The organism is Ectobacillus funiculus, from assembly GCF_004138295.1.
GTDB lineage: Bacteria > Bacillota > Bacilli > Bacillales > Bacillaceae_G > Ectobacillus > Ectobacillus funiculus.
Genome location: NZ_SCFM01000002.1, coordinates 1 through 57671 on the forward strand (window position 1 = coordinate 1; position 57671 = coordinate 57671).

Here is a 57671-nt window from a genome sequence, read left to right on the forward strand (position 1 = left end):
GGCGGAGAGCAGGGGCCGAATGGTTACGCAAAATGAATTGATGATTGTTAGCGGACAGCTATTGGCGTATGTTTTCAATGCCATTCTTGGTAATACAATGGGCGACAATTCGCATATTTGGCGTTATATGCTAGTTATATCAGCACTTCCAGCTACACTGCTATTCTTTGGTATGCTTAGAGTACCTGAGAGCCCGCGTTGGCTTGTAGCAAAAGGGAAAAATGCAGAGGCTCTGAAGGTTCTTCAAAAGATACGTGAGGAGAAACGTGCTAAATCAGAATTGATTGAAATTCAAGTAGCTTCCACTCAAGAAGAGGGAATGAAGAAAGCAACATTTAAAGACTTGAATGTACCATGGGTGCGCCGCATCGTCTTTATAGGAATGGGAATTGCGATTGTACAGCAAGTTACAGGGGTTAACTCAATTATGTATTACGGTACTGAGATCCTGAAAGGTGCTGGCTTTGAAACAGAGGCTGCACTTATCGGTAATGTTGCAAACGGTGTTATTTCGGTTTTGGCAACTATTTTTGGGATTGGGCTTCTTGGAAAAGTTGGCCGTCGACCAATGTTAATAACTGGTTTGGCAGGAACTACGGCAGCGCTTCTGCTTATGGGAATATTCTCAAGTGTGCTTGAAGGATCTCCAGCACTTCCATATGTTGTGCTTGCTCTAACAGTTACATTCCTTGCCTTCCAACAGGGAGCTATTTCACCTGTAACATGGCTTATGCTCTCAGAAATATTCCCGCTACGATTACGCGGTCTTGGTATGGGTGTTACTGTGTTCTGCCTTTGGAGCGTAAACTTCCTTATCGGCTTGGTGTTCCCAGTATTGCTTGAGAAGGTCGGTTTGTCTACGACATTCTTTATCTTCGTAGTTCTAGGAATTGGAGCAATTACATTTGTGAAGAAATTCTTGCCAGAAACGAAAGGGCTTACACTTGAGCAGCTAGAACAACAATTCCGTAATCACGATGGCCAAGATGCTCAGGAATCTTTGGATCAGATTGAGGCTCAGGCGAAGTAAATCGCTAAAGGTTATATAGTGATAAATCTTTAAAAAGTGGTGCGATGGAAATGGTCATTTTATAGGTGGTTGGTGATGTTACTATTCGTCTATAAACCAATGGCATATGAGTCGCAGCGCCTGAAAAAGGTATGGAATATAGATCGAAAGACCGCAAAGGACTTCTTTAGAGAAAGCTTTGTGGTCTTTTCCTGTTTTAGGACCTCATTTCATAACCTTGCTGTGGTATACTAAGTTATACAGAAAAACAAATGGAATTGGAAGAACAGGCAGCTTTGTTATAAGAAAATATATATCATGTTGAAAGAGTGGGATGGAGAAATGAAGCCAACCATTTATGATATTGCAAGGGAAGCGGGGGTATCTGCTACTACAGTTTCCAAGGTAATTAATAATAAGGGACGGATCAGTGAGAAAACGAAAAAAAAGATTATGGAGATTATAGATAAGCTTCACTATCAGCCTAATGTATTAGCTTCGGCAATGAAGGGAAAATCCACTTATACCATTGCATTATTAATTCCTGACGCAGCGAACCCTATATATGCTCAATATTTAAAATATATAGAGGAATACGGGCAAGAGTTTGGCTTTAGTGTTGTCATGTGCAGTACCGGAAGTGACCCTGAAAAGGAAGCTAAGCATATTACGTTACTAAAGCAAAAACGTGTTGATGGCTTTATCATCGCCTCTGTCTTTAAAAATGAACCGGTTTTGAGACAATTGATTGAGGAGGAAATCCCGTTAGTACTTATTTCTCTTCATCGGTCAGAACTTCCTGTAGGCAGTGTGGCTGGCGATGATTATTTAGGCGGCTATATTGCCACTGAGCATTTGTTGTCTCTAGGGCATTGTAGAATTGGTATTATCGCACAGGAAGAAACAGTAAGTGGTACAGAGCGCGTAAGGGGATACGAAAAGGCTTTAATAAATGCAGGAATAGAGCTAGATAAAAACTTAATTAGGACAACCACGGATCTGACAATTGAAGGAGCTCAGCTATGTGCTCATGAATTGCTTGCCAGCGGGCAAAGGCCTACAGCAATTTTTGGCTGTAATGATACATTAGCTATTGGTGCGATGCTCGCGGCGAAGGAGCTTGGTATTAAGCTGCCAGATGAATTATCTGTTATAGGCTTTGATAATACCGTTATGTGCAAGATTGTAGAACCTCAGCTGTCTTCTATAGCTATACCAATACATGAAATGGGAAGACAGGCGATGGGGCTTTTAATTCAACAAATTGAACAAAAGGATAACATGAAGCAACGTATCTCTCTGCTTCCGGAATTGGTTGTCCGTCAATCAACAACAAGATTGAATGATTCAAATAAAATATAGCACTTAGCTTCTGTTAGCATTGCAGTTCTCTCATGCTAGCGGCAGTTGAGGTTTGTGTAAAAAGAAATGAGCATGGGCGCTTTGCCTATGCTCATTTCTTTTTACACTGTAAGAAAGGATAAATTTTCAGCTGTAAGCAAATTCGACAGAGTCGGAAATTTTAGGAATACAGCATAATGATACTCCCAATCATCTATATGGAGCTATAATGACAAAAATAATTTTGGAGATAACTTAAAAAAAGGCATTGAAATATGAGGGATTATAGGATAAACTAAAAACAACTTAAGGAAATCGATAACCCTAAAATCTTAATGAGGAACACGGTTACATTTTGTGTTTTATATAAAATAAAGGGGTGGTGCAAAGGAATTTAGTAAATAACATTTTTGTAAACGTATATACTTATCTTTATCAGGGAAATCGATAACCCTTTCTTATGTAGGATTGTCCAATATTAAAATTCCCTTTAATAAAGCTTCGTTTCATTAATATGAGTTTCCATAAATATTGTTAGTGCCTGCAAGAAGTTAATGCTGATGTAGTTTATCGATTGGATGCGCTTTATTAAAACGGAAACACTATAGATGAAAAATTTACTTATAAATAAATCAGGAGGAATATGATTATGACTTTAAAGTTTGGTGTAATAGGAACAGGTGCAATTGGAAGAGAGCATATTAAAAGAATCACAAACAATTTATCCGGAGGAAAAATTGTTGCGGTAACTGATGTGAATCAAGAATCTGCAAAAAGTGCTGTAGAAGAATTCGGTTTAGATGCTGTTATCTATCCAGATGATAAGACGCTTGTAGCTGATGCAAATGTGGATGCTGTACTCGTAACAAGCTGGGGTCCTGCTCATGAACAAAGTGTATTGGCTGCAATCGAGGCTGGAAAGTATGTATTCTGCGAAAAACCTTTATCAACAACGGCAGAAGGCTGCATGAGAATTGTGGAAGCAGAAATGAAGCATGGAAAACGTTTAGTTCAGGTTGGATTTATGCGCCGTTATGACAGCGGTTACGTTCAATTAAAAGAGGCGATTGATAGCAATTATATCGGTGAACCATTGATGATTCGCTGCGTGCATAGAAATCCAGAAGTTGGTGACAACTATACGACAGATATGGCTATCAATGACACATTAATTCACGAAATTGATGTTTTACACTGGTTGATCAACGATGATTATAAGTCTGTACAGGTAGCATTTCCAAAGAAAACACAACGTGCAGCAGCTCACTTGCAAGATCCACAGCTGATCACACTAGAGACAAACAGCGGTATTATCATTACTGCAGAAGTATTTGTAAACTGTAAGTACGGCTACGATATTCAATGTGAGGTTATTGGTGAAGATGGCGTTGCGTATCTTCCAGAATTCTCTGGTATTGCAACTCGTAAGGCAGCGCAGTTTGGTACAAGCATCCTAATGGATTGGAAGCAGCGCTTTATTGATGCATATGACAAAGAATTACAAGATTTCATGGATTCCATTAAGAACACAGGTGAGCCTAATGGTCCAACATCATGGGATGGCTACATTGCAGCTGTAACAGCAGATGCTTGCGTGAAATCACAACAAACAGGAGAAAAAGAGCCTGTTGCATTGGCAGAAAAACCTGCTTTTTACAAAAATGAAAAAGAAGCAGTTAAAACTGTTTAAACATATTAAAAATATTAAAAAGTAATGGAGGATTATCATGAAACTTTGTTTTAACCAAGCTACGACATTGGAAAACTCTAATCTGATCAAAGATTTAGAATATTGCAATAAACATAGCTATGATTATATCGAAATTCGTACAATGGACAAATTACCTGAATACTTACAGGAAAAGTCTATTGATGAATTGGCTGAGTTCTTTAATACACATCATATTAAGCCATTAGCATTTAATGCGTTAGTATTTTTTAATAACCGTGACGAAGCTGGCTACAAGGAAATTATCAATGAATTTAAAGGGATGATGGAGACAGCGACGAAGCTGGGCGTCAAATATGTTGTGGCGGTTCCGCTAGTAACAGAACAGAAAATCTTGAAACAAGATATTAAGAAAAGCTGCGTAGAGGTATTGACTGAACTATCCGATATTGCAGAGCCGTATGGAATAAAAATTGCGGTTGAATTTGTCGGACATCCACAGTGTACAGTGAATACATTCGGCCAGGCATATGATATTGTTGAAACTGTTAATCGTGAAAATGTGGGATTAGTACTTGATTGCTTCCACTTCCATGCGATGGGATCAGATTTAAATGATTTGAAAAAAGCTGATGGTTCAAAAATCTTCATCTTGCATATCGATGATACAGAAGATTTCCCTATCGGTTTCTTAACAGATGAAGATCGCGTATGGCCTGGACTTGGTGCCATTGATTTAGATAGCATCTTAACTACATTGAAGGAAATCGGTTACTCTGATGTTGTGTCTGTTGAATTATTCCGTCCAGAGTATTACAAGCTGGATGCAGAAGAGGCAATTAAGACTGCAAAAGAAACAACACTTAAAGTGATGTCTAAATATTACGATTTACAGACAGTATAAAGCGGCAGTACGGACAGCTTTATCACAAAAAAACCATCATTCATAGTGCGAACGCCTATGCAATGATGGTTTTTTTTTACTGTAAGAAAGTATAACTTTTCGGGCCTTGTCCGCTTTTCTTAATGGGCTACTTACATCATCCCACCTGTTTGTTTAATTCTTCTTCTTCCACCCACGCTTCTAAATTTTCACGTCCTGGAAGGTTTGGAATACTATCAGCATGGAAAACAGGATCTAATCCTTGTTTCTTTTGCGCAATGTAATCTTTTAATAGAGCTTTAGCAACTTTAGATAAGCGGGTAATGGCGTATAGGTTAACCAAAACCATACAACCCATGAAAATATCTGCTAAAGACCAAATTAATTCAGCACTGTATAATGCTCCGAATAAGACCATTGCAATTACAGCGAAACGGTATAGATAAATAGATGCTTTGCTATGTTTCATGAAGCTGATGTTTGATTCACCATAATAGTAGTTACCCATAATTGTACTTAAAGCGAATAAGAATACAGCAACTGACACAAATGTTGCAGCAGAGTCGCTAAGTCCTACGCGCAAGGATTCTTGTGTTAAAGGAATACCTGTCAGCTCAGATGTTTTATATACACCTGAAACTAAAACAATCATAGCCGTAGATGAGCAGATTACAAACGTATCTACAATTACACCTAAAGCTTGGACAAATCCTTGTTTTACTGGGTGAGTAACATCTGCGGCAGCTGCTGCGTTTGGTGCAGATCCCATACCAGCTTCGTTTGAGAATAATCCGCGACGGATCCCGTGAAGTACAGCCGCGCCCATTACACCGCCAAATAACTGTTTAAATGTGAATATGCCTTCTGAGAAAATTGCACCAAAAACACTTGGCAATATATCGTAATTGGAAATCATGATCCACAATGATAATAAAATATAAACGCCAGCTTTAATAGGTACTAAGACTGTAGAGAACTTTGCTACTGAGTGTACACCGCCAAAGATAATGAGAGCGGTAATCACACCAAGTACAATCGCAGTTGTAGTTGTGCTTATGTCAAATTCATTTTCAAGGGAAGCAGCGATTGTATTTGCTTGTACAGCATTAAAAATTAAACCAAAGGATAAAGTAAGTAAGATACTAAATGCAATTCCAAGTTTTCTGCTTCCCAAAGCTTTTTCCATATAGTAAGCAGGGCCGCCACGCCAGGAATTTCCATCTTTCACTTTGTAGACTTGAGCTAGTGTACTCTCTACAAAAGCGGAAGCAGATCCAATTAATGCGATTAGCCACATCCAAAATACTGCACCAGGGCCGCCCAATGCTACTGCTGTTGCAACACCGGCGATATTACCTGTACCTATACGAGCAGCCATCCCAATCATAAATGCTTGTAATGATGAAACAGTTTTTTTGTCTGTATCTTTATTTTTACCACTACCCCATAATAAACGAATCATTTCAGGGAAGAATCTTATCTGTAAGAAGCCTAAATTAACTGTTAAAAATAAGCCGATTGCAACTAAGAAAATTACAATTAATTTAGCCCATAAATAATCGTTAATAATCGCAATTAATTCTGTCATGAACTCATCTCCTTGTTGTAAAAGTTTTTTGCAAAAAATGCAACAGTACTGATTATAAATGGAGCTATATCATTATGTAAACTACCTAGTGCAGTACAGGCTTGGAAAGGTGATTGTCCTTACAAAAGAATGACTGGAGGAAAACCGCGGCATACTTGCAAAGTAAGCTCTTACAAATATTTTTTGTTAGAAAATATCTTAAAATTCCGAATAAAAAAGAAGGGATATGGTGTATGTGCAACTGCATCTCTGTCTTCGCCTAACTGCTCGCCAATTGGCAAGCTTTCTTTACACTGTAGGAAAGTATAAATTTCCAGTTAGAAGCTCATCAAAAAAGCCGATTTTTCGTTTCATTAGGAAAAGTCGGTTTTTTTGATGAGCTATGCGTTTTTGGCCGAGCGAGATACTAGTCGATTTCTTCGCTTTGTGTAAAATAAGCAGTAACCAACTGGTCAAGTTGTTGGAGTTCTTTTGTTTCTAAAAATGTTTGATCTGTTTTCAAGGATAAAAGGGCACTTTCAATCAGAAATTTTCTTGGGTTTTTTGAGTACAACAGTTCACTTTGAATAAAGTCCAGTAACTCGTGGCATTTAGATTGTTCTTCGTCAGAATGAAGAGCTTTTTTTAATGTCGTGATCGTTTGATCTAGTTTTTGTTGGAAAGACTGATTGAGTTTCTGACAGCTTGGCAGCCAGTTATCTAAAAACTCAGGCTGAATTAATTGTTCGCCGGTTTCTGCCACTTCATCAACCATCTTCGCCACACGATCTACAGTGTAACGGACAACCTGGTGGATGCCGGTATTTGATTCATGTGCCATCCCAAAATATTTTAGGTTATGGTGTAAAATCCCTGTAAACATGATGGCGCAATCCACCAAATAGGGCTTTTTGCTCTCCCCAAAGATGTCGATAAACCGCTCATAGATCCAGCGAACCATCCTTAACTGACTTTGTTTTATGAATTCCTTAAGTTCTGCATCGTTTGAAAAATATACCTCTTCAAAAAGAGAGATTAACTTATTTGTTCGATTCGTGTTCATTTGTAATTCAACTTGTTTCATAAAGGTTTGAATGTTACTGGGATCTTGGCCAATCAGTAATTCATTTCGCTCATGTTCCATCTTTGTGTAGATCATTTTAAAAAGAGCAATTAATAACTCATTCTTAGAAGAAAAATAATTATAAAATGTCCCCTTGGAAATGCCGCTATATTCCAATATGTCTTGAATCGACGTAGCTTGAAAACCCTTGTCAATAAATAGTTGGTGAGCCATTTTTATCACATGTTGTTTTCTGTCATTCATACTAATCACCTTTATTTCCAATTAGACTACCTGTACAAAAAATATCATACCTTATTTTTATAGTTTGCACAAACGCGGTAAATATCTGTTGCATTTGAATTGCTTTTTTTGAACCGATGGTATATGATATCGTTTGTATAGAACAACAGTATAAAATAATGAACTTAAAGTATAGGGGAGAGGAAAAATGGAACATTCGATAAAAAAGACGGATCGACCGCCTTACGGAATGCTTGCGGTCTTAATGATCGGGGCTTTTATTGCTTTTTTAAATAACACATTGTTAAATATTGCATTGCCTTCGATTATGAAGGACTTAGATGTTGATGCATCGACTGTGCAGTGGTTAACAACAGGCTATATGCTAATGAACGGTATTTTAATTCCGACTACTGCTTTTTTAATTCAAAAATACTCTGTACGCCATTTATTTTTGGCAGCTATGAGTTTCTTTACAATCGGAACCATATTGGCAGGAGCTGCCCATGTTTTTCCTTTGTTATTAGCAGGTCGTATGACTCAAGCGGTTGGTTCAGCTATCATGATGCCACTGTTGATGAATGTAATGCTAGTGAGCTTTCCAGCGGAAAAAAGAGGAACCGCAATGGGGGTATTTGGTCTAATTTTAATGGGTGCACCAGCGATTGGACCGACCTTATCAGGATGGCTTGTTGAGCATTATGATTGGAGAATGCTGTTCCACGTTGTAACTCCTGTCGCTATTGGCGTGCTATTGTTTGGTGTTTTCTTGCTGAAGGATAAAAAGGAGAAAATCGATATTCGTCTTGATGGAGTTTCGGTGTTGTTATCTAGCGTGGGCTTTGGCGGATTATTATATGGATTTAGCTCAGCAGGCAAAAAAGGATGGGATAGCCCGGAAGTATATGTGACGATTATCGTTGGTGCTATCTCGTTAGTGTTATTCATTTTGCGTCAATTCAAACAAGAGAAGCCGATGCTGAATTTTAGAATCTTTCAATACCCTATGTATGCTTTATCAGCAACCATTTCGATGGTTGTAACGATGGCCATGTTTTCGGGTATGGTGCTGACACCTATCTATGTTCAGACGATTCGCGGGATATCCCCGCTGGACGCAGGTTTGATGATGCTTCCTGGAGCTTTGATTATGGCTCTTATGTCACCTATTACCGGTAAATTATTTGATAAGTTTGGCGGGCGGGTTTTAGCTATCATCGGCTTAACACTTACAACCGTAACAAGTTACTATTTCAGCAAACTAACACTGGACACTACCTATACCCACTTGATTATTTTATACTCTGTGCGGATGCTGGGGATGTCCATGGTGATGATGCCTGTTTCGACAAACGGTTTAAATCAATTGCCTGCACGCTTCTATCCTCATGGTACTGCCATGAATAATACGTTGCAGCAGGTATCTGGCGCTATCGGTACAGCGTTACTAGTTACCATCATGTCAAATCGTACAGAAACTCATGCAAAAGAATTAGCTGCAGACGCAATGAAGCATGCGACAGGGCAGCTAACACCTGAAGCAATTGCTGGAATGAAACAGCAAATTGCTATGAAAGCTATGCTGGAAGGAGTCAATTTTGCTTTCTTTGTGACCGTCTTTATTGCAGGTCTTGCACTTGTGCTTGCTTTCTTTATCAAACGAGCAAAACAAGCGGAAGATACAATGGTAGAAAAATCATCTGAAAAACAGATGGTAAATAAATTGGCGGAGAATTAAGCAATACAGTTTACTATTCACTAATTCTATGGCCGTGTTCTAATGGTTATCAATTATCCCGTTCGTAAAAGTATGCTTTTATGGACGGGATATTTTTTTCGCACTTTAAGAAAGTATAAATTTCTAGCCGGGAGGCCATTCGACGTAGCGAGAGATTTTAGGAATAAAGTATAAGTAAGGCTACGCCTCTGTCTTCGCCCAAAGACAAGGCTCGCCAATCGGCGAGTTTTCTTTAGCAATGAGATGTTATTTTACCTATAATTAAATATGGGATAGAATAAATATAGAGTTGCTAAGAGAAAAGAGAGGGAAGAAATGAAATCAACAGTAACAATATACGATGTGGCAGAGAAGGCCGGAGTATCGATTTCAACGGTTTCTAAGGTACTCAATAATACAGGAAGTATCGCGGAGAAAACCAGACAAAAGGTTAGGGAAACGATGCGAGAGCTGAATTACCAGCCTAGTGTTGTCGCATCCGTAAAAAAACGTATCCAAACGATCGGGCTCCTCATACCTAGTATTGCAAATCCGTTTATGGCAGAAGTGGCAAGAAGTATTGAAGATCATGTGAAAAAATTCGGCTTCAGCTTGCTGGTTTGCAGCACTGACAATCATTTAGACAATGAGCTTGAATATATTTCTATACTAAAGCAAAAGTATGTAGATGGTATTATCCTTGCTACAGGATTAAACGATTATAAGGCAATAAAAGGGCTGATCAATGCTGAGATTCCTGTTGCTTTACTTTCAAGGGACGTACCTTCACTTGCTGTTGATACAGTATTGGTAGATGATTTTTTAGGGGGATATGAGGCTGTACAATACTTAATCAGCTTAGGACATCGAAAAATTGCAATGATTACTGAGAATATAAATTGGTCGGTAGTTAGAGCGAGAGTTCAGGGGTATAGACAAGCGCTTGAAGAAGCAGGACTGGAATATGATGAGAATTTGGTGCTTCTAGATAATACTACGTTGGATGCGGGAAAACAAGCGACACGAAAGCTCCTAGATTTACCTGAGCCTCCGACAGCTATTTTTGCATCAACTGAGTTTCTGGCAATTGGAGCAGTCAAAAGCGCGCGGGAGCTGGGGATACATGTTCCTAAGGATCTTTCGATTGTTGGATTTGATGATACGATCCTTGCTACTGTGTGTGACCCGCCATTAACGACAATAGCACAACCTATTCAGGAAATGGGTAAGAAGGTGGTTGAACTATTGGTTGAAGAGATTGAAGGGCCAAAGGAAATTAAACAGCGAATCGTTTTATCTCCAAAGTTAGTCGTTCGGGAATCTACTTCTCGTTGTAGGGGATAGGAATTGAGGTAAGATTTTTGCTTTCTGTTGAAGTAGTTATAGGCTATTTTGCGGGATTTTTATGTAATCGTTCTCGTTTTTGTTTAAATATTTATAAAGAGAGAATTTAGAAGGGGAAATTTTGCGATAAAAAAGGAATAGAATACATGTAACAGGTGGATAACGATAGTGAAAACAATAGTAGAAAAACTAAACCTACAAAAATATAAAAAAGTAGCGATATTGCATTTACCAGATGGCGCAGATTATTTAGCAGGGCTAACAGATTATGATACAGGGCTAATCGATAGCACATATGATCTTATTTTTGCTTTTGTGTTAAATATGGAATCTTTACAAGCCCTTGTAAACGAAGTTATTGAAAAAAATTATCTAAAGAAAAATGGCTATCTCTTTTTAGCTTATCCAAAAAAGGGAAATAAAGTGTACCCAACGTTTATTCATCGTGATGATTTATTGGGAGGGTTAGGTGCGGATGAAGATGGCTATATTGGGACAAGCAATATCAAATTTGCGCGTATGGTAGGATTAGATGATGTTTTTACAGTTGTTGGTCTAAAAGAAGATTCTCAAAATAGAAATCATACATCCACAAAAGCAAGTCAATGCGTTGACGATTATATCGCGTTGATTCCTGATGTGGAAAAGGATTTGCAGGATACTCCAGATTTGCTTGCTTTTTATCAATCACTTACTCCAGGGTATCGTAAAGATTGGGCTCGTTATGTGTATAGCGCTAAGCAAGAGGCAACAAAAGCAAAACGACGCGAGGAAATGAAAATGATTCTTGGGGCGGGCTATAAGAGCAGGGATTTATATCGTAAAGATAAATAATTACTGATTTATGAAAAAGGGGACACATTCATTAGAATATAACTGTATGGAAGCAAAAATAGGCAGCCTCTATTAGGAGACTGCCTATTTCGTATATTTTTCACCCATTGCTGTTGTCCCTAAGAAAATGGCTGAAATTGCGGCGAGGAACTTAAGGTTTGCGACAAGGGGACCGGACCTGCTAAGCAACCAGCTTGAGATCCGGTTTGTTTATTAAGCCTAAAAACATTTTGTAACTATACGCTCCCACCATTTCCATGGGAGCAGCTGTTTCAAGATAATTCCTAATTTCACACCCTTGCCAATCGGATACCGCAGCTTTGGAGCAGGAGATTTTGCTGCCTGCACAATCTGTTGAATGACTTCATCCGGGACAGGTGCCGTGTCAGCAACCTTTTTAATATGTTTTAAGATCGATTCCATTTCTTCTAAATAGGGGGAATTTGGCTTGCTTTTCACAGACTCTAATCCTTTTGACCAGATATCCGTCCGATAAGATCCCGGCTCAATTAAAACTACATAGACACCATACCTCAGCATTTCCAAGCGCAGCGATTCACTAAAGCCTTCCACTGCAAACTTTGAGGATACATAAGGTCCCATAGAAGGAAAGCCGATCCGTCCGCTAATGCTGCTAATATTAATAATCTTACCGCTTCGGCGTTCTCTCATCGATGGCAAAACAGCTTTTGTCACAGTTACTAATCCAAAGAAATTCACTTCAAATTGCTGCCGCCATTGTTCGGCAGCAATCTCCTCCGTGAATCCACCGGCAGCATAGCCTGCATTGTTCACTAACAGATCAATTCGTCCATAACTATGAATTATATCTGTAATTATAGTTTCTATTGCAGCAGAGTCGGTTACATCTAACTGAATGATTTGGATACGATTCCCCACATCTGCTTCATCAGCAGCCGCTTCTAATTTTCCCCTCTTGTCTAAGTTTCTCATAGAAGCCAGCACCTGATAGCCTTCTTTGGCAAGTGCCACACTCGTTAGCAAACCAAATCCGCTTGAAGCTCCTGTAACAAGAGCGATAGGTTGTTTGTCCAATGCTTGATTCAAGGAAATTCTCCTCCAGTTCCTCTAACTCTTTTACCTCATTCAAGTTGATATGTGATTATGTTACATAATACCTATGTCATTTAGAAGTATGATTATGCTGTCCATTCTACTACATGCATGGATGTAAATGGCAAAGTATATTCTTTTGTCTTAAAACAACTATAACATTGGTTTATATCTATTAACCTAACAAGTGTTGAACTATTAAAGGAGCAACATTGGGGATAGCTGTGACTATCAAGTGGAAGTGGGTTTTTACATTATTAAATGACTTTTACGATGCTAAGGGAATTTTACAGACTTAATTTTATAGAGGCTTTCTATAATCCTGCAATAATATACTATATGCTACTTCAATTTAAGATGTACAGTTATATGAGGATATCTTGAAAGGAGTTTATCTCATGAATATTACATCTTTTGTAGTATACTGTTTTATTATTACTTTTACACCAGGACCTACTAATATCGTCATATTATCCACGGTGCATAATTTTGGTACAAAAAAGGCGATGGAATATACGTATGGAGCAACGATTGCTTTTGGTTTATTACTTGTTATTTCTGCTATGTTAAATACTATACTTGTAACGACAATACCCAAAATTTTAATTGTGATGCAGATAATCGGAAGCTTTTATATGCTCTATCTCGCTTATCAAGTTTACAAAATGGATACATCAAAACCAACTGTAAACCAAACGGGTACGTTTATGTCAGGCTTCCTTATGCAGTTTTTAAATCCCAAAGTGGTACTATTTACAATGACTGTCATTCCTGGCTTTATTATGCCTTACTATACCGCAATGCCTGCGGTGGCAATCAGTGTTATCGCGATCACTCTTATTGGATTTTTAGCATTTATTACGTGGGTTCTTTTCGGTACAATCTTCAAGGAGTTTTTACAGAAGCATAAAAAAACTGTTAATATAATGATGGCATTATTTTTAGCCTATGCTGCAGTAATGATATGGATATAGGTAAGCTGATTAAGAGGGGAATGCAATGGATAAATTTATCTATAAAAAATCGGCAGGTATTACTGCGTTGTCAGCAAGTATTACTGATTTTACGTATAAAAAGCACGCTCACAAGGAGTATGCAATAGGTGTAACATTACGTGGTATTCAACATTATAACTTAGATGGCAGTTTACAATTATCATATCAAAATGGTGTTATGCTTTTTAATCCAGAACAGGCGCATGACGGAATGGCCCATGATGAGACAGGTCTTGATTATGTGATGTTATATATTGAGCCACAATTGTTTTTAGAGGTTATTGAACAAAAAGATATCGTACGTTTTTCAACTCCTATTGTGTATGATCATAGACTTGAACAAAAAATATTAAGTCTTTCTCATGCAATATTAAATGGAAAAGATGAGGCTTTGTGCAGTGAATTACTCTTAGCCCTCACAGATAGCCTTATTCAAACGAATCTTTCTACGGACTATAAGAAAGATAACGCTCTAATTAGAAAAGCAAAGGATATGCTTTATGCCAACTTGGAAAATGTACTTAAACTAGACGAGGTATGTAAAGAGCTTCATTTATCGAAATTTCAGTTTATCAGACTATTCAAGGCTCATACTGGAATTTCACCATACCAATACTTTCTTAACTGCAAGATAGAACGCGCAAAGCAGTTAATAGAAAAAAAGAGAGATATTTATTCAGCAGTGTCTGAATGTGGTTTTGTTGATTTATCTCACTTAAATAAACACTTTAAAAGCGTATATGGAACAACAGCATTTGAATATATGACACATTTAAATTGAGGGGGAATTTTAGGCAGACAGTATAAGTGCAACTACGCCCCTGTCTTCGCCGGTCGACGGGTTTTCTTTATCGGATTCGTTGCCTTCTCATCCATTGCGTAGCAACCCACTTTTCTCCCTTTATAACCGGTGAACCACCATGTAAAGTTAACTCATTCAGGCTAGAATCGTTGTAGAAGTATTCAAAATAGACGGCCATCCCTTTTTGTGGAGAAACAGAAAACTTTAAATGAGGGAAAACTGTTTCTCCTCCTTTTTCCACATCATCGTTTAAATACATAACTAAACTAGATAGGCGATTGTTCTCCTGCGCATCCGTTGCTGAAAAATAGTCAACATGTGGTTTATACTCTTGTCCAATTTTATACTGAAGAACATGGATACCCTCTGCATGTTCTACTGGTATATTCATAATACTTGCTACTCTCTTTTCAATTCTGGCGATGAGTTCATTTTCAGCATCTTGAAAAAACATGCCTTTACTTGTTCTCATTTCGTCTATCTTTCGTGAAGCACCAATTTTCGAACGCTGCAAACGCTCCTTTGACAGGCGAATTAATTCATCACATTCTTCATCACTTAAAACATTCCCTAAAACTACAATTAACGGTTCCGCTAATCTAGCAATTATGTTAATTTCCCTATCCTCCGTTTGTATCTTGTTGCCAACGTGATTAAAAATCGTTAATTCTTTCATAGTTGATTCTTTAGCATCCATTGTCAACTTGCATCATTCCCCTTAACAGATTTTAAAAAGAAATCCCCTATATAAAAAATTTACGCCCTCTATTATCAAAGTAGAAGAGGCTTTGTTGTATTTCAGAACGTCCTGAACCGTGAGTTCTACAGACTGTCTAGGTATCACAAGCTCGTAACGGACATTATCTATATACGGCTTGGAGATACTTTTATCTGTCTGCTATTTTAGATTTATATATGATTGGTAGCGAGCTTTTATGCTTTTTTCAGGGTAGCGTAAAATCGGATTTAAAATAGGCTAGATTTGCTATAAAAAAATACAATGTTCTATATGATATATATAAGCCCAGCCTCACCGCTTTTTGGGAATCCTTTATTTCCAAGGAAAAAAGCGAAGGTGGCGAATTTGATTTTGACCTAAATTGAGGTGTGAATCTCCGGTAAATAGTTATCCTGCAAATAAGAGGGAGGCAGTTTGATGATTGTTGTAAGTGCTTGTATGGCTGGTTTAGCTGTTCGTTATGATGGGAATTCGGCTCGCGTCGAGGGTATTGCACGATTAGTGCGTGAAGGGAAGGCTGTATTGGTCTGCCCAGAGCAGTTAGGTGGCTTTCCTACGCCTAGGCCTCCAGCAGAAATTCAAAATGGAGATGGCTATGATGTGTTAGATGGAAAAGCGAAGGTGATTAATCAGCAAGGGGAGGATGTAACGGAAGACTTTATTCAAGGCGCCCAACAGGCCTTAGAGGTTGCACAAGCGGCTGGAGCTACGAAAGCGGTGTTAAAAGAAAACAGTCCATCTTGCGGAAGCCATTTCATCTATTCTGGAAAGTTCAATGGTGAGAAGATTAGAGGAGTAGGTGTTACAACAGCCCTTTTTGAGAGAAATGGAATTGAAGTGTTGTCAGAGGATGACCTTGAGGAGCTTCTTCAGGAGTATGAAAAATAACCTTTTGAAATCTTAAACGAACACTCTGTGACAATCGTTCTAGTTCGAAACGGAAGTTTGATATTCTGAAAAAATTAGATTTATATACTAAAAACTATGTTAGATTTTCTTACATAAAGAAAGACGGAGTATGATAATTTTTTATAAGATACATACAAGAATTAGAAAACAGCAGGTGAGTGAGTGTGAGTTCTTCTTTTAAGAAGCAGATGTCACAGTTATATAATGAAGTTAATCAAGAGATTTATAGTACAGGAGTTAATAAGCAAAAAATTGATATTCTAGATAACCGCATTGTCATTTTTGCCCAGACGAGGCGTTCGCCTTTAATTTCAGTGCTGAGTGAAAGGTATCCTGAACTGACTTTATCTGTCGATGGGGCTTTAGCCATGGAATATAAACGTCGATTAAAAGAAAAGTTTGAGGATCAGTTTGGAATAAAGGTTACAACCATCATTAAGGATTATGATTCTGCAAGTGAGCATGCTTGTACGGTAATTTATCTAGAGCAGCCGCTGGGTATTTAATTCATAGTATTATTGTTGGAGAAATTTTGATTTATCATTTTTTCTTCACGGACTTGTTTTAAGGATTTAGGAGCTTAAATTTCGTTATACGTGATTTAGGAGCCGTAGATGTAGAAGGAGACCCCTTCTATTTCTGCGGCTTTTTTTTATAAAACATTCAGGAGGAGTAAACATGAATTCAAAAATATTATCGTTAGGGTTTCAGCATGTCATGGCCATGTATGCCGGAGCGATTCTTGTTCCCTTGCTTGTCGGGAGGGCGCTGCACCTTAATTCTGAGCAATTGGCTTACTTGGTTGCCATTGATTTATTAACATGTGGTATTGCGACCTTGGTGCAGGCGTGGAAAAACAAATATTTCGGGATTGGTCTACCTGTTGTTTTGGGTGCTTCATTTGTTGCTCTGTCACCAATGATTGCGATCGGATCACAATATGGTGTTTCTGCCATTTATGGATCCATTATAGTAGCAGGGCTCTTCATTCTTGTCTGTGCCCGTTATCTTGGAAAACTCGTCAAGTTCTTTCCTCCTGTTGTTACAGGAACCGTCGTCGTGATTATTGGGCTATCGCTAATTCCATCAGGGATTAGAAATATGGCGGGCGGGATGGGAAGTCCAGACTTTGGCAGCTTGAACAATTTGCTATTATCCATGGGTGTTATCGCCTTTATCCTTATCATAAATCGTTTTGTGAAAGGATATGCCCGCTCTCTTTCGGTGCTCTTAGGGATTGTTGCCGGTACAGCAGCTGCGGCAATGATGGGAAAAGTAAATTTTGCTAAGGTGTCAGAAGCTTCGTGGTTTCATATTCCTCAGCCGTTCTATTTTGGAGCTCCATCCTTCGAGGTTGGTCCGATATTGACGATGCTCATTGTAGGGTTAGTTATTATTGTTGAATCAACCGGTGTATTTCTTGCTCTAGGGAAAATTTGCGATCGCTCTATCACAAAAGACGACCTGACCCGAGGCTATCGTGCAGAAGGTTTGGCTATTGTTTTAGGAGGAATCTTTAATGCCTTTCCTTACAACACTTTTGCGCAAAATGTAGGGCTGGTTCAACTATCACGAAATAAATCAACGAACGTTGTGGTGGCAGCAGGCGGCATCCTTGTTTTTCTCGGATTAGTTCCCAAAATTGCGGCTCTTGCTACTGTTATTCCTGCTCCTGTGCTTGGCGGTGCTACCGTTGTGCTGTTTGGGATGGTCGTATCTTCAGGGATTAAAATGCTAAGTTCTGTAGACTACAACAATCAACATAACGCACTCATTATCGCTTGCTCGATTTCGTTAGGTCTAGGGGCCACTGTTGTACCTGAATTGTTCAGTCAATTGCCTTCAGCGCTGCGAATCATCGTCAGCGATGGAGTGATTACCGGAAGTCTAACTGCGATCTGTATGAACCTATTCTTTAACTTCCGGACAGTTTTATCTCCAGCATCCGTCCAGCAGGAGAAAGCTGATGCAGCACATATTTAATGAGAAAAAGATAAAGGGGTTACGATCACATGATTACTATAAATGTTTTAAATGAAATTGCGTTGTCTGAGTTTGTCGAACAGCTAAAGGATATATTCGAGCACTCTCCGTGGATAGTCCAAAGGGCAGGAGAGCTTCGTCCTTTTCGGTCTCGCGAGGATCTTTATGAACGGATGATCAGCGTTGTGAAAACAGCGAGTGACGAAGAAAAACTGGACTTAATTCGGGCCCATCCTCATTTAGGGACACGCAAAACGATGAGTTCATTTTCTCAGAGTGAACAAAAAAATGTTGGCTTGAACCAACTATCAGAAACGGAATATGAGCTTTTGTTGAATATGAATAAAGAGTACGTCCAGCGATTTGGTTTTCCTTTTATTTTAGCTGTTCGCGGAAAAAACAAAGATGAAATGTTTCAAGCGATGCAGAATCGATTGAAACATTCAAAGGAACAAGAATTTAACCAAGCTTTATCAGAAATCTATCAAATTGTTCGATTTAGAATAGAAGATCAAATTATGTAACTGAGGGTGGTAATCAGATGAAGGGACTTACTACACATATATTGGATTTAACACATGGGCATCCTGCTTCAGAGGTAGCTATCGAGCTTTACCGTTGGGAAGGATCAACTAGGCGTTTGTTAAACACCGCAACAACTAATGCGGATGGCCGATTAGACGAGCCGCTCCTCACTCTTGATCGGATGCAATCAGGGGAGTATGAACTTTTGTTTTATATCGGAGATTACTTCAGGAAAAAGGGACTGCAACTATCCGATCCTGCCTTTCTTGATAAGATAGCAGTGCGAGTTGGGATCAGTAACTCGGCATCACATTATCATGTCCCATTGCTTGTATCGCCATGGGGCTATCAGATCTATCGGGGAAGCTAGCATTTTTAATAGTTTGTTTGGCTAATAATCAGTAATATGTTGAGAGGGATGAAAAGTATGAGTCTAGAAGCTTTAAATAAACAAGTAAAAATGGATCTTTCCTATCTTGCATTCGGCAGGGAAGATTGGGTTCATCCGACCCAGCATTCTGAGGGTCACGTGTATGATGTGGTCATTGTCGGTGGCGGCCAATCTGGTTTAGGTACAGCTTTTGGTCTTCTGCGTGAACGAATATCTAATATTCTTATTATTGATGAAAATCGTGAAGGCTATGAAGGGCCATGGGTAACCTATGCCCGTATGGCGACGCTGCGTACACCGAAGCATTTGACTTCTATTGACCTTGGGGTTCCTTCTCTGACTTTTCGTTCCTGGTGGGAAGCGCAATTTGGAGAAAAGGGTTGGGAGGCTGTAGATAAAATCCCGCGAGGTGATTGGATGAACTATCTGCGCTGGTATCGGAAGGTTCTCAATCTGCCCGTTGTTAACGAAGTAAAGTTGAAGCTTATTGAGCCTATCGAAGAAGGGCTTCACCGACTGCATATTGAAGGGGCGGGAGCAACGTCCAGTGTAGTATTGGCACGCAAGGTCATTTTGGCTACTGGTATTCAGGGCGGTGGTGAATGGCATGTACCGCCGATGATTTCTGAAAAATTACCTCGTCATCTTTATGCCCACACTTCTGAAGCTATTGATTTTAAGGCGCTGAAGGGCAAGAAGATTGCTATTTTAGGTGGCGGTGCCTCAGCCTTTGATAATGCCAATTTCGCATTATCAGAAGGTGTGGCTGAGGCGCATGTGTTCGTTCGCCGCAAGGAGCTGCCGCGCATTAATCCAATTCGCCAGATGGAGGGTTCAGGCCTCATTGAACGTTTCCCCGCCCTTCCTGATGCTGATAAATATGCCGTTATCGCTCATTTCTTTAAGCATAATCAGCCCCCTACGAATGATACCTTTGCACGCGCAGCTTCATGGCCTGGCTTTAATCTGCACTTAGGTGCGCCATGGCTTAAAGTCGATACAAAAGGTGAAGGCACAGTGGTGACTACGCCTCAGGGGGAATTTACTTTTGATTTTCTAATCATTAGCACTGGTCTTGTCACCGATCCAGCCTTGCGTCCGGAGCTGAAGCTTTTCGAAAGCGATATTGCTCGCTGGGGCGATCGTTATCAGGCGCCAGCGGAAATCGCTAATCAGATGCTTGATGCGCATCCTTATCTCAGCCCCGGCTTTGCTTTCACAAGCCGCGATGAGAAGGGTAAAAAGCGTCTGCATGGGCTGTTTGCTTTTAATTATTCAGCCTTAATTAGCTGCGGTATCTCGGCCTCTGCACTTTCAGGTATGAGATATGGGATACCTAAGCTTGTGTCAGCGGTGGCAGATCAGCTTTTCCTCGATGATCGCGAAGACATTCTGGGAAACTTCTTTGCTTATAGTGAGACTGAATTTGTTGGTGAATGGACAAAAAGGAATGTGATTGAAGCTTAGCCGGCATACGTTCAATAATCACATACGGATGAGGAGCCAACGCGCAGTTTACACGGGACTAAGACGTTGTTTGAAGGTACAATTACCGGAATTTATATGAATATATCTAAATATTACTTGGAATAAGCAGGCGGGTTTAATTTCTCGCCTGCTTATTCTGTACCACTGTATGAAAGTATAAATTTCCAGATATCAGCGAATTCGACGTAGCAGGAAATGTTAGGAATACAGTGTAAGTGCAACTACGCCTCTGTCTTCGCCCAAGGGCAGGGCTCGCCAATCGGCGAGTTTTCTTTATATTTAACACCATTGCTGCCGGATCAAGAAAGCTGGTTGTTCCCCTGGATTAAAGCTTTAATTCTAAAAGCGAGCCGCAATCGTAGCGTTTCATCTGCATCTTTTACACTTCTTCCAATGATTTCTTCGCATTTTTCCAGACGATAAATGACAGTATTGCGGTGTACATATAACCGTTTTGCTGTTTCTGCTAACTCACAATGTGTTTCTAAATAAACAGATAAAGTCTGAAGCAGTAATTCATGATCCTTTTTTGGGTCATTGGCAAATGCTTGGAAGGTGTCTGTATAAAACTTTTTTAACGGATCATAAGGAACCAGTCGTAAGATTTCCGGAACTCCCTTAGGCTGATACATTTCAATGAATTTTTTTCTTCCTGACATACTGCCATAATATAAGGTATCTGTCGCTTCCTTATAGGAGATAGGAATATGAAGGAATTGCTGTGCATAATTACTAATGCCAAAGGAAATATCCTCTTGGAAGTGGGCTGCAATTTTAGTTTGTATGACCTTTAAAAGCGAAAGGAACGATTGTTCAATGTCCTTCCAGCTATCTTTTATTTGCATAAGTAAGATGTATGAATGATCAAGTGTAAAAAGGTGAATTTTTTGATGGAACAGCTGTAATTCTGACTCGATTGTATCGTAAATCAATTCTTGCTCCGATTGATATTGTATAAACGAAATATGCTTCTCCTTGTTATCTAACCTACCTACTGCACAAACATACCGTTGTTCATTTACTAACCCAAACTCTCTTCCGCGGCTAATTACTTCCTCGTTTGTAGAAAATGAACCATTAATGAAATTTGTAAAAAACTCATTTTGGAGACGTCTTGTATTTTGTTTTAATGCATTTTCTTTCATTAATTCAAATGCAATGACGTTTGTCGCTTGCTCAACAGTTAAGATAGTTGAACGGTTTGATAAAGGGATAAATCCTAATACACATAGGTAGCTGGACTGTCTATGTGTGTGAACAGGAAAAAGTGTGATTGTCTCTCGATCCCTAGTTAAGGAGAAGGTAGACATTGTTGTTTTTGAAAGCTGAAAATGATGTTCGCTTGTGAGTAATGTCTCCAATTGCTTAAAGAGAGAAGTATCATAATTATCATTGGCAGTTGCACGAAAATGATGATCTAGCAGTATAACAGGTAAGCGAATAAGCGAAGACAAACTTTCAAGGATTTTATGTACACCCTGTCCGCTGATAATAAGCTGACTAAATTGTTGATGGGCTTGCATTGCGTTATGCAGCTCATTTGTCCGAATATCAAGAATATAACTCAAGGATTTATTGATAATATCTCCCAGTGAAGTCTGGAGAGGAAGTTCTAAGAGTGGAAATTGCAGTTCATTTGCAAATGAAATAGCCGCTTCAGGTATTTCATTTAAAAAGCGCTTTGTTTTAATTCCTAACCCTGAACAGCCTTGTTTCTCCATCTCTTTAATCAGCTGTAATAATGAATCAAGATCATCTTTGAAATGAAAGGCTGTTGTTACGAGTAATTCATTTTTCTTTAGAAAATGAATGATATCGGGGGCATCCATCATGTTTACCGTATTCACTTCACGTTCAGTTCCTTGTTTTCCGGCCAGCAGGGCGGTTCCTTTAAAGATAGGAAGAGACAATAGTTCACTTAATTTCATTCTATGTTTTTCTCCTTTGTAGAATATGTTTAAGTGTATCATATTTTAATTAGAACTTTAGTTAATATAAACAAAAAAATGATGGAATGTTCTACATTTCTGTAAATGCTTTTGCTCATTATTTATTTTACAATTAGTTTAGATTTTCTGACATGTTAATATATGTAACAATTCATGATAGAAAAAGAGTTTTGAGAATAGGGGGGATTAGGTTGGGTATAGGTGAAAAGAAGCCACTCGCCTTATTCACACAAATCGAAGAGATGGTAGAGTGGTTAGCTTCCTTCGGAAAAAGTCAAAGCAATGGAGTTACACGCCAACTATATTCAAAAGAATGGCAGGCTGCCCAACAAGCAGTTGAAAAACGGATGGAAGAAGCGGGACTTCGTGCATACTATGACGATGTTGGGAATTTATTCGGCAGATTAGCTGGAAGACAAGAAAATGCCTCTACTATTTTGACAGGATCTCATATTGATACTGTTATAGATGGAGGGAAGTATGACGGAGCCTACGGGATCATTGCTAGTTTAATCGCTGTAGAATATTTATATAAGCATTACGGATTGCCCCGAAAAAATATAGAGGTCGTTTCTTTATGTGAAGAAGAGGGGAGCCGTTTCCCGATGACATATTGGGGTTCGGGAAGTATCGCCGGGATCAAATCGTTTGCAGATATTCAAGATTTGAAGGATGCAAACGGAATGCCTTTTGTGGAGGCTATGCGGCAAGCAGGGTTTGGCCAAGGGAAATACCCACAGCCAAGGCGAGATGATTTGGATTGTTTTATTGAACTGCATATAGAACAAGGAGAGGTATTAGAACGAGAAGGAAAATCCATTGGAGTTGTTAGTCATATTGTCGGACAGAGGAGATATAATGTCACAGTGATTGGAGAAAGCAACCATGCTGGTACAACACCAATGGGGTGGCGTAAAGACGCGATGCATACGGCAGCTGAACTGATTCAGGTACTCATGCAAAGAGCGAAGGAAACATCTCCTGAGCTTGTTACTACAGTAGGTCAAATGTCTGTAGAACCCAATATATCAAATGTTATTCCAAGAAAGGTAACATTTAGTATGGATATTCGTCATAGTGATGAACAGGTTCTGTTTGAATTTTGTGAAGCTGTATGTAAAGAATTTAAATTGATTACAAGCAAGCATCACACTGAATTCAGTATTTACAATTGGATGAATGAAAAGCCAGTGAAAATGTGTGAAAGGTTAAACAAAATTTCAGAGTCCATTTTAGGGAGAGAAGGAATACCGTTTAAGAAAATGACAAGCGGTGCTGGTCATGACTCCCAAGTGTTTGGACAGTTCTGTCCAACCTCTTTATTGTTTGTACCAAGTCATAAAGGAATTAGTCATTCGCCATATGAGTTTACAAGGACAGAAGATTTAGAGAAAGGTATTCAATTATTAATAAAGGTTTTATATGAGCTAGCGTACTAGGGAGGGAAAAGGAATGAAAGCTTTTCAAGAAATAAATTCACCATTACGAACAATTATGACTCCGGGACCTGTGGAGGTCGATCCAAGAGTGTTGCGTGCGATGAGTACTCCAATCCTTGGACAGTTTGACCCGGCTTTTACGCAAATGATGAATGAAACGATGGAGATGCTTCGTCAAGTGTTTCAAACAAAAAACCAATGGGCGTTTCCAATTGACGGAACATCTCGAGCTGGTCTCGAAGCTGTATTATGCAGCGTAATAGAGCCAGGGGATAAAGTGTTGATTCCTATCTTTGGTAGATTTGGATATTTATTAACAGAAATTGCTGAGCGCAATGGGGCAGAAATCCACACTATCGAATGTAAGTGGGGAGAAGTATTTGATCAAGAGGAAATCATTAATGAAATTAAAAGGGTAAAACCAAAAGTGCTTGCGATTGTCCATGGTGAAACATCAACTGGCTGTATGCAGCCACTGGACAAGATTGGGCCTGCTTGTCGGGAACTTGATGTATTATGTGTTGTCGATGCGGTCGCAACGATTGGCGGAACAGAAGTAAAGGTAGACGAATGGCAGCTCGATGCGGTGATCGGGGGAACGCAAAAATGCCTGTCTGTTCCCTCTGGTATGGCTCCTATCACGTACAATGACCGTGTGGAGCGAGTGCTTTCTGCTAGAAAGAAAGTGGAAAGAGGTGTTGCGCAGGAACAGGACAGAAGAAGTGTTCAACAGCCAATTCGCAGTAATTACTTTGATTTAAGCCAATTGCAGGACTACTGGGGACCAAGAAGATTAAATCATCACACAGAAGCGACCTCAATGCTTTACGCATTACGGGAAGGAGTGCGGATTGTTTTACAAGAGGGGCTGGAGGAACGATTTGACAGACATCGTTTGCACGAGAAGGCACTTATAGAAGGCATTAAAGCTATGGGCTTGAAATTATTTAATGATATATCTTGGAAGCTGCCAATGGTCACATGTGTTACAATTCCAGACGGCGTTGATGGAGAGTCAGTGAGAACGATGCTGCTCGAGCAGTTTGGCATAGAGATTGCCAGCTCATTTGGTCCGCTTCACGGGAAAATCTGGAGAATTGGAACGATGGGATATAGCTGCCGGAAAGAAAATATTTTATTTGTTTTGGCCGCTCTTGAGGCTGTACTGATTCGTCATAATGCATCCATTCAAATTGGAGAAGGCGTACAAGCGGCGCTGAATGTATATGAATTGCCGAATCTAGCAGTCAAGTAAAAATAAAAGTAATTGGTTTTAAATTTAAAATTGCAAAAAGATTCCGGCGGCATCCGGGATCTTTTTGCACAGAATGAACACACCCTTTTCTTCGCAATGACTTGGAAGCGATTTGAAGGCGGTTATTTTTTATATTTTTCCAAGGGTATAGTATAGAAGGTGAACTTATGAAAACGTTATTTAAAATGGAACATTGGCTTGCCGGGTTACAATGGCTGTTTTTTCTTTTCACCAATACAGTTGTAATTCCTATTACTGTAGGAGCCGCTTTTCAGCTTCCGCAAGGCAAAATTATCGCTCTCATTCAATTCTCGTTCTTTTTTACGGGGGTAGCTTGTATGTTACAAGCAGTTTTGGGACATAAACGAGCCGTGATGGAGGGACAATCCGGATTGTGGTGGGGAGTCATTTTAAGTCTTTGTTACACAGCACCTTCTCAAGGCTTGTCATTAACTGCTCTTGGGGGAAGTTTGGCTGTTGGCATTATGATTTCTGGGCTCATCACGATGCTTATCGGACTGAGCGGCCTTTCACAGCACATTTCGAAGCTGTTTACCCCTGGTGTAATGGCTGTATTTATGTTTCTGCTAGGATGCAGATTAAATATAATCTTTCTCAAGGGAATGTTAGGGATTCCTTTTGGGACTCACTCAGAATCAGCACATATTGATTTGTCCCTGTTCTTGCTATCCAGTGCTGTTGTCATTGCTGTTATTGTGTTCAGCGTTAAAGCACCTCCTGTATTGAGCAGATATTCATTGTTAATCGGAATCATTGTGGGATGGATCTTGTTTGATTTGTTGTTTAATAACAAGGAAGGCATCGATATTGCCGGAGAAATAAGCATTGAGTTATTTCCTCTTGGTGCGCCTAGTCTGGATATAGGGGTTATCGTTATAGCCATTGCTGCGGGTCTCATTAACACGTCCAATACTTTTGGAGCGCTAAAGGGTACCGATGAGATTTATAAAACAACGTCGACTGCAAAGCAATATGGAAGGTCATTTACGATCAGCGGGTTATTCGCCATTATTGCGGGATTATTTGGGATGGTTCCTTATGCTCCGTATGTATCCTCCATTGGTTTTCTGAACCAAACTAAAATTTCGGAGAGACTCCCTTTTATCATTGGCGGTGGAATGTTTATGCTAATGGGACTAATTCCGGCTATCGCGGGGGTAATGGCAAGGCTTCCTTTAAGTGTTGGAAGTGCAGTTTTATTTGTTACCTATCTACGCTTGCTGCATACATCACTTCAGTATTTTGCACAAATTCACTTAAGTACGGACAATATTTACCGTTTGGCGGCTCCGTTATTTATTGGAATTATTTTTATGTCATTTCCTTTATCTTATTTCGAAACCGTTCCTAGTGTTTTGCGACCGTTATTCAGTAATGGGTTATTAGTCGGGATTTTATTATCTCTTTTGCTAGAAAATATTCGTTTTAAATCGTTAGGTACAAGAAAAAATCAAGATCGCATGAAAGAGCTTGTTCAAGAAGGGAAGTCAATTTGAAATCACTGAAACATCGTTAAGAGGAAGCGTTATAAAAATATCGGACAAATCATATTTTACGATTCGGATAAGGAGAATGGATATGAAGCTAGCAACAGTGAAAGTAAATGGTGAAGAAACTGCTGCAATCATTTCTGATAATCAGACGATTTTGATGCAAACAATCAATGAGCTGGAGAGTAAAGATTGGAGCACGGATCTTTTTCAGATTTTACAGAAAGAGCAATTAACGGAAATAAATCTTTGGTACAAGGAAGAGGGACAAAAGAAATTGCGTCATTTTCCTCATATTTCGGATGAAAACATAAGTTATGCACCGCTTTATCGCATCCCTAGAAAAATACTAGGTGTAGGCATGAACTATCTGGAAAAAGCAATTGAGTTATCAGGTAAACCACCTGAGGAAGAACCAGTTATTTTTATGAAGCCAGATACTAGTCTGATTGGTCCTGAAGAGGTTATTAAACTGCCTTCTCAGTTCGGTAAAGTAACAGCCGAGGCAGAACTTGGGATTATTATTGGGAAAACATGCAAAAATGTGAAAGAACAGGATGCCTACAGCGTTGTAGCTGGTTTTACTACCACTTTAGATATGACTGCAAAGGATATTCATGCAAAGAATCCCCGCTATTTGCAGCGATCAAAAAGCTTTGATACTTTCTTCAGTTTTGGGCCATATTTCATAACTGCTGATGAGTTTCCTGAGATAAAGGATCTTACTGTAGAAACGGTTTTAAATGGAGAAGTGCACCATCATAACGTTGTTGCAAATATGATTTATCCGCCAGAGTGGATTGTGTCGTTTTTCTCTCACATTATGACATTATATCCAGGTGATATTATTATGACTGGTACACCTGGGTCTGTGGTGATTCGCGACGGGGATGTTGTTGAGTGTCACATTGATAGATTCAAATCCTTGCAAAACCCTGTTTCAGTATAGGGCGGAAGATATACAGTATCGAGGACAAACCAAGCGTTTTTTAAATGCTTGGTTTGTTTGCTTGCACTTTAAGAAGGTGTAATTTTTGCCTAGTTTTTTGATTTCATATTTGTTATGCACCCTTAATGTCAGATAATATAACAATTTTCATGTTTTTTAGTTAAAAGGTACAATGGAAAAATAAAAAATTCACATTTCGTCTAATGAAATAACAGAATAGAAGCGATAAAATATAAAATATAAGTAATGTTTTATTACGTAAATAAGTAATTTTATATAACATTCAGTTTTAAGGGAATCGAAAAGAAGTAGAAATCTAGTCCGGTTTTAGACTGAAAATGTATGTTGTGATTGGAATGTGCAAAAATGATTTTCATTAAAATATAATCTTATTGATAAGGAGAAATGTGCATGGAACATTTAGATGTAATTATTATAAATGGAAAGGCAGTTCTTCCTGCAGGTGTAGTGGAAACTGATATTGGCATTAAGGATGGGAAAATTGCTGTTATTAAAAAGGGGATACAGAATGAAGCGGATTTCATATGGGATGCCGAGGGCCAATATATTTTTCCGGGTATGATTGATGTGCATGTTCATTTTAGTGAACCAGGTAGAGAACATTGGGAAGGGTTCCATACAGGTTCCATGATGATGGCGGCAGGAGGGTGCACAACCTATTTTGATATGCCATTAAATGGGATTCCTTCAACAGTGAATCAAGCTGCCCTTTATGAAAAAGCAAGGTTAGGGAATGAAAAGTCTTTTGTTGATTTTAGCTTATGGGGCGGGCTTGTACCCGGAAATGAAAAGGATCTAGAGGCTCTTGCTGAATCGGGTGTGATCGGCTTTAAAGCATTTCTCTCTACAACAGGGAATAAGGAGTTTGAAGCGGTTGATGATATATCCTTGCTTAATGGGATGAAAATGATCGCTAAGCTCAACAAGGTGTTAGCTCTTCATTCAGAGAGTGCCGCTATTACAAATTGGTTAAAAGAAGAGAAGGAAAAGGAAGGAAAATGCAGCGCGGATGATTATTTAGAAACACGTCCGATTATCGCCGAAGTCGAGGCAGTAGAACGCGCCATTTACTATGCAGAGATTACGGGCTGCCCGCTTCATTTTGTGCACATTAGCTCAGCTAAGGCGATAGAAAAAATTGAACAAGCGAAGCAAAAAGGAATGAATATAACGGTTGAAACTTGTCCGCATTATTTATTATTTAACCATGAGCATTTAAGAGAATTAGGTACGATCGCTAAGTGTGCTCCGCCGCTGCGCGAACAAGAGGAGCAACAAAAATTAATTGCCCTATTAATTGATAATAAATTTGATATGATTTCTTCGGATCATTCTCCGTGTCCGTATGACTTAAAGGATCCTAATGTTTATAACTTATTCCAAGCTTGGGGTGGAATTAGCGGCGGGCAATTCTCATTGCTTTCGATGATTGAGCTTGCTTTACAGTATAATATTCCATTTGAAACAGTAGCGAAGTGGACCGCATCAGCACCCGCTGAGAGATTTGGGCTTTCAGATCGAAAGGGCAAAATTGCTGAAGGGGCAGACGCTGATTTGGCGATTATTACCTTAGAGGAATCTCATTTCGTTACGGAAGAAAACTATTATGCCAAGCATAAACAAAGCTTGTATATAGGCCATACTTTTCCGTGCAAAGTTGTTGGGACTTTTGTCAGAGGAAATGCAGTATTCAAGGATGGAAGGCTAGCAGCTCAAACTCCTGTTGGTGGCTGGCTGAAGCCTGAGGGGTGTACAGTTGTTAAATAAGCTTGCGTGTTGATAGTAAAGTGTAAAAACCTTTCTCTGAATATGGTTGGAGAAAGGTTTTTTGCATGCCGATCAGCTTCTTGTAAATAGAGGAAAGAGCTTTGTATGTGTTGTCACACTGCTGTTTCTCCTTTAGCATGCAGCTTATTTGGAATCCTAGCTGATATTGCTATGCAGGTAGTTTGGGTAGGGGTAGGTGTTTTTATAAGACTCTTTTGAAACGGCACTTAACTCATTAACGGACGTACTTTTCAAAGCGGCGGCTGAATTTAAGGAGTGGCATAAAGAAGGAAGAAAAGTAGATATCCACTCAGCATAAAGAAAAGATCTGATATTGTCTTTACCAAGTGGGTGATAGTGATATCAAGTAGCCTGATGACGGTATTCAACCAGAGTCGAAAAGAAAACCTTAGGCTTAGCCTAAGGTTCCAAAAGTTTTTTCGGCATGTATTAAAAAACTCTTCCATCAGAGGGATTTTTATGTCAAAGGAAACTAGTAGTCTAGCGTATACGACTTGGAATTGTAAGTATTACATTGTATTTGTACCTAGACATTAAGGCTGTATTGAAGGCGGTGACGAAAAAGCATCTGCTTCTGTAGGGGGATTGCATCAACGGGTTGCGATTAATTCTCGAAGATTGTCCCCTTTTTAAATTTTGAATTTTGAAATGCAAACTTTGTTAGAAGAATATATGCAATACCTGCCACTGCAACACCTATAATCCATCCTAGCTCCACCTTTATAAAGGCGGCGCCGGCACCGATGAGCATCGCGAGCAGCGCGCATGGGTTATATCCGGCAAATAGACCATTTTCCTTATACAAATCTGCAATATTTACTTTTTGTTTTCTTAATATGTAATATTCCACTAGTAAAATAGAAACAATTGGACCTAAAAATGCGGAATATACAAGAATGAACATGCCAAGACCTTTTGCTGAAGAATCCTGTACAAGCACCCAAGGGAATGAGCAAAGTGCCAGCAGTCCTGTTATGGTAACGGCAGGTTTATATTTCATTTTTGTAAGCAAAGTAATAACATAGGCTGGCGGAATGATATTGGCAACCATATTTACCGCAATCGCACCTATAACAATAAATGCGGATACGCCTACTGTGATATAAGGATTATCTACCACTATTGCAAATGCCTTTACTGGATTGGAAATGCCGGTTGCTGAAGCAAGCATCGCGCCAATTGTAAGGACGAAGCCGTATGCGATTAAAATCGGCGAGAAGTATAAAAAGCCGCGTTTTACATCGCTAATGCCAGATTTGAGCTCTCTTGAATAGTCAGCTGCGCTTAAAAAGATGGCTGCATAGTTTCCTAAGAACATCATGATGAATGAAAAGAATGGTAAGCCCCATGATCCTTCTGTATGAACCCATTTTTCCGTAATGACATCGCTGTAAGATGTTAAAAGAATACCAAATACATAGATCAGTGCTAGCATAATAACAGTAGAAGCAAGAACTTCCACCCATTTGATGGCATGAAAGCCGTATAGCGAAAGTGCGATTTGCACCACCTGAATTATGGCAAAGCAAATAGCAACATTATCAAAGGTGCCACCTGTAATTACCTTTACGATTTCATTTAAGGCAGTGCCGCCAATCCAGCTTTGAAAGCCGTACCAAATTACGGCCGGAAAGCCGCGTAAAATTGATGATATGATAGAGCCTTTCATCCCGAATGACATTCTGAGCTGTACAACATATGGTATTCCGGTTCTATATCCAACCCGGTCGTTTAAAGAAAATAACGTTGAAATGATACCGATTGCTATAGCAGCTGCGATAAATGTCTGAAAGATGTTCAATGTTGCAGTTCCTGCTACAAACAAACTAGCTCCAAGTGTCATGTTACCTAAATTAACACCGTCCCCAATCCACATAAACATATAGGATATCGGGCCTACTGACCTGCTCTCTTTCGTTTTTGGCTGTAATGATTGATCCACACCTACAGTATAGTGAACCTGAGTCTCTTCCATAACTTGATTTGCTAAATTCGTAGACATTGTGCATCTAACCCCTTTTTATTAATGGTAAAATAACAGGGACATATACTAAACAATGTATCCCTGAGTGTATAAACAGTAGCGTATGTAACTATTAACATTGAGCTCATGCGATGCTTTTGCTGTACCAATCTCCCTCTGATTCTAGAAAATAAGTTTTTTGAATGACTGCCAATAATAAATATGAAACATTTTGTAACAATCGATCGTTCGTGTTATATAATGCATCTTTTTGTGTAATGAAACTTAACATAAATTTAGTTTATAGGATGTTTCTTTAAGAGTCATTGGAAGAAATGTGAATTTTTTGAGTTTTTATTTGTACTTTCTAACTAAAAGTATATAAGCATCAAAGTGGAATGTTTCTCCTAGCATCGTTTTAGGAAGGAAAAAGTCGAGTGTTTTCGTGGAAATGCGTCACTGTCTTTATAGTTAAGAAGCAATTTATAGTAGTTGATGAAAAGTAATTTTATATAATGTTACTTAAGTGAAAAGACTAGGCTCCTTGTATTGTAAGGAGTAGTGTTATTTTAGGAGGTTCCTTCTTAAAGGAGATCTGTATGTGGTTTCCATCTCAGTAAAGTTCAAGATTTGTGCCAGGGATTAAAAAATGTTAGAAATTCTTACAAAAAGAAGGATTTTTTTCACAATGCTTATCAAAAAAATAGCTAAGAAGAATACTTGCTTAAGCAATATGAAAAGAGGAATCAATGGGGGAGCAGCAAGGGATGGCTATGGCTATTTGCCATCCTGATTGTCCGAGGACAGTAGAGAAGGTTGCTCGCCTTGTACATCACCAAATAAACTCAGCTGGTAATACGCGTTTTGTTTATCGAGTAGATCAGAAGCTGTAATGCCAATAAGACGTATGAGGAATTTAAGATGGTACATAGATAGGGTAAAAAGTTCTTATACTTCTCCCGTCACGGCTTCTAGATAGCTCAAGTTTATAATGTACCCCATTGATTACAGCATCCTCAGCAGCAGATTCTTGAGAGGCAGCTCGTACAGCTCCTAATGCTAAAATACCCTCAGCACTTACGCCAACAAAAAAGCCGCAGTTCTTTTTAATCAATTTAACGAAACGATTTTTTTGATAATCAAAGGCCTTTAAGTGATATCCAACTGTAATGACATCCAGTGTATTGCAAATTTGTTCAGAGGGAACTGAACAATTCATTACAATTTGATCTTGACGATGTTCATTTATGTCTGCGTTATCTTCAAGCCAATACTTGTACCAAAAATGATGTCCTACGAGCCTTTTACTTTGCTGTTCCCCAATAAATACATGCTCGAATCCTGATAAATCTTTCCCGTTCTCTGAATTGAATTGTCGGAACCATAAGTCATGTAAATATGTATACCATTGTAATTCGCTAAATTTCCGATTGGATTTTTCCTCAATAAATTGCTTTGCTATTCTACTAGGAAAAGATTGAATGGCCATTTTTAAAAAGTCTTCCACTTCTACTAATTCGTTTATTGTGTTTTTCTCTTTGTTTTTTTGATTTAATGCATAGTTATTAAAAAGCTTTTCTACTAATTGATAGCTGCTTCTTTTTTCTTCAGGTATATACACTTCCTTTAGAATATGGTGTTCTGGACGGCAATTTTTTGTATTCACAACAACGTATCCTCGGGATTTATCTTTATCCTCACTGCTTGAAATCGGTCTTATCCCGTTGCCTTCCATATCTGCATCCCAAATGGCCTGATAAATATTCATATCGATCCCTCCCTAAGCATATAGTCGGGCGAATAGTAGATAGAACATGGTTAATATAATTTACTAAACCTACGCCTTATATTCTTATTTCAAAATATGAAAACTAACTTCCTTGTGATTTTTTCAAAATTTGCAGATGATTCAACCTATTGACAAATGAATTGGAGCAGGCTGCTCAGCATCTTTGAAAGAAGTGTTTAAGCGAAAATCTGTTCACTCAAGCTTAGAGAAGACATATGTATAAGTAAAATTTGAATTAACTTAACAAAACAACATTGTTTGACGCCTTATGCAGGGTCTCTATCCGCTGTGGAGACCTGTAATTAAAAGATGTTGGACTGCTATGAAAAGTTTTTCAAAAGGAAAGAGTTTTACTATTGATTTCATACCTAATACCTGTATAGTGTATATAAAGATGTTTATCACAACAAATGAGGTGATATAGATGGAGCATTGTGAAGATAGCGGCCTAGATGAAAAGATGGTTCCGAGAACAGAGGGAGAAATTGAAAGTCTCATTAAACGCTTGAAACGTATTGAAGGGCAAGTGCGCGGTGTGCAAAAAATGGTGGAGGATAACCGTTATTGTGTAGATATCCTAGTTCAGATTTCAGCGATTAACGCCGCATTAAATAAAGTAGGGTTCAATTTATTGGAGCGCCATACGAAGCATTGTGTGTCTAAGGCTGTTCGTGAAGGAAATGGAGAAGATTCTATTCAAGAGTTGATGAACGTGATTAAACAGTTTTCCAAATAAAGAAGAATATTTCAAGTAAAAAGAGGTGATGTTGTAATTGAATCACCTCTTTTTCGCATACTACAAGGTAGGACTTCTTGTCGAGGATAAAATAACACTATGTTATGAGTAAAGATGTCGGCCGCAGCGTAAAAACATGAAAAAATAGTTAAATGCCCTATTGCATACTTTAGGGGGGTATAGTATATTGTAATCAAGAAGAGCAAATAAGCATGAACCGATATACGAATATGATCGAGTCAACGGGTCCTGTAGTATCGTCGGTAAATGTATGAAAATAAGGGAGGAACTTTATAATGGAAAAGGTAATTTTACAAGTAGGCGGAATGTCTTGTGGTCATTGTGTAAATGCAATTGAGGGAAGCGTTGGGAAGTTAAGCGGTGTTCATAATGTGAACGTAAACTTGGCTAAGGGAACGGTTGCGGTAGAATTCGAGCCGAGTACGGTAACATTGACAGCAATTAAGGAAGAAATTGATGATCAAGGGTATGAATTAGCATAAAGCGTGCGTAACTGCACGCTTTTTTTGAAAAAACGACATACCCTACACAGGTATATGGAGGGAATGGATATGAGCAGTACCGAACAGGAGGTAAGCCTGCAGATTGAAGGCATGACATGTGCCGCATGTGCCAGCCGCATTGAAAAAGGGCTCAAAAAAGTGCCAGGTGTGGTGGAAGCAAATGTGAATTTTGCGTTGGAAAAATCCAATGTTAGATTCAATCCGGCAGCCACTAATATAGAAGAGCTGCAGAAAAAGGTAGAAGCTCTCGGCTACCATGTTAGAAATGAGAAGGCAGAACTGGACATCACGGGTATGACGTGTGCGGCTTGTGCAACTCGAATTGAGAAAGGGCTTAACAAGCTGCCGGGCGTGACTAAGGCAACTGTCAACTTGGCACTGGAAACGGCTGCAGTCGAGTATAATCCATCAGAGGTTGGAACAATTGAAATGGTCCAGCGAGTAGAAAAGCTTGGGTATGGAGCAACAGTAAAAGGCGACAAAACGGTAGATATCGCCCAGCAACGCCAGCAAGAGCTTGACGCACAAACAGGAAAGTTTTTATTTTCGCTTATTTTGAGCGTACCTTTACTATGGGCAATGGTAAGTCATTTTTCTTTTACATCTTTTATTCCGCTGCCTGATATGCTCATAAACCCTTGGGTGCAGCTCGCACTTGCTACACCGGTTCAGTTTATAGTAGGAAAGCAATTTTATATAGGAGCTTATAAAGCATTACGGAACAAAAGCGCCAACATGGATGTTCTTGTGGCACTTGGCACGAGCGCAGCATACTTTTATAGCTTATACTTAACGATTTTATCCATCGGCTCTGCCGCGCATATGGTGGAATTGTACTATGAAACAAGTGCGGTTCTTATTACACTCATTCTTCTGGGAAAGCTGTTTGAGGCGAGAGCAAAAGGCCGTTCGTCTGAAGCGATTAAGAAATTGATGGGACTGCAAGCGAAAACGGCAACAGTTTTACGTAAGGAGCAAGAAATAGAAATTCCGTTTGAACAGGTTCAGGTCGGGGACATTGTGTATGTAAAACCAGGGGAAAAGGTGCCGGTTGACGGTGTTATCACGGAGGGGCGCTCCGCTCTTGATGAGTCCATGCTGACTGGAGAGAGTGTTCCTGTTGATAAAGCAGTAGGAGATGCTGTTATTGGAGCAACGGTTAATAAAAATGGATTTCTGAAAATCAAGGCGACAAAGGTAGGTCGTGATACGGCGTTAGCGCAAATCATTAAGGTGGTAGAAGAGGCGCAAGGATCAAAAGCACCGATTCAGCGATTGGCAGATCAGATTTCCGGGATTTTTGTTCCGATTGTTGTTGGAATTGCAATCCTCACTTTTTTTACATGGTATGTATGGGTAAGTCCAGGAGAGTTTGCGGTTGCGCTAGAGAAGCTAATAGCAGTGCTGGTGATTGCCTGCCCGTGCGCACTCGGATTAGCGACGCCAACGTCTATTATGGCAGGATCCGGACGGGCGGCAGAGTTCGGCATCCTGTTTAAAGGCGGCGAGCATTTGGAAATGACACATCAGCTGGATACTGTCATTTTAGATAAAACAGGAACTGTTACAAATGGTACGCCTGAGCTGACAGATGTGATTATTGCAGAGGGTTTTCACGAAGCAGAGGTTTTGAGCTTAGTAGGGTCTGCAGAAAAGCAATCTGAGCATCCGTTGGCGCAGGCGATTGTAGAAGGAATTAGAAAGAGAAACATTGCGTATAAGACAGTTGCTGCTTTTGAAGCTATTCCAGGCTATGGGGTGCAGGCTACGGTAGAGGGGCGGACAGTTATGATTGGCACCCGCAAGCTCTTGAGAAATAATCATATTACCATGGAACATGCAGAAAACAAAATGGAGCAGCTGGAGTGTCAAGGGAAAACAGTCATGTTAGTAGCAATTGATGACCGGTATGCGGGAATTATCGCAGTGGCTGATACTGTTAAACAAACATCCAAAGAGGCAGTCGCACGATTAAGAGAAATGGGCTTGGATGTTATCATGATCACCGGTGACAACAAACAAACAGCGCAGGCGATCGCACAACAGGTTGGCATTGAGAAGGTAATTGCAGAGGTGCTGCCGGAAGGAAAGGCGGCAGAAGTAAAGAAACTGCAGGAGCAAGGGGAAAAAGTTGCAATGGTCGGAGACGGGATTAATGATGCACCAGCTTTGGCGCTTGCTGACATTGGCATGGCCATCGGAACTGGAACGGATGTGGCGATGGAAGCGGCGGATCTTACGCTTATGAGAGGTGATTTGAACAGTATTGCTGATGCGATTTTTATGAGCAAGAGAACCATTCGCAATATTAAACAAAACTTATTCTGGGCGTTTGCTTACAATGCTCTGGGCATCCCGATAGCAGCTTTAGGATTTTTGGCACCATGGGTAGCGGGGGCTGCCATGGCATTTAGTTCTGTATCAGTTGTACTCAATGCGCTGCGTCTGCAACGAGTAAAGCTATAAGGAGGAGCAAAGAATGAAAAAATGGCTGATATCGGCAATTGTCTATCTCCTCATTGTCATCGGGGGGTATGCTGCCTGGAAGAGTATAAGCGGGGAGGATGCGGCTTCAGAGCAGGGGGAGCATTCACAGCAGCATGCGGCAACAGCAGCAGATGAGCATGCACATGAAGGTCATGATGACCCGCAACAGCAAGTGAGTGAAGTAAAGTCTACGGTAGAATATAAGGACGGTACATTATACATTGGATTAACAGACAGTGCCAATCAACCGGTAAATGACCTAGAAATCAACCATGAGAAGCTAATGCATTTTATTATTGTAAGCGAGGACCTCCAGCAGTATTATCACGTGCACCCAACAAAGGCAGGAGACGGCAAGTTTGAAGTAGCGCTTCCGTTACAGGAAGGAACATATAAAGCATTTATTGACATTAAGCCAAAAGATTTAAACTATCAGGTGGAGCCGGTTGTTGTGCAGGTTGGAGATGCAGCGGAGCATCATCATGAAACGGCATTGACACCTGAAACACAGTTCACAAAAACAATAGCTGGAAAAACACTGACAATGGAGCCTGATTCCTTCAAGGCAGGGGAACCTATTACACTCTCCTTCTCCTTTGCAGATGGAACAGTGCCGGAGCCATATTTAGGAGCTTTGGGACATGTAGTGATTTTAGATGAGCATGGTGAAACATATGTCCATGTCCATCCTGCTTCCCAGACAGACACAAAATTTGAAACAACATTCGCTAAGCCCGGTGTATATAAAATATGGGCTGAGTTTCAGTTCCAAGGGAAAGTGATCACTTATCCATTTACAGTAAAAGTTGAATCCTAAAAATTTATATAAAATTAGGATATAATTAGCAAGGGAAGGTTTATTTAGTAGCGGCTTCTAATAGCCCTTCGATTAATAAAGATAAGTATTCTTCTCTTTATATACTCTGAATCATAGGCAAACAGCCTATGATTTTTTTCATACTTTCAGAAAGGATAAATTTCTAGCCAGGAAACCATTCGACGTAGCGAGAAATTTTAAGAATAAAGTATATTTAACTTTAGGGCGTGGGGATGAAAAAAGGAAACTATTTCTTTTGTATTGGAGGAGAAAAAATAAAATGAAAAGACAGTATGATCTCGATTGGATTCGTGTATTAGCTACACTTGCCGTTTTCCTTTATCATTGTTTGATGTTTTTTAATCCGTGGCCATGGCATGTAAAAAATAATGAAACTGACCCTACCTACATTACAGCCATTTCCTTGTTCATGAGCTCGTGGCTAATGCCGATTTTCTTTGCAGTGTCAGGAATCAACTCCTACCATGCGCTTCAGAAAAAGACGGGAAAGCAATATGTAAAGGAAAGAATGGTCCGGCTAGGAATTCCTCTTGTATTTGGGGTCATGATTTTAACGCCTCCACAAGTATATATGGAACGGGTAAGTCATGAGCAATATACAGGGGCATTTTTGACATGGCTCCCGCAGTATTTTGATGGTGTCTATCTGGACATAGGTGGAACCGGGAATTTTGCCTTCGTCGGACTGCATCTATGGTATCTTTTGGTGCTCTTAATATTCAGCTTGTTTACGCTGCCGCTCTTTCTTAAAAAGAAGCCTTCCGTTTCAAGGGAGATTAAAGTGCTGCATCTTTTTCTATTATCAATTCCTTTGATGATAGTATCCGTACTAGTGGATACTGTGAGACTAGGGGGATGGGATATCACCTTCTATTTAGTTATTTTTTTATACGGGTATTTTTTCTTGACCAAGGAATCCTTCAAGACAGCCATTCACAAGATGCTCCCTGTTAACATCATGGTATCCATTCTGACGACTATCATTTTTATGTATGGTTTCATGGCAGGTATGTCTTCCTCAGGAGAGGTGTTATCTATCTTGCTAGCCGTAGTAAAGGCTCTAAATTGTTGGAGTTGGCTGCTAGTCATTTTTGCAGTGGGGGATCGCTATCTGTCGGTTTCAAATAGGTGGTTGAAATATGGAAATCAAGCTTCCATGCCATTTTATGTTCTTCACCAGCCTGTTATTGTTCTGCTAGGCTTTTTGATAGCGGGTGTTTCATGGTCGATCCCGCTTAAGTTGATATTCTTAATTGTGGCTGCATTTTTAATTATTATGGTCCTGTATGAATTTCTTATTGCGCGGGTATCTATTTTTCGAGTTTTATTTGGTATGAAAGGGAATGGGGGAAAAGTACCTAGAGGTGGTTCGGTATTGCGAAATCATATTAAAATGTAAGGATAGCAAAAAAGTGGATAGGTCTCAATAGACATATCCACTTTTTTTGTGTATCCATTCTTTCATTCAAGACGCGATTACAGATAAGTAGAAGGTAGGGGTAGTTTACCTTTACAAGATTCCTGCTAATGAATATCAGCTATCATAATGGTGTAGTAGCTTTTATTACCTCCAATAGAAGTCCGAGCATAAAACCGCAAATGGCTCCGTTCACTCGAATCCACTGTAGATCTTTTCCTGCACCATTTTCTATCATAGCGATAAGGGTTTGATCATCAAGTGCATCCAAGTTTTCTCGGACCAGCTTGCCTATTTTTGAATGGTTGGCTTCAACAAACTGGATAACTTGCTTCTGTAACCAGTTTTCTATAGCACCCATATGTACTGGATTTTCTTTTGTGTTATTTAATAAACGTGTTAAGAAGGGTAGAAGATGCATGTCAACAAACTCACCGTCTTTAATCGAGAATAATGCTTGTTGCTGCATCTGCTCAAGAGTTTTGGTTATTTGCTCGGTGGCATCCCAATTTTCAATAAGATGTTCCTTCCAATCTTCCAGTTCTTTGATAAATGTTGTATTCTCATGAACTTTTTTTAGCTCTGTACGGATTTGTTCGAGCAGCGCCTGTCGGTTTTTATTATCTGTTTCTTGCAAACCATCGATTCCCCTAAGAATAAAATCTTGTATGATACCGCCGAGTTTGTTTTCGTCTACTACATTTATAAAGGATTTTACTGCAAATTGTAAGAACCCATCCAGCTCTATACGGTCTATTGCCTTGATTGCCGTACTGCCAAGTTCATTACGAACACTATCCTTTTCTGCCCATCCTTTAGCCTTCATAAGAATGTAATTCAGAGCTTTCTCATCATAGCTATGAGCGAGTACTTGATTGATTACAGATTGTAGCAAAGCACTGGTATGGATTGAATATAGATACTTTTTAATTTCTTTCTCTACAAAAGAAGCGATCTTATTTATATTGACACGACGAATTGCATGTTCGATGACTGTAGTGATTCCTCGTTTCACTGAATCAGAATGCAGTTCCTTTTCGATAATCAGGAATATCTTTTCTGTCAAATGGATTTCTTTCATCTTATCAGTGATACTTGTTTTTGTAAGCCATTTATTTTCAAGCATGGAGACGAGCCCTTCCGTAAGCTTCTGTCGGTTTTTAGTTAACAGGGCTGTATGTGGAATGGGCAAGTTCATTGGATGCCGGAATAATGCAGTGACTGCAAACCAGTCAGCCAACCCTCCTACTAGTCCCGCTTCGAACCCGCCTTGTAGGATCGTTCCTGCCAGTGAGTCATGAAACAGCGACGTTATAATAAAACCAGTTCCCATAATTGCCAATGAAAAGCTGGCTACGTATCTTGATCGTGTTGCCATTGTAGTCCCTCATCTCTTTGTAATCTATCTTTAATGATAATTAAACAATATAAAATGATGAAGGATTTTTCAAGTTTAAAACTCCTTATCCTAATCGTTTAAACAAGGATATAAATCAAAATACAAGCGACTCCCTGACATAGAAGGACAAACATCTAAATAAAATGAAAGAAGGAAATCAATGATTCTTAAGCTTTTTAAGGGGGTGAGCAAGATATCGCAAGTTGGAATTTTTGACTTACATACCCGGGCAACTTTTCAGGCGCTTGTTCATGCGATTATCCCAGATACTCTTTGGATTACAACATTGGGAGCTGCACAGGCCGTAGCGATACTCGATTTAAAGGTTTATGAATATATCATTTGGACATTGGATCATTCTCTAACTATTCCCATAAAACAGCAGCTAAATCTAATTAATACATCAATGGCAAAAGCAACAGCACAATTGCTAGATGCTGCAGCCACTCAATTCATTTGGTCAGGTCAGATAAAATATCCTCTCAATGCTTGGGCATTTCTTGGGGGCGGATCATTTGCAGCCCTTTTGCCAGGTGATCGATTAAGAACAATTGCTCTGTTGGAGCAGCTTAAAATTGCCCTTGAAAGCTTACCTGTACCTTATCAAAATAACCCGGGGCTTATTCGTAATATGATGGACGTACTGAGCCAGCTTACCCTGTTTGGTTATTATTCAGAATGGAGCGCGTATGGAATAACACGTCTGTTGCCGCCTGATTATAGGCGGATGGAGCAGTTTCCGATTGGCTGGATTCAATCTGGATATCCGGGGCCGGCTTTTGGATATCGTGACTTTCGTGGATTCTTAGTAGAGTTTCCGCACAGGGAGGGAAGTTCATAATGGAGGATCAGGATGTGATCGTAATTGGAGCGGGAGGTGGTGGTGCCATCATCGCAAAAGAACTTGGGGAGATGGGATTAAAAGTTTTGGTCCTAGAAGCAGGTCCGTGGTATGGAAACAAAAAATGGCTGCATCCAAATCGACAGCCAGGAGCCAGAACCAGCTCGAACGCAGATGATTTGGATGTAATCCTTTATAAACAATTATTAAACAAATATGAAGCTAACATGGATGATTTGATTTCGGGCAGGTTTCGCTGGGGACCTGCAGATCGCAGCCGCCCTCCATGGTTTCGGCAGATGCTGCAGAAACAGATTATTTGGCAAAGCTCTGGTGTAGGAGGAACGACACAACATTATACGGCAAATTCCCCCCGGGCCTTTCCATTAGCTATTGACAATGTATGGCCCCTCTCTTATCAAGAACTAGTTCCTTATTACGAAAAGGTTGAAGCCACATTGCCAGTTAACTTCGCACCGACAACCGCAAAAGAGGAGTTATTCTATTATGGGGCGAAAAAGGCAGGGTGGCAGCTGATTCCTACACTGGATGTGACAATACCAGGCTTTCGTCCCCAGCCCAATGCGATTTTGCCTCCTAATGAGAACCTTACAAATATGAACGTTTCCCTGGAGCAGTTATCCTGGATGAAAGGTTGTACTCTCGCAGGACATTGTATCAATGGTTGCCCACATGGTCCCTCGGTGGATAGTATTGCGAAGCGTTCAACAGATGTTAGTTATGTTCCGCTTGCTTTAAGGACAGGTAATGTCACAATAAGACCAAATGCTTTTACTATAAAAATAATAACAGATACAACCTCCGCTTCTGAAGGATTACGTGCTAGGGGGGTACAAATAAGGGATACATGGACGGGAGCACAGGAAGAGTTACAAGCAGAGGTCGTAGTGATGGCCGCTGGCAGCATTGAGAGCCCGCGCCTTTGGTTAAATTCAGCGCTGCCTCACAATCCATGGGTTGGAAAAGGACTGACTAATCATTATATGGATTGGGTATCTGGGATATTTGCTGAAAAGGATTTACATGCAATCTTGGGGAGTTCAGATATGAACCCTTTTGTTGGTCATACATGTGGGGCAAGATTAGATTACCCTGGATTAGGGACTGTGCAAACAGTTGGGATGAGCCCGGGATTAACCGCTTCTCTTTCTTATGGTATGAGTGAATCTGGATCTTATCTCTCACATTCACCCAGCCCGAATGACCTGTGGGATGCACGTGGCCGTATTGTTGGCCAGAAATTAAGCGAAGTCATGGCAGACTATCGTAGAACATTACAGATACTAATAACTACTGATGATGAAGTCGATCCACGAAATGGAATTACGCTCCACCCCTCTATTAGCGATGAACACGGGTTTGTTCCTTTCGTGAAATATACACCTACTGAACGATCTAGAAGGAAACGGAGCAAGCTGTTTCAGATAACAGCTGATATTTTGCGAAAAGCGGGAGCGAAACAAATCATTTGGTCTGATTGGCCGGCTGGTGTAATGATTCACATGGAAAGTACAATGCGAATGGGTTTTGTCGTTAATCAGGATTGCGAAGCATACCAGGTAAAACGGTTATACATCTCTGATAATAGTGTACATTACAATAGCTTAGGCGGTTCGAATCCAACTCTTACGACACAGGCACTGGCTACCCGTACAGCGGAAAAGTTGTTTGGAAAATACTTCAATTAGTATTTTTAATAAGCAAATGGTAAAGATACTACTATAATAAATCATATATATAGTCTGGTGGGATTTTTAGAGATGAAACTATTTGAAGTAATTCATGATGCTTTTGAGCCATTTATGGACGGTGAGAAAAAACCATTGAATGTAATGGAAGTTACAAACCTATGGTTTTTTCTTTTAGCAACAGAAACTACAATGCGCAATGAAGAACTAGGCTGCAATCTTGCTCAAGATGTTGAATTGAAGCAAATATTAACGGATATAAAAGAAAACGTACATACCCCAATTAGAAATGAAATTAGCGAATTTCTAAAAAAAGAAGGGGTTCCGCTTCCGCAAACAACTCCGGAAAAACCCGTTGGCGATTACCGAGATATACCAGAGGGCGCCAAATTAAACGATGAGGAACTTGCTAATTTAATGTCCTATAATTTAGCTCAGGGAGTTGCTTATGCTGCTAGGGGACTTACTGAATCAATTCGGGCGGATGTTAGTTTAATGTTCTCTAAAATTATCATGAAAAAGACGATGGCTGGTTTAACATTAAAACAATATTTAGAACGACATGAATGGCTGCGCATTCCTCCTTACTACAAACAATAAATGCTGATGATCCTCGGGTGTATAAGTTAGTTTTTATCGAGAATCGCCGTTTGACCGTACTGTAAGTAGGTACGGTTTTTATGCTAATATGGAATAGTAGCAATACATAACAAAGTAGTTAACAGGACTCCTGATGCTGCAAAATAAGGATCAGCACCATATTTATTGGGAATAGGGAGAAAGCGTTGGGAAGACGGTACCCCAGAAACTCATACGGCAATAATAAGTAGTAAGACTGGAACAGGCAAAGTAACAAAAGGAAATAATAAAGGGATGACCAGAAGATTTGCGGAGTTTCTGTTTGTTTTAAGGAAAGTATTGTTTGAAAACGATTTCTTTGGTATGTTTTAAATATAAGTTTACTAAAATTATATAAAAAACAGTAAATTAATGGAGTAGATGATTAAGATGGCAACGATAAAAGATATTGCAGAACAGGCCAATGTTTCCACTGCAACGGTATCAAGGATTTTAAATAATGATCCATCCCTTTCGGTTTCAGGGAACACAAGGAAAAAAGTGTTGGAAGTAGTGAGTGAATTAAATTATCAGCCGGTGAAAAGAAATAAAGCGAAATCAGTTAAGGCAAAAGAGTCTTCTAATATCGGCTTAGTGTTGGCCAATGATGAAGCAATTGATCCTTATTTTATGTCCATTAGGAAGGGGATTGAAAGTATATGTAATGAATACTCATTAAGCATTGCCTCTGTTTTTAATATTGGTAAGAGTCATTTTTCATCTGCCATTATGGCTGACTTGGAAGGTCTCATTGTTCTTGGTGATGTGAATATTAAAGAGCTGCAACAGGTTTATAATAAGAATAATAACATTGTATTTGTGGATTTTTTACCGGAAAAAGAGAATTGCGATGTAGTTATCGCAGATTTTGAAACGGCAACATGTGAGATTATGAACTATTTGTTTAGTCAGGGGCATAGTCGAATTGCGTATATAGGCGGAAAAGGATTAATCAGAAGCATTCATAATGGAAGAATGATAGAGAAAGAAGATATCCGGAAAAGTACCTACGAGCGTATTATGAAAGAAAAAGGATTGTATCAATCAGAACACATCCTTCTAGGGGAGTTTGGCCCAATGAGTGGATATACATTAATGAAAAAATTAATGGAACAGGAATCTTTACCTACTGCGCTCGTCGTTGCGAGTGATCCGATGGCGATAGGGGTAATTCGGGCATTACATGAAGCTGGTATCAAAGTTCCAGAAGATATTTCAGTTATTAGTTTTGATGATATCGAAGCTTCAGCCTTTTTAAACCCAACGCTTTCTACAGTCAAGATCCCGACTGAGGAAATGGGGAAAACTTCAGTTAAGCTTTTGTATGATCGCTTAAAAAGCGGGAGAGAAGTACCTTTAAAGGTTACTTTGCCAACGGAACTCGTTTTAAGGGATAGTACAGGTCCCAAAGCTTGATATATTTTTGTTTAAAAAATGGATAAAATACGAGAAGACCTTTTCTGACATGTAACAAAGAGAGGGTCTTCTTTTTTAACTTGAAGAATGTTAGTTGCACGAAGGGTATATCAGGTTATGTTTAGTAAAATAAAAGTTAATTTATAATTATTTTACTAGTTATATCAGAGTTATTTACAGGTAAATATTCTTTTTTAGTGAAAAAATAGATAAAACATATTGAATGTATGCGCTATTTTTGGTAAAGTTGTTTTAGTAAAGTTTATGAATTTTAACTAGTTATATTGGTGTAAACGTTTTACTAAGGAGAATGAAATATTAGTTAAAGGGGCAGATTGAAGTGGTAAAACTTAATAAGAATTATTGGTTGTTTGGGGTCTTCTTTCTTCTTTATTTCTTTATTTGGGCAGCATGTACGATGTTTTTGTCTTTATGGCTGACAAATGTGGGCGGTTTGAGCTCTACAAAGACAGGTATTATATTCTCAGCCATATCCATCGCAGCTATTTGTTATCAGCCATTTTTTGGAATCCTTGCAGATAAGCTAGGCTTAAAAAAGAACTTACTCTGGTTTTTTATTTTTCTGTTAGTTTTTATTGGGCCATTCTTCATTTATGTATTTCCGGCATTGTTAAAGACAAATATTATTTTGGCGGCTATCGTTGGAGGCGCTTACCTCGGAGCTATCTTTAATGGCGGGGTAGGAGCGATTGAAGCGTATATAGAGAAAGTGAGTCATGCGAATCATTTTGAATATGGACGAGTTAGAGTATTTGGGAACATAGGTGCTGCAACGAGTACTTTTGTAACCGGTCATTTATTCAATACGAATCCTCATTTAGTCTTCTGGATCAGTACGATTGCGGCTATTTTATTAGCAGTAATTTTTAGTTTTGCGAAAATGGATGAATCAAGTTCTGAAGCAGTGCAGCATCAAAATGAACAATCAGTACCAAAAGGATCAACTCTAGCTCTTTTCAAAAATAAGAAATTCTGGTTTTTTACCTTATACGTTCTTGGAGTTGGCTGTGTATATGATGTATATGATCAACAATTCCCAGTATATTTTACACATTTCTTTTCCTCAGCAGATAAGGGTACAGAAATTTTTGGTAACCTTGTTACCTTACAAATTTTCCTTGAAGCGATTGTTATGATTTTAGCACCATTTATTATTAATAAAATTGGCGCAAAAAATGCCCTTATCTATGCTGGATTTATCATGTCGTTCAGAATTTTAGGATCAAGCTTTGCAGACGGGCCTGTTGCCATTAGTTTATTAAAACTAATGCATGCGGCAGAGGTGCCAATTTTGCTAGTAGCCGTCTTTAAGTATATTTCAGCGAATTTTGATATGAGATTATCAGCAACTATTTATCTTATTGGCTTTCAGTTTTCAAAACAAGTAGGGTCGATTTTCTTATCAACTATCGCGGGAAATATGTATGATACAGTAGGCTTTAAAAGTGCTTACCTGTTATTAGGTTCGGTTGCTTTCATCTTTACAGTGATTTCAATGTTTACATTAGCAGGAAAAAGTAAGTCTGCAGCAGAAAATGTAAGCGTTAAAAGGGCATCTTAGAGATAGAAAAGCATAATAAAATTGAATATCCTTCTTTCAAGCTTGGGGGCCAGAGATTAGACGAGCAACATCAAGTTGAAAGGGGAGTAGAGGATTTATAATGGTAGCTATGCTTAGTTTTCCTGCTAGAGGGAGAATATGAGCATAGCTTTTTTGTGCTTATAATATTCTTTGTTAGCATGAAGGTAAGCTGGTAGGAAGAGTCGTGGAAAGCATATTAGTGTATATCCAATTTTTAATTTCATGTACCGTATTAAGATAGGTTCTATTCATACAGAATAGAAAAAACTCAGAGTTTCTAGGTGCTTTTTTCTATTACCTCAACAGATGTTGAAATGCTGCATAGTAGCATTGAGATCCTTTGGGGAAGGGGAAAGTTTAGAATTAATTGGGGAGAAACGTACTAGGTGTAGGTTAAGCTTAAGGATATGATTGTTTGTACAAAGTGCACAAGATGATTGCGCATCACAGGCAGTACAAATAAAAAAGAAGGAAATCATTAACCAGTAGATTTCCTTCTTTTGATTATTCTTTATTGAGGGAAATTTTTAAATTCACTCAGTGAAAAAGCCTGAGTCACCTAGCCCCCGAAAAGGAGTCAGCAGAGATTTTTCGGATATTTGTATGTAACAGATGCTCTCGAAAGGTTCATGAACGTTTCGAAAGCATCCATTGATCAAGATAGACTGCCAATTATTAATAAACGACAACTGGCTCATATGTGCTGAGATTGTCATATACTGACTTCGCAACACCAGGCGGGAGGTTGACACAACCGCCTGATCCTGCAGTAAGATAAGCGTTGCTTGCCCAGTTTGTCCGCCAGCTGGCATCGTGGAACCCTTGTCCATCGTTCGTAAATGGAGCCCAATAGTCTACCTTAACCGAATAATTCGGATTGCCTACTGAACTGCCTTTGAGTACGGATGGTGTGCGCTTATAAAGGATATACCACACTCCTGGTGATGTATCTTCATTGGTGCTATGTTTACCAGTCACTACATTTGTTGTTAATACTAATTGCCCATTTTTGTAAAGCCAAATGCGTTGTTCCTGAATGGACACTTCAGCGTACGTATCACCAATACCATTGTTTGTTGTAGTTTCATAGCCGTAGCCTTCACCCTTCCAGCCATGTCCGGAAATATTAGAGGCAGAAAGTGACTTTTCCCCTTTTTCAAAAGCTTCCATAATCCGTGTTGTTTCTTTTGCAGCATCTAGTGCCCAGCCATAGCCCTGTCCTTTTACCGATACGACCGAACCTGAATGAGTTTTAAACGTGAAATTTTTATTTAATGTGGATTGGGAATTATTAATTTCCGCAATCTTACTTTTAATATTGCTCGGGTCAATTGTGAGTTTCATATCTTTTGACACAGAGGCTTTTTCGATTAAATCGCTGGCTTTTAAAGAATAAACTTTATCCTGTACCTTATAATCAATAGTTTGTTGAAGGAGCTCTTGCAGCTTTTTCTCTTCATCTTTTACAATCGGATTGTCTTCCTTGATTGGCTGTACGTATACAGCATTCAGGTGGATTTCACTATTATATTCCTGCTTCTCGTAGTCCTTTAATAGACTGGCTACATCATATTGCTGCCCATCAATACTTTTTGAGACTGTAATTTTACCTTGTTCCATAATAGCCTGCGCATCTTGAGGTGCCTTTAAACTTTTATTTATTGCTAAGAGCTTTTCTTCCACTTGTTTTTTCATCGTTTGGCTTCGGTATTGATCCAGCTCGATTGGCATTAGTGAATAATTTTTTGCCTTTGAGGAAGGAAAAAGTGTCCGCTGGCTTTTTAATAATTTTTTGACACTTGGCAGATCCTTATCCGTAAATCCCATCTTCGTATCTTTTTCATCTAAAATTTGTTGCTGCCCGACATATACTGCATTTTTTAATACAGATGTTTTTAATTTTTTAAGTGCCTCATCAGCAGTCAATCCGCCCACGTTTGTGCCATTAATCTTGGTATTTGTATTAAAATGGGTTGTTTGATAATAGCTGACTGCTGCAAATATAAGCGCAGCAATCACAATTATGCCTGCTGTGATAAACTTCCAGTTCGTAAACCGTTTAGATGGATGTATCTGCGGTTTATCGATTTCTTCAACTAACTCATTTACCGTATTTCCCATAAATATTCCTCCTATATATCTGGTAACCTAACTATCAACGTTTCTCGACTTTGCATTGTTGGTTTTGCCTCCAAAACTTTCGGTTATTTTACATTAACACTTAAATTGTTACAATCATTTTACATTAACACGCAAATTATTACAATTACTTTACCCTGATACTTAAATTATCACTATTATTCTACTTGATTCTATAGTAAAAAATTTGTCATTATTTGTATATGTTTGAAATTTTATATATTTACTCTGTATTAATCTATCTTAAAGCTTCTTAATGAAATTTTAATAAAAAATATAATTTCCTAACAAACAATATTAAGAAGATGAGCTGAAAATTATAAAGTGTATTGAATTAGGAGCAGAGATTGCACAACTAGTATTACGATATGCTTTTGAATAATTTCATTGGTACAGAGTAGATTTACGGGTTCTTCAATATAAACGCCGCGCAATAAAGTGCTATGAAAAGTGTGGCTTTATTTAAGTGGAGAAAGAAAATGGGACTTCAAAGTGAGGTCCCATTCTTATTGTTACATATTAACAATACCCTTTTAATGGAAGGATCCACCCAACTGTTGCTCAGCCATACGAACCAGCCGTTTTGTAATTTCGCCACCAACGGAACCGTTAGCTCTTGAAGTAGTGTCAGCTCCAAGTTGGACGCCAAACTCCTGTGCAATTTCATACTTCATTTGTTCAAGTGCTTGTTCTGCTGCAGAAACCAATAGTTGGTTTCTATTGTTGTTTTGGTTTGCCATGTTGTATCATCTCCTATTTGGTGATAATGAAATGGTCTTACATTCCTAGTTTGATTGTAATAGGTGTATTTATTCGTAGTAGCATGTGGTAATTTATGTAAAATTATAAAGACGGCCGTTTTAGCTGCAATATTATTAGAAGAGCGTGTTGCTGGCTTACATGTTATGGATGGGTTCTTTGGTGTATTTTCAGTTCAATAAAATAATGGGCCAGGTTAATGAAATAAGGGGCTTAAAAAGTAATTTTATCTATTATGTAACTAACACTTAGAATCATATCTTGGAACAGAAAGCCTTATAGACAAAATGATTCATTTGTCCTTGGACGGTGCTCAATGTTGTTATGTTCGATGGTCGAATCTCAACATGTAATAAGGGCATCCTATTGCAAGGAGGGATAATTGATGGGAATTAGGATTTTGTTAATCATAATATTAATCAGTTTTAATGTTGCAGCAAAGGCTTTTGCTGAAGTTCCACTTACAGCAGCTTTTATACGGGACCATCAGCTATGGATAAAGGAGGGAGATAAAGAAATACAACTCACAACAGGTCGATATGTTCACTCTCTGCAGTGGTCAAAAGATGGTCGGTTTATTGCTTATTTAGACGGTGACGAACGTGGTGGAAAAACATATTTATTTATATATGATTTAAAAGAAAAAGAAAACTATCAGCCCTATCCATCACTTGAAACAAGAAATTTTCAATGGTCACCAATTGCAAATCAACTAGCTTATAAATCAGGTGGTGTACTAAACGTTACAAAAACACAGAATGGACGTCCAAAAGGTTTTGAGAATGTTTCTCTGGGTGTTAGTGATTTTGCATGGTTTCCAAATGGAAAAGAATTTATTGTTTCATCGCAATCTAAGTTGCTTCCTACTGGATGGGAACCAGTTCATCTTTTTAAAGTTCCGGTAGATGCTAATCTTGACACAAATAAAATAAAACCCTTTTACACTATTCAAACAAATACAACGGACTTATTTGCTATTGATGCTGAATATTTTAAGTGGAGCTTTGATGGTAAATGGGTTAGCTTTCTAGCAACACCTACTGCGTCTTGGTCCAATGATAGCAATACACTATGTGTACTATCATCAGCAGGAGATCACTTTCAAGTTGTAGGAAAGATGCTCTGGTGTCAACTGACCCACCACCTACTCGCTCACGCTCCTTGAGGTGGGGGCTTGCAACTACCCAGAAGTGCAAACGATTCTTGCGAATCTCCTTCCTTCGATTGGTGTTTACATCAGGGCAGGTTGACAGCTACCCAACAAGGGAAGTCATGCTTCCTTTGTTACTTCAACGATGTACTCAATTCCTTTTCGTTGAAGATTCATGGCTCCAATACGGTCGTCGTTTGACATATAGCGGCATGTTTTACAACAAAAGATGTGTTTCTTTTTGTTTCGATTTGCTTTTTCTGTATGTCCGCATTTAGGACATGTTTGAGATGTATAAGCAGGATCTACGGCAATCACCTTTGCTTGTTTCATGGATGCCTTATACTCTAGCATTTGCCGTAATTGAAAGAACGCCCAAGAAACAGAAACATAACGGTCTTTGACTCTTACTCGTTCTGTTGCGCTCCGAATATCTGTTAAATCTTCAATTACAAATAGCGTATTTGCTCCATATTTAGAAACGAGTGCCTTACTGACACAATGGTTTACATCGGTCATCCAACGGTTTTCTCTGCTTCCAATCTCTTTCAATCGTTTACGAGCAGATGGAGTTTGTTTACGCTGTAACTGTTTGCGAATTGCTTTGTATCTTGCACGTTTATGTTTCATTGTCCTCCCATTAAAAAAGGATGTATGGCCTTGTGAGTCATAAGAAGTGGCAACGAAATTGATACCAACATCAATTCCTACTACTTGCCTCATTCCAAAATCAACTGCTTCTTGCACCTCCTTTGTCATAGGGATATGCAAAAACCACTTCTTATACTTGTACACTAACTTGGCAGTCCCAAAGGACCAAGAGCCATCAAAATATTGCTCCATTCCCTTTGTTTCAAAAGGAACTTTCACACGACCTTGTAGTGTATTAATGGAAAATACCTGTTGTGTAAGTGAGTAATCACGATTCCACACAAGATCGTATTCTGGTTTTTTAAACTGTACCATAGACCAATCATGTCCATTGCTCTGGTTTGTTTTATACCTCGCAATGACTGTTTTCATGACAGATTGTGCCATCTGGGAACGCAAATGATAAGAAGACCTAAGCGCATCGTACGTTACCCTGTGTAAAGATGCTTGTACTAGATTTTTGCTTTCAAATACAATACGAGAAACAAAATTACAACCTTTACGATAGGCAAGAAGTGTTTCTTCTAATAATTCGACTTGTTCTGTTGTAGGAGTCATTTTTATTTTAGCTGTAATAGTTAGCTTCATATTTTAATCACCTCCTTCACTAAAAATATTATATCATATGATTAGTGAATAATATACAAAAAATACCAAAATAAGATATGTGTTTCGCTACGCAAAATCGTGCATTCCTCCCCCTACTTACTCATGGGGCTACGCCCTTCACATTCCTTGAAGTTGGGGTATCCTGCACGAAAAATCTGATGAAGACTGGATAAAATGGGATCCGACAAAAAATCAACTAGCCTTTATATCTGGTGAAGGGAGATTTTTTGTTGAAAACAAAAAAACAGCCATTACTGACATTCCAACCTTGAATGAACGAAAGGAATATACGCCTAAAGGATATGTCGACCTTAATGTAGATTGGCTCTCTCCAGATAAGGTAATTGTTGCCCGTGCAAAAGAAAACAAGGAATGGAAAGAGGGACCAGTTCCAACCATGTTTACAAGCCTGTACATAATCAATATAAAATCAGGAGAACAAAAGCAGCTTACCTTTCCAAAGAAAAATGAAATAGATAATCAACCTCAGGTTGTTGGGCCATATATTACTTGGTATCGAAAGACTGAAAAGGGAAAGCAAGGAGATGTATGGGTTAAGAATGGAATAAACGGTTCAGAACATCGCTGGTTAAAAGATGTAGACTCTGCTCCGATTTTTTTCAATAGCTAAGTTAATCTTTAATGTTGGTTTTTTCTTAAAACTTGGACTTTCTTAATCAAAACTGGAAGTGAAGAGGATATAAATCGGTAAATATAGCTAATTCGACCCTAACAGCGTCTTGATATATTCGATAGACTTTTTGGCAGCAGGCGAGAGTTCTTTTAGCGATGTTGCGGCAATGCTGATGATTCGATGCTGTTCTGGCTCTAGACTAAGAACTCTAACACTATGTGACATACCTTGCAGAACTAATTCAGGAATGATACTGACACCTAGTTCATTTTCGACCATGGCTACAATAGCTTGGTCATCAACCATTTCAAAGCTGTTTTTAAGTGTAACACCAGTCTCTTTTAATACTCGTTTCATGTCGTTGTTATAACCTGATTTGAGTGTAATAAAGCTTTCTTTCTCTAATTGCTCCATACGGATTTTATCTTGGTTACTAAGAGGATGATTGTGAGGAAGGATACACAATATCCTATCTTTTTTTAAGGGTATTGTTTCAAAAGATTCTAATGTAGGTAAAGCAATAAAACCAAAATCTATAACACCGTTAGTAATCCACTCTTCAATGTCTTGATAGCCTGCTTGAAAAATTTGAATTTCTATCAGAGGATACTCTTTTTTAAAATACCTCATCAATGCTGGTAGCCATTGAATACAAACACTTGCAGGTGCTCCTATCCGAACTGTACCAACTTCAAGTCCATTAATAGAGGCGGCTTCTTGCTTCAATTTTTCATCCCAATGTAGAATTGTTCGTATATATTTTAAGATCCTCTGCCCATTACTTGTTAAAGTAATACCAGACCGCCCCCTAATCAGTAGAGAAAATCCAAGTTCAGATTCAAGATTTGCAAGAGAATAACTAACAGCAGATTGAGTTAAATTTAAGGCCTCCGCAGCTTTAGTTAGACTCCCTAGTTCCACAACGGTGTTAAAAACCTCATATTTTGAGAGACTCATTTTCATCATCCCTATTCATAAATTTTATTCATGCTAAGTATCAAAAACTTCAATTTTATTTATATGTATTTTACCTCTATAATCTGAAGAAACACAACTAGATAGAAAAGGATAGGTGAAACAAAGTGATTTTGTTGGGGGCTTTGGTAAACGGAATAGGTGTAAGTGTTGGTACTTTATTAGGCAGTCTGCTTCGTCGTATACCGGACAGTATGAAGGACACTGTTATGAATATAATGGGTTTAGCTATTATAGTCTTGGGAATACAAATGGGACTTAAAACCGAGAATTTTCTTATCGTAATTTTAAGCCTTGCCATTGGAGCGATAATTGGTGAGTTATTTGCCTTAGAAGATAAAATAAACCGCCTAGGGGGTTGGTTAGAGAAAAAAGTCGGCTCAAGTAAACAAGGAAGCATATCACAAGGCTTTATAACAGGCACCTTAATATTCGTAGTTGGAGCAATGGGTATCATTGGTGCTTTAGATAGTGGTATGAGAGGGAATCATGATGTGTTATACACGAAGGCTATTATAGATACTGTTTTAGCAGCCATATTAACTACCACATTGGGAATTGGAGTGTTATTCTCTGCAATTCCAGTTATTTTATATGAAGGTTCTATTGCGATTTTTGCAACGCAAATTGATTATTTTATCCCCCAGGCTTTAATGAATCATTTTATTGGGGAAATCACAGCTACTGGCGGAATTATGATTATTGCTATAGGTTCAAATTTAATAGGGATTACTAAAATAAAAGTAGCTAACCTTCTTCCTGCATTGGTAGTGACTGCACTACTTGTTTCAATTGTTCACAGTTTTAACTTGCACTTCTAGAGGTACATACATTCAAAAGAAATGACTTCCTTTTTCGTTAATTATTTGTTGAGAATAATTGGCTTGAACAACCGCCTGGAATAAAGGATAGAAAAGAATGAGCGAAGACAAAAGAACAGGACTAGTTGCATGAACTCATTTTAAAACAATGACTGCCTACATCGAAGGTTATGTAAACAAGCAATGCCCTCCAAGTCAACTTGACTGGAGGGCGTTTTGATAGGCTCTTAGATACATTGAATCCCGATGATTTCTTATTATGTAAACGAAAAATGTACATAGTATATACATATTTCGTTTACAGTTTTTGCTCTCATTAAAGTCTAATTAAGCTATATATGACTCCAATGCTTCGCATATTTCTTTATAAAGTTTCATTTAAATCTAAAGTTTATTGGATATCAAATTCTGTCTCCATTAAAAATGGAATTTTTCACAATAACATAATCAACATGGCGAATGGCATCTAATTTATTTCCTCCAGCATAGGATATAGAGGATTGAAGATCTTGCTCCATTTCAGTTAGGGTGTCTATTAAGGAACCTTTGTGTTCGACTAAAAGCTTTTTGCCTTCGACATTTTTTCTTTCGCCCTTTTGAAACTCAGACGCTGAGCCAAAATATTCTTTATATATTTTTCCGTCCTTTTCAATCGTTTCTCCTGGCGATTCTTCATGTCCAGCAAATAACGAACCAATCATAACCATGGATGCACCAAACCGAACTGATTTTGCAATATCTCCGTGAGTTCTGATTCCTCCGTCTGCAATAATAGGCTTGCTAGCTGCTTTTGCACACCAACGAAGTGCGGCTAACTGCCAACCGCCAGTTCCGAATCCTGTCTTAATTTTTGTGATGCACGCCTTCCCTGGTCCAATTCCAATTTTCGTAGCATCAGCGCCTGCATTTTCCAACTCACGAACAGCTTCAGGAGTTCCAACATTCCCAGCGATAACAAAACTGTCAGGTAACAATTTTTTAATATGTTGAATCATTTGAATTACCGCATTGGAATGTCCATGGGCAATATCGATTGTGATATATTCCGGTGAAAGCTGTTCATCTGCTAATTGTTGTACAAATCTATACTCTTCCTCTTTGACTCCAACGCTAATCGATGCAAACAATCCACGTGATTGCATCTCCTTCACAAAAGATAGCCGTGTATTTGGTTCAAAACGGTGCATAATATAGAAGTAACCGTTTTCTGCCAAGAAAATTGCAACCTTTTCATCAATAATTGTTTGCATATTGGCGGGCACCACAGGTAGCTTAAAGGTTCGTCCACCAAAAGTTACAGATGTATCACACTCAGAACGGCTATTTACAATAGATTTTGCTGGAATTAGTTGTATATCCTCATAATCAAACACGTTATCCATAAATACACTCCTCAAATCAATATTAGAATAGGGTGGATAAAACTGCCCGTGAAAGTGAATATTTAACTTACTTTTTAGTAGTACGTTAAATGTTTCTGGAATTCCTCCTTAAAACAAAAAATTCCTAACTACAAATGGGTAGAATTATCCCACCCATTCGTAGTTAGGAATTTTCGGTTCCTAGTAGAAACTCTTAGTCCGTATTACTAAGAATATACGAATGATAAGTCATTTATCTATAAGTTATTTTAAACGAACTTTATTCGGTTGTAAATAGTTATTGTTCGTTTTTTGTGTTTATTTTATTGTTGAATTCAAGAATAAAGGGGAGGGTAAATCAGAATTCGTAATTTTTGGGGTGATTTGTGATAGGGTCTTCTGATATAGGCATGATGATATGAGAAAGAGAGAGGAACCTAATTAGCAGGGAAAATAATAATGTACAGGATGGAGTTGATACTGAAAAGTCGGAGTCACCGGCTTTTCAGTAGTATTTAAAGGAGCCGTTTTACTTGCTTCACAAAATCCATTTGTTTCTATAACATTCTGTTGAAATTACTACTTGATTTTATAGTTTAAATTTAGATTTAAGGTAATGGTATACTCCATCTTCATCACAAGTAAATTCCGTTACATCATGGACTATTTCTTTAACGCGATCCTGAGCATTTTTCATGGCTACAGCATAGCCAACAAACTGTAACATCGGTAGATCATTATCACTATCACCAATCGCCATAGTCTCATCCTCGGACAAATCAAAATGCTGTAGCATCTGTTTTATCCCTGTTGCTTTGTTCACGTTCGCAACCATCACTTCAACATTGTGGTCAGAAGAGATAGAGGTAGTAAAGTCAATTTCTTGTTTTAACGCATCGAGCTCATGTTTCCAGCTATTTATATGTTCTTTTGTTCTGGCAAAGAAATAAAATTTGGAAAATTCATTTGCTTCTATGCTATCTTTCCAATCAATTTCTTCTTTAATTGCCTGTTTACGTGACAGCCATTCATTAATCCCAACGCTGTCTGGCTTTGGATCTCTAATTTCATCTTCAACATATTGTTTATCTTGCTTCAATGTAACTCGAGATGTTCCATATGGGAAAAGCTCGTAATACACCTTGTTTTCTCTTGCTTTTTCAATAATGATTTCCACTAGCTCGAGTGAAAGTGAATGTTTGAATACTACTTCCTTTCCAACATATCCTGCCATCCCATTTGAGGTAATGAATCCATCCACCCGAAAGCCCTCGGGTACTAATTCCTCAATTTCATCAACAGCCCTGCCTGTAGCTACAAAAACGAATATTCCTTGGTTTCGCAAGTCATCAATGATTTCTTTTGTGTGGATACTTACCTTGTTTTGATGATTTAGTATCGTTCCATCCATGTCTAAGAAAATTGCTTTAGGTTTACATGTCACCACTATTCCCCCTGTTTGGTAAAAAGAGTTTATGGGGCAAGTATACACTTTGCTATTTCTAATCTCAATGAATATACGTGTTACATATCAAATCGCATTGCAGTCTAAGGATTCCGTACTATATGTACAAAAAGCAAAAATTGGAGAGTTTGAATGTAATGGATCTCAAAAAAGGGGATTTGTCAGTGAAGGTTTCCTGACTTTTTTACACTTTAAGAAGGTATAAATTTCTAGCTAGAAGACAATTCGACGTTGTGAGAAATTTTAGGAATAAAGTATAAGTGCAACTACGCCTCTGTC

Annotated in this window: 47 protein-coding genes, 2 pseudogenes and 1 riboswitch; of the genes and pseudogenes, 35 read left to right on the forward strand and 14 right to left on the reverse strand. The window is 38.8% G+C overall.

What is annotated here, in order from left to right; all coding sequences use genetic code 11:
- From EP737_RS00330 to iolI, 4 genes are all read left to right on the forward strand, one after another.
- On the forward strand, window positions 1-1030 hold a 1030-nt coding region (locus EP737_RS00330), incomplete at its 5' end, for a sugar porter family MFS transporter (RefSeq protein WP_129725915.1).
- 297 nt (window positions 1031-1327) lie between these two features.
- Complete coding sequence (locus EP737_RS00335; protein WP_246040119.1) at window positions 1328-2371, forward strand: LacI family DNA-binding transcriptional regulator; 1044 nt, start codon at window positions 1328-1330, stop codon at window positions 2369-2371.
- 628 nt (window positions 2372-2999) lie between these two features.
- Window positions 3000-4040, forward strand: coding sequence for a bifunctional inositol 2-dehydrogenase/D-chiro-inositol 1-dehydrogenase (iolG, locus tag EP737_RS00340; RefSeq protein ID WP_129725917.1), 1041 nt, complete (start codon window positions 3000-3002; stop codon window positions 4038-4040).
- Between the two features lie 37 nt (window positions 4041-4077).
- Window positions 4078-4923: a 2-keto-myo-inositol isomerase gene (gene iolI, locus EP737_RS00345; protein WP_129725919.1), complete on the forward strand. Its 846-nt coding sequence runs from the start codon at window positions 4078-4080 to the stop codon at window positions 4921-4923.
- 136 nt (window positions 4924-5059) lie between these two features.
- Here iolI and EP737_RS00350 read toward each other — a convergent pair whose 3' ends face one another.
- Window positions 5060-6490 carry an alanine/glycine:cation symporter family protein gene (locus EP737_RS00350; protein WP_129725921.1) on the reverse strand — a complete coding sequence of 477 codons (1431 nt, stop codon included), beginning with the start codon at window positions 6488-6490 and terminating at the stop codon, window positions 5060-5062.
- 406 nt (window positions 6491-6896) lie between these two features.
- Window positions 6897-7796, reverse strand: a complete 900-nt coding sequence (locus tag EP737_RS00355; RefSeq protein ID WP_129725923.1) for a TetR/AcrR family transcriptional regulator — start codon at window positions 7794-7796, stop codon at window positions 6897-6899.
- 187 nt (window positions 7797-7983) lie between these two features.
- Here EP737_RS00355 and EP737_RS00360 point away from each other — a divergent pair, with 187 nt between their 5' ends.
- The 3 genes from EP737_RS00360 to EP737_RS00370 all read left to right on the forward strand — a co-directional run bounded on the left by EP737_RS00360 (window position 7984) and on the right by EP737_RS00370 (window position 11670).
- Entirely contained in the window at window positions 7984-9513 is a 1530-nt protein-coding gene (locus EP737_RS00360; protein ID WP_129725925.1) for a DHA2 family efflux MFS transporter permease subunit, read from the forward strand.
- 315 nt (window positions 9514-9828) lie between these two features.
- Entirely contained in the window at window positions 9829-10836 is a 1008-nt protein-coding gene (locus EP737_RS00365) for a LacI family DNA-binding transcriptional regulator (protein ID WP_129725927.1), read from the forward strand.
- A 165-nt stretch (window positions 10837-11001) separates the two neighbouring features.
- Window positions 11002-11670 carry a YdeI/OmpD-associated family protein gene (locus EP737_RS00370; RefSeq protein WP_129725929.1) on the forward strand — a complete coding sequence of 223 codons (669 nt, stop codon included), beginning with the start codon at window positions 11002-11004 and terminating at the stop codon, window positions 11668-11670.
- A 219-nt stretch (window positions 11671-11889) separates the two neighbouring features.
- Here EP737_RS00370 and EP737_RS00375 read toward each other — a convergent pair whose 3' ends face one another.
- Window positions 11890-12738, reverse strand: a complete 849-nt coding sequence (locus EP737_RS00375) for an oxidoreductase (RefSeq protein ID WP_129725931.1) — start codon at window positions 12736-12738, stop codon at window positions 11890-11892.
- Window positions 12739-13142: 404 nt separating this feature from the next.
- Here EP737_RS00375 and EP737_RS00380 point away from each other — a divergent pair, with 404 nt between their 5' ends.
- Together EP737_RS00380 and EP737_RS00385 are read left to right on the forward strand one after the other, a co-directional pair.
- Entirely contained in the window at window positions 13143-13718 is a 576-nt protein-coding gene (locus tag EP737_RS00380) for a LysE family translocator (protein ID WP_129725933.1), read from the forward strand.
- A 25-nt stretch (window positions 13719-13743) separates the two neighbouring features.
- Window positions 13744-14520 (forward strand): helix-turn-helix domain-containing protein, encoded by a 777-nt coding sequence (locus EP737_RS00385; RefSeq protein WP_129725935.1) that lies wholly within the window; start codon window positions 13744-13746, stop codon window positions 14518-14520.
- Window positions 14521-14587: 67 nt separating this feature from the next.
- On the opposite strand, the gene EP737_RS00390 is transcribed toward EP737_RS00385, so the two are convergent.
- Window positions 14588-15238 carry a 2OG-Fe(II) oxygenase gene (locus EP737_RS00390; RefSeq protein ID WP_129726152.1) on the reverse strand — a complete coding sequence of 217 codons (651 nt, stop codon included), beginning with the start codon at window positions 15236-15238 and terminating at the stop codon, window positions 14588-14590.
- Between the two features lie 459 nt (window positions 15239-15697).
- On the opposite strand from EP737_RS00390, the gene EP737_RS00395 reads away from it, so the two are divergent.
- The 6 genes from EP737_RS00395 (at window position 15698) to EP737_RS00420 (ending at window position 20555) form a co-directional block, all read left to right on the forward strand.
- Window positions 15698-16168 carry a 2-thiouracil desulfurase family protein gene (locus EP737_RS00395; protein WP_129725937.1) on the forward strand — a complete coding sequence of 157 codons (471 nt, stop codon included), beginning with the start codon at window positions 15698-15700 and terminating at the stop codon, window positions 16166-16168.
- Window positions 16169-16353: 185 nt separating this feature from the next.
- Window positions 16354-16695 carry a Na-translocating system protein MpsC family protein gene (locus EP737_RS00400; RefSeq protein WP_129725939.1) on the forward strand — a complete coding sequence of 114 codons (342 nt, stop codon included), beginning with the start codon at window positions 16354-16356 and terminating at the stop codon, window positions 16693-16695.
- Window positions 16696-16867: 172 nt separating this feature from the next.
- On the forward strand, window positions 16868-18172 hold the full coding sequence (locus EP737_RS00405) for a nucleobase:cation symporter-2 family protein (RefSeq protein ID WP_129725941.1): 1305 nt from the start codon (window positions 16868-16870) through the stop codon (window positions 18170-18172).
- Window positions 18173-18201: 29 nt separating this feature from the next.
- A complete protein-coding gene (uraD, locus tag EP737_RS00410) occupies window positions 18202-18696 on the forward strand; it encodes a 2-oxo-4-hydroxy-4-carboxy-5-ureidoimidazoline decarboxylase (protein WP_129725943.1) in 495 nt (164 codons plus the stop codon).
- 17 nt (window positions 18697-18713) lie between these two features.
- Window positions 18714-19067, forward strand: coding sequence for a hydroxyisourate hydrolase (gene uraH, locus EP737_RS00415; protein WP_129725945.1), 354 nt, complete (start codon window positions 18714-18716; stop codon window positions 19065-19067).
- Window positions 19068-19124: 57 nt separating this feature from the next.
- Window positions 19125-20555, forward strand: a complete 1431-nt coding sequence (locus EP737_RS00420) for an NAD(P)-binding domain-containing protein (RefSeq protein ID WP_129725947.1) — start codon at window positions 19125-19127, stop codon at window positions 20553-20555.
- 320 nt (window positions 20556-20875) lie between these two features.
- Here EP737_RS00420 and EP737_RS00425 read toward each other — a convergent pair whose 3' ends face one another.
- Window positions 20876-22504 carry a PucR family transcriptional regulator gene (locus tag EP737_RS00425; RefSeq protein ID WP_129725949.1) on the reverse strand — a complete coding sequence of 543 codons (1629 nt, stop codon included), beginning with the start codon at window positions 22502-22504 and terminating at the stop codon, window positions 20876-20878.
- 212 nt (window positions 22505-22716) lie between these two features.
- Here EP737_RS00425 and allC point away from each other — a divergent pair, with 212 nt between their 5' ends.
- The 6 genes and pseudogenes from allC to EP737_RS00455 form a co-directional block, all read left to right on the forward strand.
- A complete protein-coding gene (gene allC / locus EP737_RS00430) occupies window positions 22717-23964 on the forward strand; it encodes an allantoate deiminase (RefSeq protein WP_246040121.1) in 1248 nt (415 codons plus the stop codon).
- Window positions 23965-23977: 13 nt separating this feature from the next.
- Window positions 23978-25219: a pyridoxal-phosphate-dependent aminotransferase family protein gene (locus EP737_RS00435; RefSeq protein WP_129725953.1), complete on the forward strand. Its 1242-nt coding sequence runs from the start codon at window positions 23978-23980 to the stop codon at window positions 25217-25219.
- A 167-nt stretch (window positions 25220-25386) separates the two neighbouring features.
- Window positions 25387-26736 carry a uracil/xanthine transporter gene (locus EP737_RS00440; RefSeq protein WP_129725955.1) on the forward strand — a complete coding sequence of 450 codons (1350 nt, stop codon included), beginning with the start codon at window positions 25387-25389 and terminating at the stop codon, window positions 26734-26736.
- Between the two features lie 82 nt (window positions 26737-26818).
- On the forward strand, window positions 26819-27679 hold the full coding sequence (locus tag EP737_RS00445; protein WP_129725957.1) for a fumarylacetoacetate hydrolase family protein: 861 nt from the start codon (window positions 26819-26821) through the stop codon (window positions 27677-27679).
- A 411-nt stretch (window positions 27680-28090) separates the two neighbouring features.
- The gene (locus EP737_RS00450) at window positions 28091-29467 is read left to right on the forward strand and encodes an allantoinase (protein WP_129725959.1); all 1377 of its coding nucleotides are present in this window, start codon (window positions 28091-28093) and stop codon (window positions 29465-29467) included.
- A gap of 129 nt (window positions 29468-29596) precedes the next feature.
- Window positions 29597-29786 (forward strand): annotated as a pseudogene (locus tag EP737_RS00455) (serine/threonine transporter SstT); the annotation flags it as partial.
- Window positions 29787-30092: 306 nt separating this feature from the next.
- Here the strand turns inward: EP737_RS00455 and EP737_RS00460 are convergent.
- Window positions 30093-31490, reverse strand: a complete 1398-nt coding sequence (locus EP737_RS00460; RefSeq protein ID WP_129725961.1) for an NCS1 family transporter — start codon at window positions 31488-31490, stop codon at window positions 30093-30095.
- 710 nt (window positions 31491-32200) lie between these two features.
- Here EP737_RS00460 and EP737_RS25265 point away from each other — a divergent pair.
- Entirely contained in the window at window positions 32201-32344 is a 144-nt protein-coding gene (locus EP737_RS25265) for a hypothetical protein (RefSeq protein ID WP_165350629.1), read from the forward strand.
- 23 nt (window positions 32345-32367) lie between these two features.
- On the opposite strand, the gene EP737_RS00465 is transcribed toward EP737_RS25265, so the two are convergent.
- Window positions 32368-33219, reverse strand: a complete 852-nt coding sequence (locus tag EP737_RS00465; protein ID WP_129725963.1) for a hypothetical protein — start codon at window positions 33217-33219, stop codon at window positions 32368-32370.
- Between the two features lie 445 nt (window positions 33220-33664).
- Here EP737_RS00465 and EP737_RS00470 point away from each other — a divergent pair, with 445 nt between their 5' ends.
- The 5 genes from EP737_RS00470 (at window position 33665) to EP737_RS00490 (ending at window position 39224) form a co-directional block, all read left to right on the forward strand.
- On the forward strand, window positions 33665-33976 hold the full coding sequence (locus tag EP737_RS00470) for a metal-sensing transcriptional repressor (protein ID WP_129725965.1): 312 nt from the start codon (window positions 33665-33667) through the stop codon (window positions 33974-33976).
- A 296-nt stretch (window positions 33977-34272) separates the two neighbouring features.
- On the forward strand, window positions 34273-34479 hold the full coding sequence (gene copZ, locus EP737_RS00475; protein WP_129725967.1) for a copper chaperone CopZ: 207 nt from the start codon (window positions 34273-34275) through the stop codon (window positions 34477-34479).
- A 69-nt stretch (window positions 34480-34548) separates the two neighbouring features.
- Window positions 34549-36966, forward strand: coding sequence for a heavy metal translocating P-type ATPase (locus EP737_RS00480; RefSeq protein ID WP_129725969.1), 2418 nt, complete (start codon window positions 34549-34551; stop codon window positions 36964-36966).
- 13 nt (window positions 36967-36979) lie between these two features.
- Window positions 36980-37804, forward strand: a complete 825-nt coding sequence (locus EP737_RS00485; protein WP_129725971.1) for a hypothetical protein — start codon at window positions 36980-36982, stop codon at window positions 37802-37804.
- 280 nt (window positions 37805-38084) lie between these two features.
- Window positions 38085-39224 (forward strand): acyltransferase family protein, encoded by a 1140-nt coding sequence (locus tag EP737_RS00490; RefSeq protein WP_129725973.1) that lies wholly within the window; start codon window positions 38085-38087, stop codon window positions 39222-39224.
- A 142-nt stretch (window positions 39225-39366) separates the two neighbouring features.
- Here the strand turns inward: EP737_RS00490 and EP737_RS00495 are convergent, their stop codons facing one another.
- Window positions 39367-40620: a DUF445 domain-containing protein gene (locus EP737_RS00495; RefSeq protein ID WP_129725974.1), complete on the reverse strand. Its 1254-nt coding sequence runs from the start codon at window positions 40618-40620 to the stop codon at window positions 39367-39369.
- A gap of 181 nt (window positions 40621-40801) precedes the next feature.
- On the opposite strand from EP737_RS00495, the gene EP737_RS00500 reads away from it, so the two are divergent.
- The 5 genes from EP737_RS00500 to EP737_RS00520 all read left to right on the forward strand — a co-directional run bounded on the left by EP737_RS00500 (window position 40802) and on the right by EP737_RS00520 (window position 46807).
- Complete coding sequence (locus EP737_RS00500) at window positions 40802-41482, forward strand: hypothetical protein (protein WP_246040123.1); 681 nt, start codon at window positions 40802-40804, stop codon at window positions 41480-41482.
- Complete coding sequence (locus tag EP737_RS00505) at window positions 41482-43191, forward strand: GMC family oxidoreductase N-terminal domain-containing protein (protein WP_129725975.1); 1710 nt, start codon at window positions 41482-41484, stop codon at window positions 43189-43191. The genes EP737_RS00500 and EP737_RS00505 overlap by 1 nt, the downstream gene beginning before the upstream one ends.
- Window positions 43192-43263: 72 nt before the next feature.
- Window positions 43264-43791 (forward strand): DUF3231 family protein, encoded by a 528-nt coding sequence (locus tag EP737_RS00510; protein ID WP_129725976.1) that lies wholly within the window; start codon window positions 43264-43266, stop codon window positions 43789-43791.
- Window positions 43792-44199: 408 nt separating this feature from the next.
- Entirely contained in the window at window positions 44200-45225 is a 1026-nt protein-coding gene (locus EP737_RS00515) for a LacI family DNA-binding transcriptional regulator (protein ID WP_165350630.1), read from the forward strand.
- Window positions 45226-45565: 340 nt separating this feature from the next.
- Complete coding sequence (locus EP737_RS00520; RefSeq protein ID WP_246040125.1) at window positions 45566-46807, forward strand: MFS transporter; 1242 nt, start codon at window positions 45566-45568, stop codon at window positions 46805-46807.
- Between the two features lie 696 nt (window positions 46808-47503).
- Here the strand turns inward: EP737_RS00520 and EP737_RS00525 are convergent.
- Window positions 47504-48949 (reverse strand): L,D-transpeptidase family protein, encoded by a 1446-nt coding sequence (locus EP737_RS00525; protein WP_129725979.1) that lies wholly within the window; start codon window positions 48947-48949, stop codon window positions 47504-47506.
- A 551-nt stretch (window positions 48950-49500) separates the two neighbouring features.
- A complete protein-coding gene (locus EP737_RS00530; RefSeq protein ID WP_129725980.1) occupies window positions 49501-49707 on the reverse strand; it encodes an alpha/beta-type small acid-soluble spore protein in 207 nt (68 codons plus the stop codon).
- A 404-nt stretch (window positions 49708-50111) separates the two neighbouring features.
- Here EP737_RS00530 and EP737_RS00535 point away from each other — a divergent pair.
- Window positions 50112-50849, forward strand: a pseudogene (locus tag EP737_RS00535) (translocation protein TolB); the annotation flags it as partial.
- Window positions 50850-50996: 147 nt separating this feature from the next.
- Here the strand turns inward: EP737_RS00535 and EP737_RS00540 are convergent.
- Complete coding sequence (locus tag EP737_RS00540) at window positions 50997-52115, reverse strand: RNA-guided endonuclease InsQ/TnpB family protein (RefSeq protein WP_129725981.1); 1119 nt, start codon at window positions 52113-52115, stop codon at window positions 50997-50999.
- A 289-nt stretch (window positions 52116-52404) separates the two neighbouring features.
- Here EP737_RS00540 and EP737_RS00545 point away from each other — a divergent pair, with 289 nt between their 5' ends.
- Window positions 52405-52767, forward strand: coding sequence for a hypothetical protein (locus tag EP737_RS00545; RefSeq protein WP_205650841.1), 363 nt, complete (start codon window positions 52405-52407; stop codon window positions 52765-52767).
- An 87-nt stretch (window positions 52768-52854) separates the two neighbouring features.
- On the opposite strand, the gene EP737_RS00550 is transcribed toward EP737_RS00545, so the two are convergent.
- Window positions 52855-53727 (reverse strand): LysR family transcriptional regulator, encoded by an 873-nt coding sequence (locus EP737_RS00550; RefSeq protein WP_129725982.1) that lies wholly within the window; start codon window positions 53725-53727, stop codon window positions 52855-52857.
- A gap of 125 nt (window positions 53728-53852) precedes the next feature.
- Here EP737_RS00550 and EP737_RS00555 point away from each other — a divergent pair, with 125 nt between their 5' ends.
- Window positions 53853-54566, forward strand: coding sequence for a DUF554 domain-containing protein (locus tag EP737_RS00555; RefSeq protein WP_129725983.1), 714 nt, complete (start codon window positions 53853-53855; stop codon window positions 54564-54566).
- Between the two features lie 401 nt (window positions 54567-54967).
- On the opposite strand, the gene guaC is transcribed toward EP737_RS00555, so the two are convergent.
- Both guaC and EP737_RS00565 read right to left on the reverse strand, forming a co-directional pair.
- Complete coding sequence (guaC, locus tag EP737_RS00560) at window positions 54968-55948, reverse strand: GMP reductase (protein ID WP_129725984.1); 981 nt, start codon at window positions 55946-55948, stop codon at window positions 54968-54970.
- Window positions 55949-56088: 140 nt separating this feature from the next.
- Window positions 56089-56188, reverse strand: a riboswitch (purine riboswitch).
- 328 nt (window positions 56189-56516) lie between these two features.
- Window positions 56517-57371: an HAD family hydrolase gene (locus tag EP737_RS00565; RefSeq protein WP_129725985.1), complete on the reverse strand. Its 855-nt coding sequence runs from the start codon at window positions 57369-57371 to the stop codon at window positions 56517-56519.
- Between the last annotated feature and the right edge of the window lie 300 nt (window positions 57372-57671).

Excerpts from the sequence above, each read along its gene's own strand:
- EP737_RS00335 (WP_246040119.1), top strand. The coding sequence starts at position 1,328 with ATGTTGAAAGAGTGGGATGGAGAAATGAAGCCAACCATTTATGATATT.
- iolG (WP_129725917.1), top strand. The coding sequence starts at position 3,000 with ATGACTTTAAAGTTTGGTGTAATAGGAACAGGTGCAATTGGAAGAGAG.
- iolI (WP_129725919.1), top strand. The coding sequence starts at position 4,078 with ATGAAACTTTGTTTTAACCAAGCTACGACATTGGAAAACTCTAATCTG.
- EP737_RS00350 (WP_129725921.1), bottom strand. The coding sequence starts at position 6,490 with ATGACAGAATTAATTGCGATTATTAACGATTATTTATGGGCTAAATTA.
- EP737_RS00355 (WP_129725923.1), bottom strand. The coding sequence starts at position 7,796 with ATGAATGACAGAAAACAACATGTGATAAAAATGGCTCACCAACTATTT.
- EP737_RS00360 (WP_129725925.1), top strand. The coding sequence starts at position 7,984 with ATGGAACATTCGATAAAAAAGACGGATCGACCGCCTTACGGAATGCTT.
- EP737_RS00365 (WP_129725927.1), top strand. The coding sequence starts at position 9,829 with ATGAAATCAACAGTAACAATATACGATGTGGCAGAGAAGGCCGGAGTA.
- EP737_RS00380 (WP_129725933.1), top strand. The coding sequence starts at position 13,143 with ATGAATATTACATCTTTTGTAGTATACTGTTTTATTATTACTTTTACA.
- EP737_RS00385 (WP_129725935.1), top strand. The coding sequence starts at position 13,744 with ATGGATAAATTTATCTATAAAAAATCGGCAGGTATTACTGCGTTGTCA.
- EP737_RS00390 (WP_129726152.1), bottom strand. The coding sequence starts at position 15,238 with ATGGATGCTAAAGAATCAACTATGAAAGAATTAACGATTTTTAATCAC.
- EP737_RS00395 (WP_129725937.1), top strand. The coding sequence starts at position 15,698 with ATGATTGTTGTAAGTGCTTGTATGGCTGGTTTAGCTGTTCGTTATGAT.
- EP737_RS00405 (WP_129725941.1), top strand. The coding sequence starts at position 16,868 with ATGAATTCAAAAATATTATCGTTAGGGTTTCAGCATGTCATGGCCATG.
- uraD (WP_129725943.1), top strand. The coding sequence starts at position 18,202 with ATGATTACTATAAATGTTTTAAATGAAATTGCGTTGTCTGAGTTTGTC.
- uraH (WP_129725945.1), top strand. The coding sequence starts at position 18,714 with ATGAAGGGACTTACTACACATATATTGGATTTAACACATGGGCATCCT.
- EP737_RS00420 (WP_129725947.1), top strand. The coding sequence starts at position 19,125 with ATGAGTCTAGAAGCTTTAAATAAACAAGTAAAAATGGATCTTTCCTAT.
- EP737_RS00425 (WP_129725949.1), bottom strand. The coding sequence starts at position 22,504 with ATGAAATTAAGTGAACTATTGTCTCTTCCTATCTTTAAAGGAACCGCC.
- EP737_RS00435 (WP_129725953.1), top strand. The coding sequence starts at position 23,978 with ATGAAAGCTTTTCAAGAAATAAATTCACCATTACGAACAATTATGACT.
- EP737_RS00440 (WP_129725955.1), top strand. The coding sequence starts at position 25,387 with ATGAAAACGTTATTTAAAATGGAACATTGGCTTGCCGGGTTACAATGG.
- EP737_RS00445 (WP_129725957.1), top strand. The coding sequence starts at position 26,819 with ATGAAGCTAGCAACAGTGAAAGTAAATGGTGAAGAAACTGCTGCAATC.
- EP737_RS00450 (WP_129725959.1), top strand. The coding sequence starts at position 28,091 with ATGGAACATTTAGATGTAATTATTATAAATGGAAAGGCAGTTCTTCCT.
- EP737_RS00460 (WP_129725961.1), bottom strand. The coding sequence starts at position 31,490 with ATGTCTACGAATTTAGCAAATCAAGTTATGGAAGAGACTCAGGTTCAC.
- EP737_RS25265 (WP_165350629.1), top strand. The coding sequence starts at position 32,201 with ATGGGGGAGCAGCAAGGGATGGCTATGGCTATTTGCCATCCTGATTGT.
- EP737_RS00465 (WP_129725963.1), bottom strand. The coding sequence starts at position 33,219 with ATGAATATTTATCAGGCCATTTGGGATGCAGATATGGAAGGCAACGGG.
- EP737_RS00470 (WP_129725965.1), top strand. The coding sequence starts at position 33,665 with ATGGAGCATTGTGAAGATAGCGGCCTAGATGAAAAGATGGTTCCGAGA.
- copZ (WP_129725967.1), top strand. The coding sequence starts at position 34,273 with ATGGAAAAGGTAATTTTACAAGTAGGCGGAATGTCTTGTGGTCATTGT.
- EP737_RS00480 (WP_129725969.1), top strand. The coding sequence starts at position 34,549 with ATGAGCAGTACCGAACAGGAGGTAAGCCTGCAGATTGAAGGCATGACA.
- EP737_RS00485 (WP_129725971.1), top strand. The coding sequence starts at position 36,980 with ATGAAAAAATGGCTGATATCGGCAATTGTCTATCTCCTCATTGTCATC.
- EP737_RS00490 (WP_129725973.1), top strand. The coding sequence starts at position 38,085 with ATGAAAAGACAGTATGATCTCGATTGGATTCGTGTATTAGCTACACTT.
- EP737_RS00495 (WP_129725974.1), bottom strand. The coding sequence starts at position 40,620 with ATGGCAACACGATCAAGATACGTAGCCAGCTTTTCATTGGCAATTATG.
- EP737_RS00500 (WP_246040123.1), top strand. The coding sequence starts at position 40,802 with ATGATTCTTAAGCTTTTTAAGGGGGTGAGCAAGATATCGCAAGTTGGA.
- EP737_RS00505 (WP_129725975.1), top strand. The coding sequence starts at position 41,482 with ATGGAGGATCAGGATGTGATCGTAATTGGAGCGGGAGGTGGTGGTGCC.
- EP737_RS00510 (WP_129725976.1), top strand. The coding sequence starts at position 43,264 with ATGAAACTATTTGAAGTAATTCATGATGCTTTTGAGCCATTTATGGAC.
- EP737_RS00515 (WP_165350630.1), top strand. The coding sequence starts at position 44,200 with ATGGCAACGATAAAAGATATTGCAGAACAGGCCAATGTTTCCACTGCA.
- EP737_RS00525 (WP_129725979.1), bottom strand. The coding sequence starts at position 48,949 with ATGGGAAATACGGTAAATGAGTTAGTTGAAGAAATCGATAAACCGCAG.
- EP737_RS00530 (WP_129725980.1), bottom strand. The coding sequence starts at position 49,707 with ATGGCAAACCAAAACAACAATAGAAACCAACTATTGGTTTCTGCAGCA.
- EP737_RS00540 (WP_129725981.1), bottom strand. The coding sequence starts at position 52,115 with ATGAAGCTAACTATTACAGCTAAAATAAAAATGACTCCTACAACAGAA.
- EP737_RS00550 (WP_129725982.1), bottom strand. The coding sequence starts at position 53,727 with ATGAGTCTCTCAAAATATGAGGTTTTTAACACCGTTGTGGAACTAGGG.
- guaC (WP_129725984.1), bottom strand. The coding sequence starts at position 55,948 with ATGGATAACGTGTTTGATTATGAGGATATACAACTAATTCCAGCAAAA.